The following is a 57,671-nucleotide window of genomic DNA, read 5'->3' as shown; positions in this document are numbered from 1 at the left end:
CTCATGCTGGTTGCAAAACAGGCTCGTCAGGAATCTGGTCCGGTGATTGTTACTGGGGATTTAAATGACGTGGCATGGTCAAAATCAACCCGTGCCTTTTTAGAAGAAAGTCAATTACTTGATCCGCGCATGGGGCGTGGTATTTACAACACCTTTCATGCACAAATACCCATTATGCGCTGGCCACTCGACCATATATTTCACAGTGAGCACTTTTTACTGGTTGAGCTCAAACGGCTTCCACCGTTTGGCTCAGACCATTTTGCATTGCTGACCGAGTTAGCGTTAAAAAGCAACGCTACCAATTAGCTCTTTTGGCGTTTCATCGCTTCAAAGAACTCATCATTGGTTTTGGTCATTTGCAGTTTATCAATGAGGAATTCCATTGCTTCGGTTTCGCCCATTGGGTGAACGATTTTCCGTAAAATCCACATTTTTTGTAGTTCTTCTTGCGAAGTAAGTAGCTCTTCGCGACGGGTGCCCGAACGGTTGAAGTCAATAGCTGGGAATACGCGTTTCTCAGCAATCTTACGGTTCAAGTGGAGTTCCATGTTACCGGTACCCTTAAACTCTTCGTAAATCACTTCATCCATTTTCGAGCCCGTATCAATCAAGGCAGTTGCGATAATAGTTAAACTACCGCCTTCTTCCACATTACGAGCAGCACCAAAGAAGCGCTTCGGTTTATGTAGCGCATTCGCGTCAACACCACCGGTTAATACCTTGCCTGAGCTTGGAATAACGGTGTTGTAGGCGCGTGCTAATCGAGTAATCGAGTCCAGCAATATAACCACATCTTTCTTGTGTTCAACCAAACGCTTGGCTTTTTCAATCACCATTTCGGCAACTTGCACGTGACGGCTTGCTGGCTCATCGAAGGTTGAAGCAACAACTTCACCTTTTACCAAGCGATGCATCTCAGTCACTTCTTCCGGACGTTCGTCAATCAGAAGAACCATCAACACACACTCAGGATGGTTTGCGGCAATCGATTGCGCAATATTCTGTAGTAACAATGTTTTACCAGCTTTTGGTGGTGCAACAATCAAGCCACGCTGACCTTTACCAATTGGTGAGGCCAAGTCGAGAACGCGCGCAGTAATGTCTTCGGTTGACCCATTACCACGCTCCATACGCATACGCTCGTCGGCATGCAATGGGGTTAAGTTTTCGAATAAAATTTTATTGCGGGAGTTTTCAGGCTTATCGAAGTTAACTTCGCGGATCTTCAGGAGGGCAAAATAACGTTCACCTTCCTTCGGCGGTCGAATCTTTCCTGATACGGTATCGCCGGTACGCAGGTTAAAGCGTCGAATCTGGCTTGGCGATACATAAATATCATCTGGGCCGGCCAAATAAGATGAGTCGGCTGAGCGCAAAAAGCCGAAGCCATCTTGCAATATTTCCAGCACACCATCACCGTAGATGTCTTCACCACTTTTCGCATGCGCTTTTAAAATGGCAAAGATAATGTCTTGCTTGCGCATACGCGCCATGGACTCGAGGCCCATTGTGTCTGCGAGCTGAACTAGCTCGTTCACAGGTTTGTTTTTTAATTCTGTTAGATTCATAGGGGGGTTATGACTTTTTTGGCCAATGGAAATAGTTGTACGTTTATAGTTAAACCAGTTTTGTTAAATCAGTTCGGGATTTGACTGCTCGGCTGCCGGAAGGCTGGCACCCTGAAGAATTGTTATGCATGGAAAAGTAACACTTAAATGGAAAAACGTCCAGTTTTTCAGCTCATTTTGTGCAAAAGCTCAGCAAAGGTTGCTGAAGATCATCTTCAACAACCCGCTGAATCTGTCTAGCAATTACAGGTTTTGTTCAATGAACTCAGCCAGTTGTGCTTTCGACAATGCACCTACTTTCGTACCTGCAACTTCACCGTTCTTGAACAACAATAAGGTAGGAATACCGCGAATGTTGTACTTCGGTGGGGTTTGGTTGTTGTGGTCAACGTTCAGTTTACCAACAGTGATGCGGTCGCCGTATTCGTTGGCAATGTCGTCCAAGATTGGCGCGATCATTTTGCATGGACCACACCACTCGGCCCAGAAGTCTACTAATACTGGCTTGTCAGAATTAAGAACATCGCTCTCAAAACTTTCATCACTTAGCTGAACAATTTTGTCACTCATGATAATCTCCGCTGCTGAATTCGCGTGAAATAATAAAACACTATTATTTCTGTTTTTGAATGTTAGCGCAAACTGATATGCTTACGCCATGAGTAAAACACACTTAACAGAGACACGCTTCGCCGATCTCGACCTGCATCCGCAGGTATTGTCCGCACTGGAAAGTGCTGGATTTGAATATTGTACACCGATACAAGCATTGAGCTTACCGATTGCATTAATCGGAAAAGACGTTGCTGGCCAGGCCCAAACCGGAACTGGTAAAACGATGGCGTTTTTAATTGCAACCTTTACAACGTTGCTTAACAACCCTCGTGACGGTGAGAAACGTTATCCGCGTGCCATTATTATGGCGCCAACGCGTGAGCTAGCTATTCAGATTGCCAATGATGCTGAACTACTTGCAAAGCATTGTGATATGCGTCTTGGCATTGTGTATGGGGGCGAAGGTTACGATTCTCAACGGCAACAGCTCGAAGACGGCGTTGATATCCTGATAGGTACCACTGGCCGCCTGATCGATTACTACAAGCAAGGTATTTATCAACTCGATAAAATTCAAACCGTGGTTCTTGATGAAGCCGATCGCATGTTCGATCTTGGTTTCATTAAAGATATTCGCTACATGTTCAACAAAATGCCACCACCGGGTCAGCGCCAAAGTTTGCTGTTTTCGGCAACCTTATCGCAACGCGTGCAAGAACTTGCCTATGAGCACATGGATTCGCCAACGAAAGTGGAAATCGAGCCCTTGCGTAAAACAGGTGAGCGTATTAGCGAAGAACTGTTTTATCCGTCGAAACAAGACAAAATTAAATTATTGCTGACGCTAATTGAAGAAGATTGGCCGGATAAAGCCATTATTTTCGCAAATACCAAGCACACCTGCGAGAAAGTCTACAATTGGTTAGAAGCTGATGGTCACCGTGTTGGCCTATTGACCGGTGATGTTCCGCAACGTAAACGACTCAAAATTCTTGAGCAATTCACTGATGGTGAACTCGACTTTTTAGTCGCCACCGACGTTGCGGCGCGCGGGCTTCATATTCCCGAAGTGAGTCACGTTTACAACTACGACTTACCCGATGATTTTGAAGATTACGTGCACCGGATAGGTCGTACCGGCCGCGCTGGCGCAAGTGGAAAAGCCATCAATTTAGCTTGCGAAGAGTATGTCTATAATCTTCCTGCCATTGAAGAATATATTGGTCATAGTATTCCAGTGACCAAATACGACCCAACGGCATTGCTAACTGACTTGAAAACGCCGCGCTCAAATCATCGTCGTCCGCGTGGGGGGCGCCGCAGTAGTGGTGGCAACCAACAACGACGAAGTGGCGGTCGCAAACCAGCTCGGTAACGCATGATGACGCAGGACGCACGCTTCGCCGCCATTGATTTAGGCTCCAATAGTTTTCATTTAATTATTGCCACGGTGAAGCGTGATGGTCACTATCGTATTTTAGGTCGATACCGTCAGAAGGTTCGACTTGCTGATGGCTTCGACAAACATCTCATCGTTGACGATGCCGCAATCTCTCGCGGCATCGACTGTTTACGCGGTTTTGCTAATCTACTCAAAGATATTTCCAGTGAGCGCATTCGTTGTGTCGCCACCGCGACACTGCGCAAAGCTAGCAATAGTGCTGTCATGCTTGAACAGTTTAAGCTCGCATTGGGACACGATATTGAGGTTATTTCTGGTGAAGCAGAGGCACGATTAATTTACCAAGGCGCAACCCAGCACTTGCTGCATTCAAACAAAGCTGTGTTAGTGCTAGATATTGGCGGTGCCAGTACCGAAATCATTGTTGGCCAAGGCGTTAATCCAGCGCATTTGGTCAGCCTCGATATGGGTTGTGTGACGTGGCAGAACCAGTTCTTTCCGGATCAAACAATTACCGAACATGCATGTCAGCGTGCCATAGCGGCCGCTAGCGAGCTTATTGCGCCATACGCAACCCGTTTCAAGCAAGCCGGTTGGCAACACGTTAGCGGCGCTTCTGGAACGTTTCGTGCGCTTTACGACATGAATGAGCGAGGCCAGCAACTGCCCATGTGCAAAGATTGGCTTCGTGACATCCTAAGCAAAACTTGTGCTATGGGTCACGTGAGTAAGTTAGGCAAGTTAGGCATTCGACGTGATCGTCAAGCAGTCTTTGTCGGTGGGTTATGTATTTTGATTGCTCTGGTTGAGCAGCTCGACATTCAGCGCATTGAAATTGCTGAGGGGGCACTGCGAGAGGGTCTGCTCATTGATATGCTGACCCACTCGATGCCGCAATAAGTTATTTTTGCTGAAGTTGCTGTGCCGCATACTTCGCAAAGTACGTCAAAATACCGTCGGCTCCAGCACGCTTAAAGCCTAACAATGATTCCATAATCACCGCTTCATTTAACCATCCATTGGCAATCGCCGCCTGCATCATGGCGTATTCACCGCTTACTTGATACGCAAACGTCGGTACCTTAAACGTATCTTTCACACGGCGCACAATATCAAGGTACGGCATGCCTGGCTTCACCATGACCATGTCAGCACCTTCGTCGATATCCAACGCAACTTCATGCAACGCCTCATCAGTGTTTGCCGGGTCCATTTGATAAGTTTTCTTGTCGCCACCTTTCAAATTACCAGCGGAACCAACTGCATCACGGAACGGCCCATAGAATGCCGAAGCATATTTGGCGGAATAGGCCATAATTTGCACGTTGATAAAGCCGTGCTCTTCGAGTGCTTCTCTAATCGCACCAATGCGACCGTCCATCATATCTGATGGTGCAACAACATCGGCGCCTGCTCGCGCATGCGACAATGCCTGGCGCACTAGTGCTTCAGTCGTAATATCATTTTGGACATAACCTTGATCGTCAATGATGCCGTCCTGTCCGTGCGTCGTGAACGGATCAAGTGCAACGTCAGTGATTACGCCAAGTTCAGGTACTTCAGCTTTAATCGCGCGTACCGCTCTCTGTGCGAGGCCATTATCATCCCAAGCGGCGTCGGCAGTTAAGGACTTATCTTCGGCTGGCGTTACGGGAAACAGTGCTACAGCGGGAATGCCTAACGCGGCGATCTCTTTGCACTCGGCAACTAACAAATCAATCGACAAACGTTCCACGCCTGGCATCGAAGCAACCTTTTCGCGTTGTTGCTCACCTGGCAGCACGAAAACGGGATAAATAAAATCGGCTGGGCTGAGCTGATTCTCAGCTACCATGCGCCGACTAAAATCATGACGACGCAAGCGACGCATACGACGGAACGGAAATTGACTGACATGCTGCATAAATTGTCCTTCGCTTATTCAGTTGAGGTAGACACAGAACGCTCTCGTTCCGCGATGACACGAATTTGATCGCGCCCGGCAGCTTTCGCGCGGTACAGAGCCTCGTCCGCCGCTGCTAACAATTGTGTCGGCTGATCATAGACGCCCGCCGCAGCAACCGCAACACCAATGCTGACCGTAATATGCATCGGCCCATGATCGGTATCAAATGGATGTTCACGAACTAGTTGTGCAAGCTTCACCGCTAAATCGCGAGCACCAACTTCATCCGTATCTGGCAACAGCAAGGTAAATTCTTCGCCACCATAACGATATAGCGTGTCGCTAGCGCGACGTAAATTGCGCTTAAGTAGATTCGCTAAATCAATCAAGATCTGGTCGCCGAGCAGGTGACCGTAACTATCGTTGAGCGCTTTAAAATGATCAATATCGAGCATCGCTAAAGTCAAGCTCGTCCCATTACGACGACATCGACGGAATTCTCGTTTGAATTCTTGGTTTAAGAAACGACGATTATAAAGCCCCGTTAAGCCATCTTCGTTACTGCGCTGCTCTAGCTCTTGATTCGCCTTTTGCAAACGTACCATAACGCGCTCGAGCTCTTCAGTGCGCTCTGACACCATATCTTCAAGTTGATGGTTCATTTGTTCTTTCAAGGCGAGTTGTTCTTTACGGCCATCATTAAATCGAATTGCTAACGCCCAAGACAACAACAGCACCTCAAAGGCTGAAGCGGCCATAATCGCGTAACGTTGCACAAATACTGATTCAAATAACCCCAAATAACCGAGCGCGTTCACGCAAATAGCGGCAAGCAACGCACTTAGCGCCAGCGTATAAATACGCGCATAAATAAGTCCACGCCGCCATAGAACAATACCGCTACCTAAAAGGAATCCGCACCCTACTACCGCCAATATAAGAACGAATGGGATCAGTAATGCGTACGGCAAAAAGATACTCAATACAAACGTCGTAGCGTACACCATCATGAATCGGCGTAGCCAGCGATGGATGGTTGCGCTGTGAACTTTAGTTTGCAAAACCCCCATGGTCACCAGCGTTGCAAACATAATCATAATGCTACCAATCATGGTTACGATGCGGTCTTGCAACCAAATCCAATTCGGCCATAAATATTGGTAACCGACACCGTCCAGACCAGCCATTAACAAGCCGATAGAAAGTGTATAAGCCGAGTAATTTAAGAAGCTAATATCGCGGGTGACTAAAAAATTAAATAGGTTATAAATTGCCATGCATAGCAGTAAACCAAAATATAGCCCTGTCGCCGCTACTTGGTATTGATTCGCTTCCATAAACTCTAGCGGCTCCCAAATTTCTAGTGGGAATCGCAACGAGCTCTCGGTTCTTACGCGAATGTAAATATCATGCGCATTGTGAGTGGGTACCGGCACAACAAAGTTTTTGTTGTGCACCGGGCGCTCGTTAAACGGCAACTGGTCGCCCATATGCAACTGCTTTAGAACTTCACCCGATTTTACAAAATAAACATCAATGCTATCGAGTAGTGGATACCCCAAGTAAAGCATTCGATCGGCTTCATTTTCATCAACTTGCACCCGAAACCAATAGGCTTCCGGCGTATATCCAAACGATACGGCTTCGTTCTCAGGTATGGTTTGCCAGTTTTGCAGGGGAGAATCTATCAGTTGCTGTAGCGAAGTATTCTCGCTCTCTTGCTGATAGTAAATAAGTGGTTTCGCCGGCTCTGCTCGAGCCTCAGACAGCGCGCCCCCAAAACACAACACCACCAGTAGAATCATCCACTGCTGGAAAGTTTTGTATGTCATAGCTTCCCTATTTTATAAAAAAACGAAGGCTGTTTTGCCAAGTTTGGGCAGCTATTTCTCTGACTTCCTGTTGTCTCAACTGCGCCAAAAACTTACCTATTTCAGGTAAAAAACAAGGCTCATTTTGCGCTGGCCGAGGGCGAATTGTGCGCGGCACTAGAAACGGCGCATCAGTCTCCAATAGCAGACGATCTGCCGGAATATCTAGTACCGCTTGCTGTAATTCAAGCCCTCGACGTTCATCGCACAGCCAACCTGTAATGCCTATATAACAACCAAGATCGAGGTAACGTGCAAGCTCTTTTTTACCGCCAGTAAAACAATGTGCCAACATTCGCGGAATATTTCTCTGGTATCGCGCTAACAAGTCGCATTGTTGTTGGTGCGCATCTCGTTCGTGCAAATACACCGGCAATTGCAGTTCCGCAGCGAGAGCTAATTGCGCTTCAAATACTTTAAGTTGCGTTGCTTGCGGTGAGTAATTGCGATTAAAGTCGAGTCCACACTCGCCTATTGCGACGACACTGGGGTGTTTGGCGAGGTCTTTAAGTTGGGCAACAAAATCAGGCGCAGCGTCTGCCGCGTCATGAGGGTGAATCCCCACGGTTGCGACTAATCGGTCAGGATAGCGGTTACACAAAGCGACTGCGTCAGCACTTTCCTGCAGATTGGTGCCGATAACGAGTAATTTCTCAACACCAGCGGCGGCAGCGCGTTCGAGCACTGCATCAACGTCACGGAAAAGTTTACCGTTCGTTAAATTTACGCCGCTATCAAACCAACGCATTATTTAATACGTTTAACACGCGTACGGCGGGGGCTATCGTCGCGACCGAGGAAGAAGTAACTACCAAATAAACCGCGCTCGAGATAATACGGTTCGTTCTCTTTGATGATGAACCGCTCAGCACTGATTTGCTCCCACACTTGGCCATCAGTAGTTTCGATGGTCAATACACCGACTTTGTTACGCGAATGACTGGCAATGCGAATCGTCATTCGGTCTGGCTCTGCAGCATCTTTTTCATCGGGTAAATGCTCAAAACCAAAGCGGTCGCGCTTACTTTGTTCAGTTTCGTTCTGTTGAGCGCGCCCCGTATTGTTGGCTCGCTCTTGAACGCGCTCTTGCGCCCGTGCATTCGCTGGCGTGCCTGCGACTGGACTCGCTGTATCAGCGGCTGCGGCGGCGTCAGAAGTGAGGTTCCCTGCCGCAACGTCATCAAAGCATACGAGCCGTTTTAGCGGATTTTTAATTGTTGTACATTGTGCTAACTGCTGCTCCAATGACTGCGCTTGAGCTGGGCTGGAAACCACCCATAATACGGACATGGCAGCAACTGAAAGAAACACAAACTGCTTGGTCATAATTTAATCCTGATGTTGTTCGGTTTTTGATTCGGTTGAATATAGACCCGCAATCACTAATCCAAGTTCAAACAATAACCACATTGGTATTGCTAACAAGGTTTGTGAAATAACGTCGGGTGGCGTGAGTAACATGCCCACTACGAAAGCACCGACAATAATATATGGGCGCTTTTTACGCAATGAAGTGACATTGGTAACTCCGGTCCAACACAACAAGATAATGGCTACCGGGGTCTCAAAAGCAATACCAAATGCCATGAAGATGGTCAGTACAAAATCGAGATAACTAGCGATATCGGTGGCAACCGTCACGCCGGCAGGGGCTGCTGAGGCAAAGAAATTAAGTGCCAACGGTAGCACCACAAAATAGGCGAAGGCCGCGCCAGCATAAAACAGTAGTGTACTGCTTGCGAGTAACGGCACAACGAGACGTTTTTCTTTGCGATATAGCCCTGGCGCGATAAATGCCCATAATTGCCACAACAAATAAGGCACGGCAATTGCAATTGACACCACAAAAGCCAGTTTAAATGGAGTAAAAAACGGGGTCGCCACATCGGTGGCTATCATGCTGGCACCTTGTGGCAGGCTCGCCAACATTGGCGCCGCCAATAGGTGATATAACTCGTCGGCAAAAACCGCCGCTACGGCAAAAACGAGACCAACGACAACAACACTACGCAACAGTCGATTGCGCAGTTCCAATAAATGATCAAGTAACGGCGATTGACTACTCATGCTTGTCGCTGTCATCTTTCTTGGTTACTGGCGCATCATCTTGCTTCGCTGCGTAAGGCCGTTGCACTTGCTGTGCCGCTGCTTTTAACTCAGCGACCGAGCGTTGCAGCTCCGGCGGCAACTTATCCATATCCAGCTGTTCGGCTTGCTGTAAATGTTCATGCAGTTCTTTGATGCGAAGCTCATGTTTAAGCTCATTCTGCACATTACTTGAGAACTCTCGAACGCGGCGCACGGTGCGTTGCAAAGCACGCAACGCGCCCGGCAAGCGTTCCGGGCCCAACACGATCAAGCCCAGAATGGCAATCACGATGAGTTCCCAAAAGCCGATATCAAACATGTGAATTACTTATCTTTGTCTTGGTCAGCGGCTTGCTGTTTTTGATCCAGCTGTTTCTTTTCTGCGTCGTTGTCCGCCGGTTCATCGCTGACAGATTTCTTGAACCCTTTCACTGCAGAGCCCAAATCCGAACCTATGTTGCGTAACCGTTTGGTACCGAACAACAGCACCACAATCACTAAAATAATCAGTAATTGCCAAAGACTTACTCCACCCATGTCATGCCTCGTTTTCTATGAATTTTTTCGACGCCACAGCACTGCACCGCAAAGCACAGCGACTGCTGCAGTAGATGCAACCAGCCATAGTGGTTGCTCAGTTACATATAAAATTGTGGTACTTATAATCAAACCACAGGTTACCGCGGCCCAGCCAATCTGCCTGCTCTGCCGCTGCTGCGCTTCGCGCATTTGTGCCAACAATTGCTGTTGCGCAAGTGCCTGCGGCCGTTGGCTTTTCAGATAATCATAAAGCAAGGTTGGCATTTCTGGCAGTTTTTCTGCCCAAAACGGTGCGTTTTCTTGTAATGAACGCACAACCGCACGCCAACCTAATTGTTCCTTCATCCATTTTTCTAAAAATGGCTTCGCGGTTTGCCATAAATCCAGTTGAGGGTAAAGCGTACGACCTAAGCCTTCAACGTATAACAGCGTTTTCTGCAATAGCACTAACTGCGGTTGCACTTCCATTTCAAAGCGGCGCGCTGTATTAAATAAATTCACCAGCACATGGCCAAAAGAAATTTCTGCCAATGGCTTATTAAATATCGGCTCACACACCGTTCGAATCGCTGACTCAAATTCTTCCACATTGATATGTGCCGGCACCCAACCTGAATCCACATGCAACTCGGCTACTTTGCGGTAATCACGATTAAAGAATGCCAAAAAGTTTTCGGCTAAATAGCGCTTGTCTTCACGGTTAAGCGTACCGACTATGCCAAAATCAATGCCTAAATAGCTTGGGTTATCTGGGTTATCGCGCGACACGAAAATATTGCCAGGATGCATATCAGCATGGAAGAAACTGTCGCGAAACACCTGCGTGAAAAACACTTCGACACCGCGTTCGGCAAGAATTTTCATATTCACGCCCATGGCCATCAAGGTATCGACATCGCTTACAGGAATACCATCAATGCGCTCCATCACCATCACGTTGTGTCGACTGTAATCGCTATAAACCGTTGGTATGTATAGCAGCGGCGAATTCTCAAAGTTGCGCTTGAGCTGAATAGCGTTGCCGGCTTCGCGAAGCAAATCCAACTCGTCTAGTAGTGTTTTACGGTATTCCTTAACAACTTCCTTTGGCTTAAGCCGACGGCCATCTGGTAAATGGCGAGCCAGAACGCCAGCCAAGGTCTCCATTAATCGCAAATCAGCATCAATATCTGCGCGTATGTCAGGACGAATCACCTTTATTACAACATCAGCGCCAGCATCATCACCATGCTTTAAGCGCGCCGTGTGAACTTGAGCAATCGACGCCGAGGCTAATGGTTGTACCGAAAAGTCATCGAAGGCGTCATTAATGTGCTGCAAACCCAGCGCTTTTTCGATGAGCTGCTGCGCTTGTTCACCGGGGAAAGCGCGTACTTTGTCTTGTAGCTTCGCCAGCTCGTTGGCTATATCCGGCGGCAATAAATCGCGACGCGTGGAGAGCATCTGACCAAACTTAACCCAGACCGGTCCGAGTGACTCAAGTGCAAGCCGTAACCGCGCTCCTGCCGATTTTTGTTTATGCTTATTGGGCATCCAAAACAGCCCATAGCGGCCAATGCGTAAACTCCAAGGTAACCAGCGCGCAGGAATAATCTCATCCAAACCATAGGTGAGGAAGGTTTTCGCAATTTTATAGGCTCGGCTAATGCGCTGGCTCACGATTAGTTTCCTTTATCACTTAACGGAAAGTTGGTTCTAAAATCACGTTCGAGACGATCGAGTTTTGCCCGTACTTGCTGCAGGTTTAGTTTGAACTCTTCAAATTCGTCGGCGCTTACCAGCACACGCTTCTCTTCAACTAGAACATCGCGCACCCAGGCTTGTTGGTCAGCCAAAGCTTGCTGTAGCCATTTTCTGCCGCGCAAAAAGGCTTGGCTAACAAAGTGTGCAGGAACATCGCCCAAACGCTGCGCTAATTGCTCCTGCCAATCAATATCAAGCTCGACAAACAATTTGCTGAATTGCTGTGCCAACATGGGGTCACCATCAATATCGAGGGCATCAGCTTTAATCAAACGGGTGATATTGGCGGTATCGCGTAATTCGGGCAGTACCGCTAGGCGGGTCATAATATGGCAATCAACCGCGTCGGAATCCACCCAACTTAATACAACGCCTTCGGCTAACGCGGTGATGGTGAATGGCTTACCCAACTCATGCAACGTTACACGAACACGTTTGTCGGTTAGTTTGCGCAGCCGCTCTGACGATTGCGTATCTAAACTTAATAAGTGATTCGCAAAAGCTTCCGCCGCACCGGTAGGAAAGACCGTCCACAACATCAGAATTTAAACCCGCGGTGCAGCGCCACAATACCACCGGTCAAATTGTCATAGGTGACCTGATCGTAACCGGCTTTTTCCATCATCCCTTTCAGCGTTTCCTGGTCGGGGTGCATGCGTATCGATTCGGCGAGATATTGATAACTGTCTGCGTCACCAGCGACGAGTTGGCCCATTTTCGGCAACACGTTAAACGAATAAAAATCGTAAGCTTGATTGAGCAAGGGTTGTATTGGCTTCGAAAATTCAAGCACCAATAATCGCCCGCCTGGCTTCAATACGCGGAACATAGATTCCAGGGCTTTCTGTTTGTCAGTCACGTTGCGCAAACCAAATGCGATGGTAATAATGTCGAAACTATCATCTGCAAACGGCAACTCTTCAGCGTTTGCCTGCACATAACGTACATTGCCAACAATACCGCGGTTGCGAAGTTTATCGCGCCCAACTTCTAACATCGCATCATTAATATCCGCTAAGACGACCTCGCCAGTTGGGCCCACGCGGCGTGAAAACTGTGCGGTGAGATCACCGGTGCCACCAGCAATATCGAGCACCTTCATGCCAGTTCGCACACCACTGCAATCAATGGTGTAACGCTTCCACAAACGATGAATGCCAAACGACATCAGATCGTTCATGACATCGTATTTTTGCGCCACGGAATTAAACACGTTAGCGACTAAGTTTTGCTTCTCGGTTTTCGCGACTTGTTTGTATCCAAAGTCGATCGTGTCTTGATTCGATTCTTTCATGTTTAAACCTTTTTCATCATCTGCCGCTAGTGTACTACGAAATCAAGCTTGGGCGTAGTGATCACGACGCGGTAACCAGCGTTGGATCAATGCATCAGCTGTTTGTGGGTAGCGTTCCCAAATCGTGTGGGCAAGGTGCTGAACTTGATCGATTAAATGACTATGTTTCACCAAGTCAGCCACTTTCATTTCGGTTAAGCCTGTTTGCTTTTGCCCGAGCAACTCACCTGGGCCACGAAGTTCTAAATCACGTTGCGCAATAACAAAACCATCGCTGCTATCGCGAAGTACAGCTAATCTTTTGGTCGCTGTTTTCGATAACGGCGCATGATAAAGCAATACACAGTGACTGGCTGCAGCACCGCGACCTACACGGCCTCGCAACTGGTGTAACTGAGCCAACCCAAGCCGTTCGGGGTTTTCAATAATCATTAAGCTCGCATTCGGTACATCAACGCCAACTTCGATGACAGTTGTCGCCACCAGCAAATCAAGTTCGTGCGCTTTGAACGCAGCCATTACAGCTTCTTTCTCTTGGCTTTTTAAACGACCATGAACCAAGCCAATGCGCAAGTTCGGTAACGCTTCTTGTAATTGCGCTGCGGTATCTTCGGCGGCTTGGCACTGCAGAGCCTCCGACTCTTCAATGAGCGTACACACCCAATACGCTTGGCGGCCCTGTTCGGTGCACACTTGATGCACGCGCTCAATCACTTGGTCGCGGCGTGTATCCGGAATCGCCACAGTTGTTACTGGTGTTCGACCCGGCGGCAACTCGTCGATAATTGACGTTGCTAAATCGGCATAGGCCGTCATCGCGAGCGTTCTTGGAATGGGCGTTGCTGTCATGATCAGTTGGTGCGGCTGATACCCCTGAACCACGCCCTTTTGACGCAATTCTAAACGTTGGTGCACGCCAAAACGGTGCTGTTCATCAATAATCACGAGCGCTAAGTTGTGATAATTCACGTCAGCTTGAAAAAGTGCATGCGTACCAACAATAAACTGCACATCACCGTTAGCTATGTGCGCTAAGTTTTCTTGTCGTTCTTTGGTCTTTTGTTTGCCCGCAAGCCAACCCACGCGCACACCTAACGGTTCGAGCCACTGCCGAAACGTCAGTGCATGTTGCTCCGCAAGTATCTCGGTTGGTGCCATCAATGCAACTTGATATCCTTGCCCGATAGCGGTTAATGCGGCCAATGCTGCCACCAAGGTTTTGCCCGAGCCAACATCCCCCTGAACGAGTCGCATCATCGGAAAATCGAGTGCTAAATCGTGCTGAATTTCTTGTACAACACGCTGCTGTGCTCCTGTTGGCTTAAATGGTAGCTGCGCCAGAAACGCTTGCTCAAGGGCGGTGTTCACTTGTAGCGAACGTGCCTGATGTGCTTGTTTTACCGCGCGCAATTTCAACAAACTAAGCTGGTGCGCCAATAATTCTTCAGCGGCTAAGCGTGTCTGAGCGGGGTGTGTACCTTCGGTTAATTGTTGCAAGCTGACATCAAGCGGCGGACGATGCAAGGTTCGAAGTGCTTGCGCTAAGCTAATTCCGCCTGGCCGCAATGGCTCCGGCAGTAATTCAGGCAAAGCTTGTTCATTTAAATAAGTGAGTGCTTGCTCGCTTATTTTACGCAATGTCGCTTGCTGCACCCCTTCAGTGGCAGGGTAAACCGGCGTTAAAACCTCTTCACCAAGCTGCGGCGCTACCCCCTCAACAATCTTATATTCAGGATGAATCATGTCTGGGCCATTGATGCCACGGCGCACTTCACCGAATAATTGTAATTGCGTTCCTTGTGCAAATTGCTTTAATTGCGCGGCTGAAAATTGAAAAAACACCAGGTTTAGCACACCGCTGGCGTCACGCACTCTCACTTTCAGCATTCGTCGCCTACCATAGGCCACTTCGGCTTTCACCACCTCAGCAATAACCGTTGCACTGGTACCGGACTGTAATGCCGCAATCGGATAGATACGCGAGCGATCTTCATAACGCAGCGGTAGATGCAATAAAACGTCCTGCACACTTACCAAACCAAGCTTCTCAAGCTTCGCTTGGAGCTTTGGCCCCACGCCTTTTAGCGTGCTTAATGGAATTCGATGCAGGCCATCTGAAGTCATCGCTTGGCACTCCGAATTTGTTGCCACCAAGTTTCATCAGCAGCAATTTGACCTTGTTCATCAAGTGCTGGATACGGAATATCATTGAGTCGGCAAAGTCGCGCAAATATCGGATGCCCGCCTTCAAAAAGTACGCGCTGGCGCTCAGTTTTAGCCAATGTCGGTTGTTGATAACACCCTGCAGCCTCACGTTGACGCTGCGCCTCATACATAATCACCGCCGCCGCAACCGAGACGTTCAGCGATTCGGCCATGCCCACCATCGGAATAATAATTTGATGGTCTGCCGCAGCAATCGCTTCAGATGTGACGCCACGGCGTTCTTGCCCTAATATAATCGCCGTGGGTTTGGTGTAATCAATGGTTCGAAAATCAACGGCTTGATCAGACAAATTGGTAACGAGAATTTGTTTGCCCTCGTCACGCAACTGATCAATGGCCGGCTGCAAGCCATCGTGATGGTTAACTTTCACCCATTTTTCGCTACCGACGGCTGCACCACGTGTCATTCGAAAATGGCGCTCGTACCAGATAGCATGCACTTCATGCACACCTACGGCATCGGCAGTGCGAACTAAAGCGGCTAAATTATGATTTTTATGGACACTCTCCAAACACAACGTAAGATCAGGTTGACGCTGGTCTAACAGTTGCGAAATACGTGCGAAGCGCTCCGGCGACATGATGATTTCCAACTATATTTTATATAGAACTGAGGCAAGTATAACGGCATGCGAGAGTTATCCATAGTATTTCGCCACCCTGATTTTTATGTGCTAGATAAGCCCGCCGGCGCGCCGATGCATGCCAACGATAACGAGTTCAGCGTGGTTCATCAACTTAGCGAGCAACTCGGTGAACCATTGTGGCCCGTACATCGCTTAGACACACCAACATCTGGCGCCTTGTTAGTAGCCCGTAACCATGATGCAGCCGCAACACTAAGCGGCCTTTTTGCTCACCGCGAAATGCAAAAATTTTACCTTGCCATCAGCGCTGGCAAACCAAAGAAAAAGCAGGGACTAATTAGTGGCGATATGCAAAAGGTTCGCCGCGGTAATTGGCGTTTACTTCACAGCCAAGAAAACCCAGCGCAGACACGTTTTCTCAGTTATTCACTCAAACCGGGGTATCGCTTTTATGTGCTGAAACCCATCACAGGGCGTACCCATCAGCTACGCGTCGCGTTAAAAAGCCTCGGTGTGCCCATTTGCGGCGATGAACGATACGGCGGAGAGGTTGCTGAGCATCTTCATCTACATGCATGGAAATTAAAATTTCACTATGCCGGAGAGATGTTTGACATTACAGCGCCTTGGCCAACTTACGAGCACTTCGCAGACTTACCCGCAACAATCGAGATATTCTGAACATTTCATAAGCTATACGACCATCGTTGAGCTTGGCAATGTAGTCCGAAAAGCGGCATACTCATTTCATGTTTGTTTTTTAACCTGAAGGTAGTTGCCATGAAACACAATCTATTAAGTTTAGCGCTCATCACAGCGCTTGGTTCATTTGCTGGTGCGGCAGCAGCTCAACAGCCCGTAAAAATTGGCGCCGATCTCGAACAAAAAGTCATTGAGTGGCGCCGCGACTTGCACCAACATCCTGAATTAAGTAACCGTGAATTCCGCACTGCCAAAGTCATCACAGAGCACCTCGAAGAGCTCGGCTTAGAGGTACAAACCGGCGTTGCGCACACTGGTGTGGTCGGTTTACTCAAGGGTGCCAAGCCGGGCCCAACAATTGCCTTACGCGCTGATATGGATGCACTACCAGTCACTGAATTAACCGACGTGCCGTTCGCATCAAAAGCAGTTTCTGAATACCGCGGTAAAGAAGTTGGTGTTATGCATGCCTGCGGCCATGACTTACATGTGGCCATGTTAATGGGTGCGGCTGAGCAGCTCACGGCGATGCGCGATCAGCTTGCTGGTAATGTGGTATTTATCTTCCAGCCGGCTGAAGAAGGCGCGCCAGTAGGTGAAGAAGGCGGCGCTGAGCTGATGCTAAAAGAAGGTCTGTTTGAGCAGTACCAGCCAGAAGCGGTGTTTGGCATCCACGTCTGGTCGGCCGGTAACACCGGACAAATTGGCTATCGTGAAGGCCCACTGATGGCGTCGTCAGACCGTTTCGAAATTAATGTAAAAGGCCGCCAAACTCATGGCTCACGCCCTTGGGGCGGTGTCGATCCGATTGTGGCCGCAGGACAAATAATCAGTAACACGCAAAGCATTGTGTCACGTCAAATCGATATCACCAAAGCGCCAGCGGTTGTGAGCTTCGGCATTGTCGAGGGCGGTGTACGTAACAACATCATCCCAGACGAAGTGTACTTAGAAGGCACCATTCGTAACTTTGATATGGATAACCGTGCGCAAATTTTTGAGAACTTGAAAGCTACCGCAGAGCACACCGCGAAAGCCAGTGGCGCTGAAGCACATGTCCACATTGATGAAGGTTACCCTGTTACCATTAATGACCCAGAGCTGACACGCAAAATGTTACCAACCATGGAACGCGTAGCAGGCACCGACAATGTGAAGGTAAATGCATTAGTAACTGGTGCGGAGGACTTCTCGTTTTATGCTTTGGAGGTTCCGGGGTTATTCGTATTTTTAGGAATTACGCCGGAAGGACAAGATCCGGCAGAGGCGCCAAGCAACCACTCGCCGTACTTCTATGCTGACGAGGATGCATTAAAAACGGGTACCGAACTTTACGTGAACTGGGTATTCGATTACGCCAAGCTTAAATAACTGAGTGAAATTTGAGCATAAAAAAGGCCCAATTATTTGGGCCTTTTTCGTTTTGGCGTCGAGACTACTTCGATTTCAGCATCTCGCGTATCACTTTCTTGTCGATTTTACCGACGCTAGTGCGTGGAATTTCTTCCACCACTTTCACCGTATCTGGCACGTACCATTTCTCAATCAGGCCTTCATCGATATATTGCTGCATATGCGCAACAACCACGTCGCGATCTACTTTGGCGCCAGCTCGCGCGGTGACAATAGCATGCGGGCGCTCGCCCCATTCGTCATCAGGCAAGCCAATCACTGCCGCAAGCTCGATATCGGGATGCTTGCTAATCAGGTTTTCAATATCTAAGGATGATACCCACTCACCACCTGTTTTAATCACATCTTTGATGCGATCACGAATCTGCAGTGTATACGTACTATCGATAGTACCGACGTCACCCGTGTGCATCCAACCATTTGCCCATAGCTCTTGGCTTTTCTCAGGTTCATTTAAATAACCCTGAGTGAGCCAAGGTGTACGCACCACCACTTCGCCCATCGCTTCACCATCGTGCGGCAAGAAGCGGCCATTGCTATCGATAATGCGCATGTTCACAAAAGGCACCGGACGACCCGTTTTAATTCGTTCAGCGACTTGTTGATCATGGCTAAATTCATCCGCATTCAAAGGCATCCATGTGGTGCTTAATAACGGACAGGTTTCCGACATACCGTAACCGGTATAAATTTCGATACCACGTTCTAACGCGGCACTCGCTAGTCCAGCTGTTAATGCGCTACCGCCGATGAGCACTTGCCAGCCGCTAAAATCAATCGCTTTGGCTTTTTCACTGCTCAGCACCATCTGTAATATTGTTGGTACGCAGTGTGAGAACGTTACTTTCTCAGTCACAAACAGTTTCAGCAAAGTTGCCGGCTCGTAGCGGCCTGGGTACACCTGCTTCAAGCCCATCATGGTGGCGACATACGGCACACCCCATGCATGCACGTGGAACATTGGGGTAATTGGCATGTACACGCTCGATGCTTGCATCAATTGCATGTTGTCGTTCATTGACGTGGTCGCTGCTAACGCCATGGTGTGTAACACGAGTTGGCGATGCGAAAAATACACGCCTTTCGGGTTGCCAGTGGTTCCCGTGGTATAGAACGTGGTGGCAATGGCATTTTCATCAAAATCGGGGAAATCGAAATCTGGCAATGCGCTGCGCATCAAATCTTCGTATTCACCTTCAGTACTTAAAGGCGACTCTGGTGGTGTGTCTGAGTCACTAAGTTGAATATATTTTTCAACCGTCATTAACTCGTGTTTCACTTTCGCCAAGAGCGGTAGAAAATCATCATGAGCCAACACCACTTTGTCTTCAGCATGATTCATGGTGTAGACAATTTGCTCTGGTGCTAAACGTACGTTGACAGTGTGTAACACCGCGCCAATCATCGGAATAGCAAAGAAGCATTCAAGGTAGCGTGGTGTATCCCAATCGAGTACCGCCACGACATCACCAGCTTTTACCCCCGCTTCAGTTAAAACGTTGGCAAGCCGACAAACCCGCTCATTAAACTCTTGATAGCTGTAGCGTTTGCCATTGTTACCCCCGACAATTTCATTCTCACCCGCGTAGCGTTGGCTTGAGAGCAGCAACTGCTTAATGAGTAGAGGGTATTGATATGCCTCTTCAGTTGGTTTCAATAATTTTACCGGCATAATGATTCCTTGTTGTTCTGTATTTTTTTGTTACCACTTACGGGTCACTTCATAAATATCGGTACGGCGATCTTTTAAATTCGTCACCGAACCTTCGTGATGTAAATATCGCAATTCATCTAAGTTCAGATCAGAAAATATTAACTGCTCGGTGTTTGGCGTGGTTTCGGCCATAATCGCATCATATGGGAACGCGAAATCAGATGGTGAGAATACCGCCGACTGCGCATATTGAACATCGAGGCTCTCTACTTGCGGTAAGTTCCCAACACTACCGCAGGTAACTACGTAACATTCGTTTTCAACAGCGCGCGCTTGTGCACAATGGCGTACACGCAAATAAGCGTTACGGGTGTCAGTCCAAAACGGTACAAACAAAATCTCGAGGCCTTCATTTGCCATCAAGCGACCTAGTTCAGGAAACTCGACGTCGTAACAAATCAAAATACCCACTTTACCGGCATCCGTATCGAACACGCTTACCTGATCACCACCCTCAATGACCCAATCACGTTTTTCGTGCGGCGTAACATGAATCTTTCGTTGCTCTTCAACCGTACCATCACGACGACACAGGTAAGAGACGTTATAAATCACATCGTCTTCATTAATCGGCATCGAGCCCGTAATGATATTGACGTTATAGCTCACCGCCATTTGTGACATTTCACGCTTGAAGCGCTCGGTGAATCCAGCCAAGAAACGAATTGCGTCTTTTTGCTGACTCTGGTCAGTGAGCCCCATCAACGGCGCATTAAAAAACTCGGGGAACACCGCAAAATCACTTTGATAACTTGATATGGCATCCACGAAATACTCAACCTGGCGTAACATCTCTTCTACCGAGTCAATTTCACGCATTTGCCATTGCACTGCACCCACTCGCACGTTACGAATACGCGAGCCAAGAATATTGTCGGACGGCTCGTATAAAAAGTTATTCCACTCTAATAAAGTCGCAAAACCAACCGAGCGCTTATCTTCTGGCAGGTATTTACCCAATAACCGTTTTACCGTGAAGTCGTTTGCCAGTTGGAAAGTCAAAATGGGGTCATAGATTTCGCGACGGTGCACGGCTTCAATATATTGGCCGGGCGTCATTTCATCGGCGTATTTATGGAAGTTCACAATACGACCACCAGCAAGAATTGCCTTCAGGTTGGACTGCCGACAAAGCTCTTTGCGCGCATCATACAAGCGTCGGCCAAGGCGGTAACCACGATAATCCGGATGAATTAAGACATCCAGGCCATAAATGGCATCGCCCTTGCGATCATTAAGAATATTTTCACGCGCATCCATTAAGTCATCATAAGTATGCGGGTTGCTAAAGCGGGCATATTTCACCTTCACCGTCAGTGCGACGCCAACCAGTTGGCCATTATCTTCTAGACAAATTTGGCCCTCTGGAAACTCTTGAACCAATTTCAAGATGGTATGCTCACCCCAAGCCCCACCGATATCGGGATAAACCTTATCCATCAAGGCTTTTAATTGTGGGTAATCCTCTTTGCGAAGATTACGTAACTGTAAGTAAGTTCATCCGGGCTCATAGACATCCTTTGTGGTTCTGTGTACAACTTGAATTAAAGGTAAGCGTTCTACGCGATGCTTGCAACGTCAAGATAAGACATATAAACTTCTGGACGTCTAAATAACAACATCACTGAAGCAAGGAATTTTATGACACAACCAGCCAGTGCCAAGGCGCTTTTGCCGCTTGGTTTATTTCTTACGCTGTTCCTTGGCACCGGGATCTACTTCCAACTATCAGGTGTCGATTATGCGTTTTATCAACTCGCCAGCCCCGTAGCAATATTGCCGGCCATTATTCTAGGCGTCATTTTAAGCAAGCAAGCGTTTGAAGAGCGTATTGATACCTTTGTAGCCGGCGTTGGCGAGCGCAACATTGTCACTATGTGCATGATTTACTTGCTAGCCGGCGCATTTTCAACAGTCGCTGCTGCAACGGGCGGCGTTGATGCGATGGTTGCACTCGGCTTAAACGTTATTCCGCCACAATTCTTGTTACCAGGTTTGTTCGTCATTGCTGCCGTGGTATCGACCGCCATGGGAACGTCAATGGGAACGCTCGCTGCGTTAGCGCCCGTTGCTTTAGGTTTAGGCCAAGCAGCGGAAATCGATTTAGCGTTACTCGCCGGTGTACTCGTAAGCGGTGCCATGTTCGGTGACAATTTGTCATTTATTTCCGATACCACCATTGCCGCCACGCGTACACAAGGCTGCGAAATGAGTGATAAGTTTAAAGCGAATCTAAAGATTGCGTTACCGGCAGCTGCACTCACACTGATCTGGTTGTTCACCTATGATACCGGTGCGGTCCCACCGAAAATTCCAGAGGCAAACCTTTGGCTGAGCCTGCCGTACTTTTTTATCATTGTGTTGGCGGTACTTGGTTTGAACGTATTCGCCGTACTCACGTTAGGGATTATTCTTGCTGCAGCCTTCGGCATGGCCACGGTTGGCTACGAATGGGTGGCGTTTAGCAAAGATATCTATGAAGGCTTCACCAGTATGCAAGAAATCTTCTTACTTTCGTTGCTTATTGGTGGGTTATCAGCGCTGATTCGTCAGCAGGGTGGTTTGAAGTTTCTAGCCAACACCGTCAGTAGCATGACTAGTCGCTTGTTCAAACATAAACAGCAACGCGCAGCATTTGGTGTTGCAGCCCTCACTGGCTTAACCAACTTTGCTGTGGCAAACAATACAGTCACTATTTTGCTTTCTGGTGAAGTTAGCAAGCGCTTAGCCGAAGAAGGTAATTTAGCCCCACGCCAAAGTGCGAGTTTGCTGGATATTTTTGCCTGTGTCGTACAAGGCGCGTTGCCCTATGGTGCGCAAGCATTATTGATGGGAGCGAGCTTTGGGTTGTCGCCACTTGATGTCAGTATTCACACCGGTTATTGCTTTATACTGGCAGGTGTCGCTATTGCCATGATCATCTGGCGCAAGCCGTTAGAGGCTCGCACCAGCGAAGCAGTGGCTTAATTGGTGCTTGGTAGCTCCATCACGCCATCAATTTCAATTTGCGCGCCCTTCGGCAACGCTTTGACGCCGATTGCGGCGCGCGCAGGATATGGCATCGCAAAAAACTCAGCCATGACTTCGTTCACAATTGGGAAGTTACCTAAATCAGTCAAATAAATTTGTACTTTGACCATGTCTTGCAGTTCACCACCAGCGGCTTCGCACACTGCACTTAAATTTTTAAAAACTTGCACCGCTTGCGCGCGAAATTCCTCACTGACAAACGCCATGGTTTCAGGAACCAACGGAATTTGACCGGATAGATACACGGTGGTGCCAATTTTCACTGCCTGCGAATAGGTGCCAATGGCAGCTGGTGCTTTTTCAGTACTAATAATTACTTTTGACATATTTACTTCCTTAACCGCCAAACCCGCTGTACATTCGGCATTTTTCGAATGTGGCGGATCACATCGGCGAGTTGTTTCCTATCTCGCACACTCAGTGCGATATCAATGTAATAAATATTGGCATCTAATTCTTCAGTTTTCAGGCCATGAATATTGCAGCCTGTCGCTGAAATGGATGCCGTAAGTTTAGCTAAAGCGCCTTGATGGTTGACAATTTCCACCCGCACTTCAGTGGTAAATTCAGCTTCTGTATTGGCTTCCCATTGCACAGGGAAGTAACGGCCTGGCTCTTCTTCGTAACCACGCACGTTCTTACACTCTTTGCGATGTACCACCAGCCCTTTACCGGGGCTTACGTGGGCAATAATGTCATCACCAGGAATCGGTCGACAGCACTTAGCAAAGCTTACTAATAAACCTTCGGCACCACGAATGGCTAGCGTTGTTTTCGGTTGAGCTATTGCGTCTTGCTCATCTTTCAATTGCGATAACTCGCCGAGTAACCGTTTGGCGATAGCAATCGACATCATATTGCCTAAGCCAATTTCACGCAGCAACGATGACACATCTTTCAGTTTCACTTCATTAAGAACACGCTCAAAATCAGCCTTCGGAATGTCGTCATAATTAATTGGCCCGAGCGCTGCGCGTAACAAACGTTCGCCAAGTTGCTCCGCTTCACGTGACTCTTGCCCCTTCAAATACTGCCGAATCTTCGCTCGGGCTTTTCCGGTAACTGCGAAGTTTAACCAAGCAATATTAGGCCGCGAACCTGGCGCCGTTTTAATTTCGACCGTCTGCCCGGTCTCAAGCGGCTTCGATAATGACGATACTTTGTGATTAACACGCGCACCGATACACGTATTACCGATATCCGTGTGCACGGCATAAGCAAAATCTACCGGGGTTGCGCCTTGCGGCAATTCGATAATGCGACCTTCTGGCGTAAACACGTAAATTTCTTCTGGAAACAGCTCAGATTTAACGTTTTCAATAAACTCAAATGCGTTACCCGTGCTTTGCTGTAATTCAAGCAAACTTTGCATCCAGCGGCGTGCACGTACTTGTGCGGTAGTACCCGTACTCTCGTCGGTTTTGTAAAGCCAGTGGGCTGCGACACCGCGATCGGCCATCAAATTCATTTCTTCGGTACGAATTTGCACTTCAACCGGAATACCATGAGGCCCTTTCAAACTGGTGTGCAACGACTGATAGCCATTGGATTTTGGAATAGCAATGTAATCTTTGAAACGCGTTTCGATTGGCTTGTACAAGTTATGTAAGGCACCCAGCACGCGATAGCAAGTATCCAGCTCATCAACAATCACGCGAAAAGCGTAGATATCCATCACTTGTTCGAACTTCAACTCTTTGTGCTTCATCTTTTGATAGATGCTGTACAAGTGCTTTTCTCGTCCCAAAACACGTGCTTTGATACCCACATCTTTTAGACGTTTTTCAATTTCGGTTTGCACGCGTTCGACAAGTTCACGACGATTTCCGCGTGCCTTTTTGACTTCTGATTCGAGTAATTTCGCGCGCCAGGGATGAAGTGCATGAAAGCCCAACAACTCCAGCTCATTTTTAATGTCGTGAATACCTAAGCGATGAGCCAACGGCGCATAAATTTCTAAAGTTTCGCGCGCAATCCGGCGTTTCTTCTCTGGGCGTAAATGCCCAATGGTGCGCATGTTGTGTGTGCGATCAGCAAGCTTAATCAAAATGACACGAATATCTTGCACCATCGCCATAATCATTTTGCGATAGTTTTCAGTTTGCAGTTCTTCTTTAGAATTGAATTGCAGTTTGTCGAGCTTGGAAACGCCTTCAACGAGCTCAGCGACGGTTGCGCCAAACTGTTCAGCAAGATCTTCTTGGGTATATTCGGTGTCTTCGATCACATCATGTAGCAAAGCGGCCATGATGGTTTCGTGATCGAGTCGCATGTCGGCCAATAGGCCTGCGACCGCAACGGGATGAGTGATATAGGGTTCGCCGCTATGGCGCTTCTGATGTTTGTGTCCATCAGCGGCTAATTTGAAGGCCGCAGCAGCCTGCTCCACCTGTTCGGGTGGCAAGTACTCAGCTAACTGTTGCCTGAGGCCCTCAAACAAATACACCCGATTTACTCAAGCCCACGAATTGCGTCTACGGCAGCCATTTCTTCGGCGTCTTTTTGCGCCATTTCAGTGCGTTCTTCTGCGTCTAAACGCTTCGCATCAATGTGGCCGCTTTCAATTTCGCGTAAAGCGACAACGGTTGCTTTTTCATTGTTTTTCCAAGGTACCAGGGCATCTTTGCCTTGGGTTGCCAATTGACGGGCACGACGTGCTGCTACGAGCACTAAATCAAATCGGTTGCCAATACGGTCAACAGCATCTTCTACGGTTACGCGAGCCATGTTTACTCCAACTATGTGCAAAACGGGTCAGGAATTATACGGATTTACCCGTCATTCGCCAAGAGATCTTTGAGTTTAGCGGCATGCCGCACTTGTTGTAATGCTACCTTAAGGCGCTGGGCAAACACAATATGCTCAAGCTGCGCCAAGGTTTGCTCAAATTTATCATTGACCAACAAGTAATCAAACTCATGATAATGCGACATTTCTGCTTGTGCTTTTTCCATGCGCGAACGAATCACTTCGTCACTGTCTTGGCCACGACTGCGAAGTCGCTGCTCAAGTACTTCAAGGCTTGGCGGCACAATAAAAATAGATTGCGCTTGCGGGTGAGCTTCACGAACTTGACGTGCACCTTGCCAATCGATATCCAAAAACACGTCGATACCTTGCGCTAAGGTATGCTCAATGTAACTACGCGAAGTACCGTAGTAATTACCGAATACGTGCGCCCACTCATAAAAATCATTGTTATCGATTTTTTCTTTGAACTGACTTTCGGTAAGAAAATGATAGTGCACACCATCAATTTCGCCGGGCCGTGGAGCCCGCGTTGTACATGACACCGACACCTGCATACTTTCTTCAGTGTGGCGCGCAAGCAAAGCACGGATTAAACTGGATTTACCTGCACCACTTGGTGCAGCCAAAATAAATAAATTGCCGGTGGCGATTGATGTTGTCATGAATACTTACATTGATCGGCTTGCTAATAACGGCAAAGCATAGCATGTTGCATAGTAAAATAACTAGAGCGGAGAGCTGGGATGACTACAGGATGGATTATTATCATTGTTGCAGTAGTGGTGTTGGTGTACTTAATTGGCATATACAACAAACTGGTGCGACTCAAAAATCAATTTGAAAATGCGTTTGCGCAAATTGAAGTCCAACTCAAACGTCGCTATGACTTAATTCCCAATTTAGTCGAAACGGCGAAAGCCTACTTAACACACGAGCGGGAAACGCTTGAAGCGGTTATTTCGGCACGTAACCAAGCCGCGGCGGCATTACCGCAAGCAGCAAAAGATCCAACCAACGCTGGGGCAATGCAGCAGTTAGGAGGAGCCGAGTCGGCGTTAGGAAGTGCTTTGGGTCGATTAAATGTTGTCATGGAAGCGTACCCCGATTTAAAAGCCAACCAAAATATGATGCAAGTGAGCGAAGAGTTGACCAGCACAGAAAATCGTGTTGCATTCTCGCGCCAAGCCTTTAACGATGCGGTGATGACTTACAACACCTATCGTCAATCATTTCCACCGGTCCTATTCGCCAGCTTTTTTGGTCATAGCAAAGATGCCAATCTGCTCGAATTTGCCGATAGCGCAGAAATACAAGCGGCGCCAAAAGTTAACTTTTAATTTAGGTTCGCAGCATGGTTAATTTCTTCGAACACCAACAGCAGGCCAAGCGTAATACCGGCCTGCTTGTGGTGCTATTTTTAGTCGCTTTCACCCTAATTATCGGTTTAGTAGCGGTTGTTACTGCGGCTATTTTTGGTGGTATTGCGGTACAGCAAAACGGCGAATACCAATTCAGTTGGCAACCCATTGCTTGGGTTGTCGTCATTGTCGGCGGCGGCATTTTAATCGCTATGTTGGTGAAATGGCTAAGCTTGAAGCCCGGCGGCCATGTGGTGGCAGAAAGCTTAGGTGGTGTGCGCATTGAACCGAACTCCACCGATCCGCTCGAACGTCGAATTCTCAATGTTGTAGAAGAAATGGCCATTGCAGCCAATATGCCAGTTCCAGCGGTATATTTGTTGCCTAACGAGGCCAATATCAATGCCTTTGCTGCTGGCTATGAAAGCAAAGATGCGGTGATTGGTTTAACTCGGGGGGCCGTTGAAACGTTTTCTCGCGAACAATTGCAAGCCGTTGTAGCACACGAATTTAGCCATATTTTAAATGGCGACATGCGCTTAAATATCCGCTTGATTGCAGCCCTTGCAGGCATTTTATTGATTGCACACGTCGGGCGTATTTTTCTGCAGTCTGCGCGATTTAGCTCGTCACGCCGACGCGGCAATGGCAACGCTCTCCCGTTAGTTGGTTTAGCTTTGTTTATTATTGGCTACATTGGCGTGTTTTTTGGCAACATCATCAAAGCCGCAGTTAGTCGTCAGCGCGAATACCTTGCTGATGCTGCGGCGGTTCAATTTACTCGTAATCCAGAAGCTCTTTCCGGAGCACTTCAACAAATCGGCGCGCGCGAGTACGGTAGTAAAATAGCTCATACGAATGCTGATGAGACTGCACACTTATTTTTCGGCCAAGCATTAAGCTCCTGGTTCACGCTCATGGCAACCCACCCACCGCTTGATCGGCGCATCAAGCGTATTCAGCCGAGTTGGAATGGCCGTTATCCAAAGCCCAGCAAAGCAATGGTTCAGTCAACTGCAGAACAACAGGCCAGTCAGCCGCAACCCTCGGCATTGAACCGCTTAGCGATGCTCGCGTTGCCAGCGCTTCTGTTAGAACGAGTGCGGTCACCGAAGCAAGCGCCACAATTTATTCGCGATATGATGGTTGGCCAATTACTGGGTGAGAATCATCCGCAGCTGAGTGAATTGAGTGCAGCGCAACAATTAGCGTTGGTTGAACTGGCTATTCCAGCACTGCGAGTTGCCGGTGATAGCGATCGATTAGCATTACTAAAGGATCTCGAACAACTCGAGCAAAGCGATGATTTATTTCATTGGTGTTTGTATCAATTGCTTGCTCGTCAGCTGACTGAATCAAAACGCTTCAAAGAAAAAATAGATAACGCTGAAGCCTTTGCTGCAACTGTGGTTGCGCTCAAACGTGCAGAGCAGCAACAGTCGTTAAACTTAAAGCAACTCGAGCTAGCGTTGAACACGTGTAAGAGCTGGTCACCAAAAGCAAAACAACCTTTAGTGCAAAAATGGGTTGAAACAGTGACTTCTGACCAACATATCTCAGAAACTGAACGCAAATTAGTCGCGACCTTGTGCGCTTGCATTGAAGAGCCACTTCCCGATGAAATGCTGACGAATTCTGCATCATAGTTTTACATAATTAATGCGATCGATTTCGTCGGCATGTGCGTATTTCCCCGTACCTGACTGATTCAAGGAGTTATCATGTCGACGGATTTATCCCCTTTATTACAACCATTTTCGTGTAAGTCGTTAACCCTTCGTAATCGCGTTGCGATGGCACCAATGACTCGCAGTTTCTCGCCCGGTAATGTGCCAAATGATGCCGTCGTGAAGTATTACCAACGCCGCGCGGAAGGTGAAGTCGGCCTCATAATCACGGAAGGTGTCGAGATAAACCATCCCGGCGCCAGTGGCTTCCCGAATGTACCTAAAATCTACGGCGAAGCGATGACCGGCTGGAAACGCGTTGTGGAAGCGGTACACGCAGCTGGTGGTCAGATTATTCCACAGTTGTGGCACGTTGGTGCGGTGCGCAAACCAGAAACTGACGATGCGGCGCCAGCCTATAGCCCATCAGGTTTGTTTGCACCAGGTAAGCCAAGCGGCGTAGCAATGACTAAAGACGATATCAACGAGGTGATTGCGGCTTTCGCGGATTCGGCTAAACAAGCAAAAGAAGCTGGGTTTGATGGCGTAGAAATTCATGGCGCGCACGGCTACTTGATCGATCAATTTTTGTGGGAAGGAACAAATATTCGTGATGACGAGTATGGCGGTTCATTAGAAAACCGAGCTCGCTTCGCTTGTGAAATTGTTAAAGCCGTGCGTGAAGCCGTTGGCGAAGATTTTGCGATTGTGTTTCGTTTTTCACAATGGAAGCAGCAAGAGTACGATGCCAAACTCGCTGAAACCCCTGAGCAGCTGAAACAACTACTTGATTTGTTAGTGGACGCCGGTGTTGATATTTTTCACGCGTCAACGCGGCGCTTCTGGGAACCTGAATTTGAGGGCTCTGAGTTAAACCTCGCTGGATGGACACAAAAGTTAACCGGCAAACCCACTATTTCAGTTGGCAGTGTTGGTTTAACTGAAGATTTTATCAGCGGTACCTTTGCTTCCGATAAACCCGCAGTAGAAAAATCGGGCATTGATGAACTCGTGAAGCGCATGGCTAACCATGAGTTTGAATTGATCGCTGTGGGTCGCGCTCTGCTGCAAGATCCACAGTGGTTACAAAAAATGCGCGACGGTAAAGAAGATGAGGTGAAAGCGTTTAGCAAAGCTTCATTAAAAGAGTTGGTCTAATCAAAATGAAACATCGGGTGGGACTCATTTGGTTTGAAAGCGACCTGCGGGTTGCTGACCACCCTTTGCTTCATTTAGCTCAGCAAGAATGCCAGCAGCTCATTTGCCTGTATTGCGTCAATCCGAAATGGTTTAAACCGAATCGCTACGGATTGCGCAGTATTGGTGAGAAACGCTGGCAGTTTCTGCAACAGACACTGGCTGATCTCGATCAGCAATTAGCAAACTTAGGTCAACATCTATTCGTTAGTTATGAAGCGCCACTTGCCGCAGTTGCCAAGCTCATTAGTCAATACGGTATCGATGTAATTTATCGTAGCCATCATAGCGGTACTTACGAGCGCCAGTATTATGACATTGTGCGCGAACGCTACCCTTTTTTAGACTACGTGCAGGCTGACGCAACGACCTTATTTGAACGTGCGCAACTGGCTGAGATGGTTACTGAACTACCAGAAAGTTTTTCAAAGTTTCGTAAACATATTGAAGGCTCTAATTTACGCGCCACAATACAAACGCCATTGGCACCACCGACGCAATTACCGCCGCCCCCAACAACACTTGGCCGAACAACTTGGGTGAATCAAGCATCACCAACCGAGTTTGTCGGCGGTAGCCGTGCTGGCTTAACGCATATTCATAACTATTTTGCTGGCAGTTTTGCCCAAACCTACAAGCAAACGAGAAATGCCCTGGATAATTGGAACGATTCCACCAAATTCTCAGCTTGGCTGGCTGTTGGCGCAGTTTCACCACGCCAAATACTTTTTCAGTTAACCACGCATGAAACTGAACAAGGCGCCAATGACAGCACCTACTGGATTTTTATCGAACTATTGTGGCGTGAATACTTTCATTGGTATGCCCACTACCACAATAAAAAACTTTTTGCGTTCGAAGGCATTCAGCAACGCCGCCCAACCACAAGTTTTTATCCGGCGCGTTTCCAAAAGTGGTGTCAAGGCAATACGCCTTACCCTATCGTCAATGCATGTATGAAACAGTTGAATGAAACGGGCTACATGTCGAATCGCGGTCGTCAGTTAGTTGCTAGCTGCTTTGTTCACGAGCTTGGACTTGATTGGCGATATGGCGCGGCCTATTTTGAGCAGCAACTGATTGATTACGATGTCGCCGCGAACTGGGGCAATTGGCAATACCTCGCAGGTGTCGGCGCAGATCCGCGTGGCCATCGTTGGTTTGATTTAGCCAAACAAACTTCGATGTATGATCCGCAAGGCGAGTTCATCCATCGCTGGCAAGGAAATACGTTCGATGCTCGGCTTGATCATATCGACGCCGCCGACTGGCCAATAAGCTAGCGGCGACGCTGCAGCCAAGGATACAAATGCTCGTGCATTTTCGGATCGATAATTGCCATTAAAAAGTGATGACGTTCAGGAATTTCCTTTACATTCACATAGCGTGATTCGAGCGTTTTGAAATACTCAAACGGTGCAACGTTATCGACATTACTCGCTAAGATCAGCGTTGGTACTTTCACCGGCGGCAGCACCTGATGTAGATCAAGCGTTGCGGGGTCAATATCGCGCTTCATGAGCGTCTTTTGAACCCCTTCACGAATGGATTTCTCCGAAACAATTTTGCTGGTTTGCTCATGAGTAATTTTACTCACTTCGTACACTGCATCTTCAAATTGACGCATCGGCGCCAGCAACACGAGCCCGCTTATATCGTTGCGTTGGCGAGCCACGTGTACCGCAGCTAATGCTCCCATTGAAAAACCAGTAATAAATAGCGGATGCGGCCGTTCGCGAGCTGGTAATGAGTTAATCAGCGTGGTGATCATTGCCACATCATCAACCGCAAATCCCGGTTGTTCATGTGACGAGCCACCATGCCCCTTCAAGTCGGGAATAACCACATGAAAACCCAAAAAACGATAATATTCAGCTAAGAAAAACATCGTTTCTTTCGAACCACCGTAACCGTGCAGCATCACCATGGTACCGCGTCGCGCTTCTGGAATTTGCTGACGGTTTAAACTGAGCTTGTATTCTTGTGTTGTGTTTTCACCCACCGCAGTAAATTCGAAGTTGCGTTTATTAACGTCGGTAATTGGTGGCGCATATAAGTATTGCGTGCAACCATCAAGATAAGGCATGCAAAACTGGCGCTGCTCGCCGCCCAGATCAGCAATCACTTCGGGCATATTTGCTGGAATCCCGAGTGGCTCGACACGACTCGAAAGCTTATGCTCTACGTAGGTAGCGCACCCTTGCAGAAGAGCGACAGCGAATAGTCCAAAACACAGCTTGCGATACATCGGGGATCCTCAACATGTTTATCTGACATTTGACATAATGTTCCCGATAATATCATTTCTTTACGCAACGCCAACAGTCTTTACGTTCGGTGAATTAGCCCAACGCCTGTTCAAGATCCGCGATAATGTCGTTAACGTGCTCAATTCCCACGCATAACCGAATGGCTTCGGGTTTCACACCCACTTTTTCTTGTTCGTCGACGGTAAGCTGTCGATGTGTTGTTGATGCAGGATGACACGCCAACGATTTTGCATCGCCAATATTGACGAGCCGCTTGAACAATTTGAGTTTGTCGTAAAAGCGCACACCGGCTTCATAACCACCTGTTACACCGAAGGTTAACAGTGATGCAGGTAACCCACCCTTAATAATTTTCTGCGCTAAACCATAGTTTGGATGCTGCGGTGATCCGGCGTAATTTACCCAAGCCACCCGCGGGTGTTGCTGCAGATAATCAACCACTTTCTTGGCATTTTCGCAGTGTCGTTCAATACGTAACTCAAGTGTTTCAAGCCCCTGTAAAATCAAGAAGGCATTGAACGGCGATAACGCAGCGCCGGTATTACGCAAAGCCACCGTGCGCGCTCTTGCGATAAACGCTGCCGCTTCAAATGCCTCGTTATACACCACGCCATGATAAGCCGGTTCAGGTTGTGAGAATTGTGCGAATTTCTCACTATGTTTTACCCAATCAAAATTGCCACCATCAATGATGATGCCGCCTATGGTGGTGCCATGACCGCCGATATACTTGGTTAATGAATGAACGACAATATGCGCGCCAAGGGCAATCGGCTGGCAAAGAATAGGTGTGGCAACAGTATTATCCACCACCAGTGGCACACCATGCTTATCGGCCACTGCCGCGAAACCCGGAATGTCAGCGATATTCCCTGCTGGGTTGCCAATACTCTCGCAATAAAGCGCTTTGGTGTTGGCATCAACCAACTGCTCTAACGCCTCTGGACTATCGCTTTCTGCGAATCGCACTTCAATGCCCAATGCCGGTAGTTGGTGTGCAAATAATGTGTACGTACCTCCATAAATTTGCGGCGTCGTGACAATGTTGTCGCCATGTTTAGCGAGAGTCAGTATGGTGTAATGAATTGCGGCCATTCCAGATGCTACAGCCAGCCCGGCAATACCCCCTTCGAGGGCAGCTACACGCTGCTCGAGCACATCATTGGTTGGATTCATAATGCGTGAATAAATATTGCCCGGTACCGCCAAATCAAATAAGTCAGCGCCATGTTGTGCGCTGTCAAATGCATACGCAGCGGTTTGATAAATCGGCACCGCTACCGATTTGGTCGTCGGGTCGGTTTCATAGCCATGATGAATAGCAAGCGTGGCGGGTTGGTAGTTCGCAGTCATATCGGCCTCAAATGAAATAGATGGTTATACGTTTAGACGTCCATAATAATTAAATGACGTTATGGTGCAAGTTATTTTTTTAAAGACGTTTGAGTAGTTCCAAAATATCGCTTTGAACACCGGCCGCAGTTACTTCGGGTCCAGCTCCTGGGCCTTGAATGATTAGCGGATTGTGCTGATATTGGCGACTTCGAATAATGAAATTCGCATTGCCTGGGGGCAGATGTGCATACGGTGAATCCATGTCGATAGGCTGTAATTGCGCAAATGCTCTTATGTTGCCAGAAGGTGCTTCCTCAACTTTGCCGATGTAGCAAAACTGCTTGGCGTCGGGATGGTATTTTAAGCGCCAGCAGTCAAACGCTTCATCAAACTGCTCAAGCTCCTGCCAAAACGTTTCTAGCGATACTTGCTGCAGGGCTGGCGGCACTAAATTATGTAATTCGACCTCCGACAACTGGAATGCCCAGCCTGCATCGCGCGCCAAAATCAATAACTTACGAGCGACATCCATACCACTGAAATCAATCCGCGGATCGGGTTCTGTGTAACCAAGCTCAGCCGCTTTACGAAGGCAGTCTGATAACTTATCTCCGGGTCGATATTGCTGAAAAATCCATGATAACGAACCGGAAAAATTTCCCTCCATGGCAGTGATTGCATCAAAGCAATCTAGTCGTTCCCGAATCGCTTTTTGAATAGGCAGGCCCGCACCAACGGTGGTGTTATACAACCAGTGGCGTTGACGGTTTTGAAGTCGTTCACGTAGCGTTTGATAATAATCAGGATTGCTTGAACCAGCATATTTGTTTGCGCTAATAATATGCGCGCCAGCATCAATCCAGGCCAAGTAATCACGGCTGACCTGTTTAGAAGCAGTAAGGTCAAGAACAACCGTAGCGACGCCTTGCTGAACGAGATTTTTGATTTCAGCAACGATAGCTCCCTCATCCACTTGTGGCTCGCGTTGGTTCTGCCAGCCCTCTGGTAACGGCCAGCGCCAAACGTGCTTTGAGTTTGCCGCAGCATGCACAAACACATTGGCAGGTAATCGCTCGGCGTAATCTTGTAACCATGTTTGGCCTATCGTTCCTAACCCAACAACCAGAATGCCTAACTGCATGGCAACTCCAAAAACTGTTTCAACACCGGAGCGTAATCCGCGGTGTTCTTGATAAAGCCATCATGGCCATAGGTCGACGAGAAAATATGACAGCCGCGGCCATCCGGTAATTGTTCGTGAAAGGCATGGAGCAAGCTTGGTGGCACCAGCTGATCGCTAGCAAAGCCGATAACTAACGTTGGCTGCTCAATGTGATAAGGCTCAATCCGATAGCTGTCGAGTGCGGGCCCAAATACTTCAAATAATTGTCGCGCCCGCGGGAGCGATCGTTGCACCGTTCGCAATCCGCGACTTTCAATATAATTCACGGCATCTTGGGGATCAGGGTAGTACTGGTCCATGCCATCGGCACTACGGTAACTCAACATCGCCAGCGCGCGTGCTAACTGAGTACCGCGTTCAGGTTGACCGGCGGCATCACCTAGGCGCACAAATTCGCGTTGTAGCGCTCGTAACATCACAGCTTGTGCGGTAGGTCGGTGGGCGGCACCGATAACGGCGACACGTTCGAAATTGAGTAGTTTATCTTGCGCAAGCTCCAATGCGACGAGGCCACCATACGAACCACCGACAACCGCATGAAACTCGACCCAGCCTAGCTCTTGTAGTGCAGTACTGATATAAGCCGCCTGCTCAGCGATGGTTTGCGGTACCGACACGACTTCAGACTCACCGTTGCCACCCGCATAATCCACCGTGACAATAGTGAATTGATTCGGATCAATCGCTTCCACTAAACCTTGCCACCAGCCATCATCAGCACCAGTAATTGCTTGCCTATCGCCAGAAATACCGCCGAGCACCAATACCAGCGGCCCTGAACCCAGTTCATTGAGATACAACACACCACCGGGTACTGGGCATTGATGGGTTTCACTAAGAAGCGACGGAACGCTTGTCATAACAATAACCTTTTGGAATAAACGGTGTCGTTTAGATGCGCCTAATGTAGCGGCTTTCTTGGTAAATATCAATATGGACGTTTAGATGTCTAAATGTTTTTTTGTATAAGCGCAAGGTTATTGCGATAATCAGTGTCAGAACTTCTGATAAGACATAAATGATAAGGTGATTCACCCATGCCAAGTTTTGATATTGTTTCAGAAATCGACAAAGTTGAATTAAAGAACGCTGTCGACAATGCCACCCGCGAACTAACCACTCGATTTGATTTTCGCGGTGTTGAAGCAACCATTGAGCTGAATGACTTAACCGTTACCCTCACCTCAGAATCTGACTTCCAGGTGCGTCAGTTACAGGATATTTTTAATAATCACTGTGCGAAACGAAATATTAGTCTTGCTGGAATTGAAATCCCTGACGAGCCAACCCACAGCGGCAAAACCTACAGTTTGGCATTAACGTTCAAACAAGGTATCGACCAGCCGCTCGCCAAAGAAATCACCAAAAAAATCAAAGAGAGTAAGCTGAAAGTTCAATCGTCCATTCAGGGCGATAAAGTTCGCGTAACCGGTAAAAAACGTGATGACTTACAGCAAACAATTGCCATGTTGCGTAGCTCAGATATCGAATTACCATTGCAGTTCGAGAACTTCCGCGACTAATTGACATGCCCGAATGCCCTTTGTGCGCCGATTCTGCAACCGCGTTGCTATATACCCAGCAACGCGGCCCGCTTGCACAACGCGAGTATTATTTATGCCCGACATGTGCATTAATTCATGTGCCTGCAACCTTTCAACTCGATTCAGAGAACGAAAAACGCATTTACGATTTACACCGCAATAACCCAAACGACGTGCACTATCGGCAGTTTCTGAAACGTTTGTTTGACCCCATGTGCGACCGTTTGCCAATTGGCACTTGTGGGCTCGATTTCGGCAGCGGTCCCGGCCCCACATTAAGCTTGATGTTTGATGAAGTAGGCCGACCTTGTACCACTTATGATATTTATTATGAGCACAAGCCTGAACGACTGAAAAGAACCTACGATTTCGTAACCTGTACTGAAGTTATTGAACATGTCGCAGCACCGCTTCACGTGTTTCATCAGCTATTAGATTGCTTACAACCTGGTGGCTATCTCGGCATCATGACCCAACGCTGGACCAGTGTCGATAGATTCGCCGGTTGGGGTTATCGAAATGATCCCACTCATATTGCTTTCTTCCATGAGAGCACTTTTCAGTATTTGGCAACAAAGTTTGCCCTTGAACTGACTATTTACCCCCGTGATGTGGTAATTTTTAGAAAATCACAGGTAGCAATTGGTAAGGAACGCATCGCATGACCTCGCATTGGCAGCAACGTCGCTCTGGCGGCCCATCAAATCGCCCGGGCGATTTACGTACACCATGGCAGCGCGACCGCGCGCGAGTGTTACACTCCGCAGCATTTCGACGGTTACAATCAAAAACCCAAATTATGAACGTGGGAGAGAACGATTTTTATCGAACGCGTCTCACGCATAGTCTTGAAGCGGCTCAAATTGGCGCCTCCTTAATTAATCAATTGCAGCAGGTTTGCAGTGCCGATGAAGCGCAGCACTTGCCTGATTTGAATTTAATGGAAACGCTGTGTTTGGCTCACGATATTGGCCATCCGCCATTTGGTCACGGGGGCGAAACAGCGCTGCATTTTAAAATGCTCGGTTCCGGCGGTTTTGAAGGCAACGGACAAACCTTCCGAATTGTCGGTAAACTCGAGGCCTATCACCCTGAACATGGGATGGATTTGACTCGCCGCTCGTTGCTTGGGCTACTAAAATATCCGGTATTGATGCCGCCACTTAGCGCCCCTGAAAATCTTTCTCATCCAGGTAGCCTAGCGCAGTGGAAACCAGCAAAGGCACTATTTGCCTGTGATGCTGATTTACTCGATTGGGTATTGGAGCCTTTATCTAAGCGCGACAGAGAACTGTTTCAAGCTGTGGATAAACTTCCTGCCGCACCGTGGCAAAAATCCAAACATAAGGCTCTCGACGCCTCGCTGATGGAACTTGCCGATGATATTGCCTACGGAGTACACGATCTTGAAGACGCTGTAGTGACTGGCACTTTAAGCGAGAGTCAATGGCATACACACGTCGATACCGTGATTGATCAGTTGCCGGGTGACTTAGCGACGCTCATGCAAGAGTTGGGCGAACAGCTGTTTGCGCGTGAACATCATCAACGTAAGAATGCCATTGGTGCTTTGGTGAATATTTTTGTTACGACGGTTCGCTTAGAAGAAGTGTTAACCGATGCTCAAGAGCCATTGATTCGTTATAACGCGACGCTGCCGCAACCTGAAGCTTACTTACTCAAGAGTTTAAAAGATGTTGTGTTTGAGCATGTCATCAACGAACCGTCGATTCAGCAACTGCGCTATCGTAGCCAAAATATGCTGCTCGATTTGTTTACGGCGCTACACACTGAGCCTTTGCGATTGTTGCCGCGCAACACGCGCGAACGTTGGCAAAAAGCGCAACAGGATCAAGGCCAGCAAGCCGCTGATCGTGTCCTGTGTGATTATGTTGCAGGCATGACTGACGACTATGCTGAGCGTATGTACCGTAACCTATTCGTCGTTTAACCACGCTAACAGTTCGGCTAATGGCAATGGCTTACAGAACAAGTAGCCTTGCATGAAATCGCAGGCATATCGCGTGAGATAATCACGCTCTGCCTCGGTTTCCACACCTTCACCAACCACTTCAATGCCCAACTCAGCGGCCATAGTGAGCACCCCGCGAGTAATAGCGGCGTTACGCGGGTTGCTGTCTATATCTTGCACAAAACAACGGTCAATTTTGAGCTTCTGTGCTGGAATCACATTCAAATAACTCAAACTTGCGAAGCCCGTACCAAAATCATCCAACGCAATTTCTAGCCCAAGTTCACGCAATTCTTCCATCATTTTTAACGCGCCGCTTGAGTCGCGTAACAATACATTCTCAGTGATCTCGGCGACCAATTGGTTTGGCTTGATTTGAAATTTTTTCAATAAATGAGCGACCGATTCAATAAAGTCATCGCGATAAAATTGCATCGGTGAGAAATTCACACTCACCTGGCCAACACCGGCCTCTCGCAATACCTCTAAATCTTCGCATGCTTGTTCTAATACCCAAGTACCAATCGCCACTATTTGTCCCGTGCGCTCAGCTAATGGAATGAAATCCGCTGGAGAGATATACCCTCGCTCAGGATGATTCCAACGCACTAGCGCTTCGGCACCAACAATACTGCCTGTGCGCGACACAATGGGTTGATAAAATACTTCAAATTGATTTTTTTGAATGGCATCTTGCAACTGCGCGCGAAGCGTAATTTGTTGCTGGGTATCGAGATCTAAATCTGGCGAAAACCACTGGTAGGTACCACTGCCGCGGCGTTTTGCTTCATACATAGCCACGTCAGCTTGTTGAATCAGCTCATTTGGGTTTTTTACGGCAATTTCGCTGCTGGCGATACCAATGGCGGCAGATAAACTGACTTCCGCATCGTCGTATACAAACGGCGCATCAAATTGGCTCAGAATTTGACGCGCCAATGGGATCACATCTTCATCACGAGTGACACTTTGAATAACCGCGACAAACTCATCACCACCAAATCGAGCGAGTAAATCTTGCTTAGGCATAACGCTACTTAGGCGTTGAGCTGTCTGCACTAAGATATGATCACCACACTCATGCCCAAGGCTATCATTCACCGGCTTGAAGCCATCTAAATCGATAAATAGGACATAAACACGGGCTTCATTATTACTTACCGAACGTTGAAGAAATCGTTCTAACGCAGTTCGATTCGGTAATCCTGTCAGCACATCGTGTTCCGCGTTGTAAGCCAACTCCGCTTCGCGCTCAACTCGCTCAGAGATATCATTTTGTAAGCCAACAAAGTGGCTCACTTCGCCATTCACATCGCGCACAGGTGAAATAATCAACTCATTCCAAAATGGCTTCCCGTTTTTACGGTAGTTGCGAATAGTACAACGAATTTCGCGTTGCTCGCGCAACGCACTAGCTATTTCTCTGACAGTATTCGGGTCTGTATCGAGTCCTTGCAGAAATCGACAATTGCGGCCAATGACCTCATCAGCTTCATAGCCACTAATAGCGGTAAACGCTGGGTTAATATAGATAATCGGAAAGCCTGGTCGGCGTGCATCGCTTATCACCACACCATTGGTACTTGCTTCGACACTGCGGTTCAGAATCTGCAGGCGTTCCTCATACTCACTCTGTTGAGTAATGTCTTTACCAATGCCATGCACGCCTGCAATTTTACCGTCAACAATCATCGGCATATTGGTAATTTCGAGTTTCTTCAACGCGCCTTTGCTATTAAATATTCTTAACTGATAATGCTGCGGCTCACCGCGTTTGGCGGCTTCAAAATGCTCTCGTGTTAACGCTTTGTCTTCTTCAACTATACCGATATCGTATGGCTGACCAATAAGCTCCTGAGCACTTAACTCGACTAGCTTTTCACAGGCCTTGTTGACACTGGTGAAGTGACCGTTCAAATCAAGGGTAAACACCGCTTCAGGATTATGCTCGAATAGCGATGCGGTTTGCTGTTCACTGCGCAAACGTTCAATACGGTCTTGGTGTTGTGCAATAACTAATGAAATGAGATCGCGACTACGCTCAATCAATCGCTCTTCACTAAGTTTGGGGGTACACGCTTGCGTTGAGTACAGCGCAAAAGTACCAAGTAAACGTCGATCGGTTGGAGAAAAAACTGGATATGACCAAGCGGCGCGGAGATTGAATTGCTCAACAAGGGCTAGAAATGCCTCAAATCGAGAATCATTGAGCATATCTTCCACAATCACCGGTTGTTTAATTGCGGCCGCGGTACCACAAGCGCCCACGCCATCGGCAATGGGTAAATCTTGCAACGCCTTTGTAAATTCAGGTGGTAGCGACTTAACGGCAACAGCATCGAGTGCCAGACCTTTTGCATTGACCATCATCACCGATGCAAAACAGTCGGGAATTTGTAATTCCACGAGCTCACAAATATCAGATAGTTTTTTGCTTAAGGGGTGCTCTTGCGCCAACGAACTCAGGGTATCGTATTCAGCGTCAATAAACGCTTGTAGATGTTTTGTTTGCTTCCGCGCGCGTAACCAAAACATCAATGCCAACAGCAATGCGATGAGGAGCACCGATGCCAACCCAATAATAATTCCGCCTGAATAATGCTCCACTCACTTTATTCCTTAACGTTGTGATGCTAATCCATGCGTTGACTTGCGCGATAGGCGTGCCAAAGAAGACCAACCCCGATCAATATGAGCCCAACAAACATAATTTGCAACTCAATAAACGCCGCTAATGAAAGGCAACTTATTAATCCCAAAAGAGAAATCCAACGCGGTACGAATCTATCTTCCGCTTTTATCCGTAGCGCTGCTAAGTTCGTAATACTGTAGTAAACCAATACCGTAAATGCACTGAACGACCACGCAATTTTCAAGTCGCCAACCAAGACAATAAGCAACATCACCGCAAAGGTAACCCAGATTGCTGCTGGTGCTGACGTTCTTTGCTCATTTAACTGCGCCCATTTCGGCGGCAAATCGCTGCGCCGAGCCATGGCTAGAACTACTCGTGACACACCTAAAATCAGGTTCAAAATGACCCCGCACATAGCCACCACGGCACCAATTGCGACGAGCTGTCGCCAAACTCCTTCAGGCATCAAATTCGATAAAACAAAATCACTGCTCGTGGTTAATGGCACATAGTGCAAAATTCCCCAGCCAATGGCTGCATACAACAGCGTCACCACAACCACCGTCGCAAGAATCGCGCGCGGAATAACGTGACGCGGGTTTTGCACTTCTTCGCCCATCGTCGCGATGCGCCCGTAGCCGGTATAAGCCACAAACAGCAAGCCTGCTGCTGCCAATAAATTCTGCCAACTCGGTTCATGGCTTATGTCAGCTAAGGGCATCGGCGTTTGTGAGCTCACCGCAACAAACACAATTAGCGCGCCCACCGCAAGTGCAACAAGTATTGCGTTAGCGCGGTTGGAACGTCGTAAGCCACCAAGTACGAGCAAGGTAAATAGCAACAGCGTCAACCCCGCAAATACTTGTACTAGCCAAGTTGGTCCTGCAAGCCATGTTTGTAACGCCACGCCAACAGCTAAAGCTGCCGTGGCGGCACTTGCGCTTTTGGCGAGTACAAATAGCCAACCTGCAGTAAACCCCAGTTGCCGGTTCAAAAACTGATAACCGTATTCATACGTGCCGCCGCTAACCGGATGAATAGCCGCCAGTTGAGCACTCGACAGACCATTAAAAGTAGCTACAGCAGCGGCAATCAACAGAGCCCAAATGATCCAAGAGCCCGCTAGCTCAACGCCAAAGCCAACACTAACAAAGGCTCCGGTACCGATAATTGAGCCCAGTCCAAGCAAAATAGCGCCGCCGAGCGACGCACTACGAACAAGTTGTGGGTGAGGCTGGCTCATTACTTATCCTTTATTGGGCTCATCGAAGCGACAATCTTTAGCAATCTCAAAACTTTGCAACCGCGCTTTATGATCATACGCATGACAGGTAAGAATTAGTTCATTAACGCCAGTCGCTTTTTTGAAATCACGCATATAGTGATGCACTTGTTCTGCTGATCCGGTTGCAGAATATTTCAAGGCATGATTTGCTGCCGCCAATGCCATAGGGTCTACTTTGTCTTCGATATTATCGAGTGGCGCCGGTAACGGGCCAGGATTCCCTTGACGCAACGCCATAAATTGCAGTTGCATCGAACTTTTAAGGCGTTTTGCCGCTTGCTCGGTATCGGCCGCGAACACGTTTAATGCCGCAGCAATGTAGGGTTTATCAAGGTACTGTGACGGTTTAAAGTTATTGGTATAGGCTTCGATTGCCAGATGGAGATAATCCGGTGCAAAGTGCGAAGCAAATGCATAAGGTAAACCCAGTTGCGCCGCAAGCTGGGCTCCAAATAAGCTGGACCCCAATAACCAAACAGGCACATTAGAGCCAGAACCTGGGACGGCTTTAATTTTTTGATCGGGTTTTGGGTCGGCCAAATACCCCAGTAACTCCTGCACATCAGCCGGAAAAGAGTCCGCGCTGTCATAGGTGCGACGCAAAGCACGCAACGTTGCACCATCGGTACCAGGCGCTCGCCCTAGGCCTAAATCAACACGATTTGGAAACAGTGCCGCCAAGGTTCCAAATTGCTCCGCAGCAATCAATGGCGCATGGTTTGGTAACATGATACCGCCCGCTCCAATTCGAATCGTTTTCGTTTGCGAACCGATATACGCCAAGGCCACAGCCGTAGCGGCGCTGGCAATACCGGTCATGTTATGGTGCTCGGCCATCCAATAGCGATGATATCCCCAAGCTTCAACATGACGAGCAAGATCGGCGGAATTGAGTAACGACTCGCGGGCGTTACTACCTTCGGTAATCGGTGCTAAATCTAAGACAGAAAGTACAGCCACAACAGCTCCTGTAACTACTTCTTTGTGAGACATTTTAGTATGCTAACAAACAATTATGTAATTTCTTATAAAGGCAGATAAATATGCAGTATTGGTTGATGAAGACCGAGCCAGACGAATGCAGTATCGACGATTTTGCCAACAAGCCGAGTGATGTGATTCGTTGGGATGGTGTGCGCAATTACCAAGCACGAAACTTTATGCGGAACATGCAAATAGGTGACGAAGTGTTTATCTATCACTCAAGCTGCGCAAAAATTGGCGTTGTTGGTATTGTGCGTGTTTCACGAACAGCGTACCCCGATCCGGCACAGTTCGATACCGAATCACCTTATTTTGATAGTAAAAGCACGAAAGAAAAGCCACGCTGGGATGCCGTTGATTTACAGTTCGTGCGTAAATTTCCGCAAGTGATTTCGCTGGATAAACTGAAATCACTGCCTGAGTTGACTGAAAATCCACTCGTGAAAAAGGGTAGCCGATTAAGTGTGGTGCCGTTTACCAAAGCAGAGCGAGACGCAGTTTTAGCGCTTATTTAATCACTTACAAAATTCATGGTTGCAAATGCGAATTATTATTATTTATAATTCGCACCCTCTTACATTTGTATTTATCGGGGGAATATCAATGCAACCATCTCGCGTATCACTCGCACTTATCTCGATTCTAGGATTGTCAGTAACTGGCGCCCATGCCGCCGAAGTAGAAAGCACAGCAACTGAGAACCAAGAAAACATCTACGAAGTTCTGCAAATCATCGGTAGCAAAGAAGATGCACGTCAACTTGCCGGATCAAGCGCAGTGATTGACAATGAACAGCTCACCATTGAAGCAAACACAGATATCAACCAACTCTTAAAAACTGTTCCGGGTGTTTATATTCGCGAAGAAGATGGTCAAGGTCTACGTCCAAATATTGGTATTCGTGCCGCAGCTGGCGGTCGTAGTAGTAAAGTAACCTTGATGGAAGACGGTGTAATGATCGCACCAGCACCCTACATTGACCCTGCTGCGTACTATTTCCCTGAAGCGTATCGTATGCACACCATTGAGGTTCTCAAAGGCGCGCCATTATTACGTTACGGTCCACAAACAACTGGCGGCGTCATCAACATGATCACCACGCCAATTCCACTAGAAAATAGCGGCAAGATTGTGGCAAAAATGGGCGAATTTAATACGCAAGATATACACGCTTATTATGGCGGCCGCTCTGGCGACTTTGGTTTCTTAATTGACACCGTACAGCGCAGCAGCGCCGGCTTTAAAGATATTGATCGCAGTTCTCGCGATGCTGGTTTCGATATTGAAGATTACTTATTGAAGTTTAGCTGGACGGGCGAGCGTCAGAGCTTGTTGGCCAAAGTGCAGTATTCAGAGCAAGTATCAAACGAAACCTATGCGGGATTAACCGATGCTGATTTCGCTGAGAATCCGAACCGTCGTTATGGTTTGTCTGAAATTGATCAAATGACCAACCAGCATAACGGCTACTCGTTAACTTACACATTGGACGTTACCGATAACTCGCGTTTGAGTGCCATTGCCTATCGCAATGAATACAAACGTGATTGGTTCAAAACCAGCACAAACTCGTTCATTAATGCTGCCAATGCTGGCGACGCCGAGGCGCAAGCCATTCTAGATGGCACCATGGATGCGCAAGATTTACGTTACACCCACGGTAACCGTGCTTACGAATCATATGGCGTTGAATTGAATATGACGACCATGCTGGCTAATCACACCCTTAACGTTGGTGTACGTGACCATAACGATACGTTAGACCGTTATCAGCCAATTGAAGTGTATGATCAAATCAACGGCAGCTTAGTGTTTGATAGCGTGATTGCCCCAACCGGCGGTGACAATCGTTTAGAAGGTGGTGATGCGCGTACGTTCTGGATCAATGACGCATGGCAAGCCTCTGCTGACTTACTCGTTAACCTCGCGTTACGCTACGAGAACGTCGAAACGTTCCGCGAACAGTTCAGCGTGCCTGACCGTTCAGTACCTGGTAGCTATCGCTCAAATACTACCAAAGAATGGTTACCGGGCGTGTCGTTTACCTATGATCTTGATGACGCATGGCAGGTATTGGCCGGTGTTCACCGCGGCTTCTCGCCAATTGGTGGTGGCGCTTCTGAAACCGACGAGCCAGAAACCAGCACGAACTATGAAGCTGGCGTACGATACACCAATGGTTGGTTTGTTGAAGCACTTGCGTTCCGTAGCGACTTTAATAACCAAGCAGAAGTTTGTTCGTTAGCTAGCCCATGTAGCAACGGCGCAACTTCAGGTACCTATGTAACCGGTGAAGCGGTGGTGCAGGGTCTTGAGTTTCAATTGGGCCATGAATTGCGTGCAGGTGAATTCAACCTACCAGTGCACTTCAATTACACCTTTAGTGATGCCGAAATATCCGTTGATAACCCAATTACAGGCGTGGCGAAAGGCGACCGCTTAGCAGACATTCCAGAGCACACCATGAGTATGCGTCTTGGTTTAGAGCATGATTCTGGTTGGAATAACTATGTGGTTGCCAAGTACATGGACGAAACCTGCGTACGTGTTGGATGTAATCAAAATGAATCACCATTTAGTTACACTGAGTCAGTATTTGTGGTTGATTTAATTAGCCGTTACCCACTGAGTCAGCAGGCAACAGTGTTCTTGAAAGTTGATAATCTGTTTGACCAACAACGCATTGTTTCACGCACACCGCACGGTGCGCGCCCGAACAAGCCACAAACAGTATCTGTTGGTTTAGAATACAGCTTCTAATAAGTGTGCAAGTTGATTGCCGGCTAGCAAGTCACTGTTAGCTGGCAATTAAACTGCAATTACGACCGTTTGACTTACTTTGATACAACGCATTATCTGCAAGCTTTAATAGCGTATCTGCATTGAAACTCGATTCTTTAATAACCGCTACACCTGCACTAATCGTGACAACTTTTGCCTCGGTTTCTTGGTTTGGAATTCTAAGACCAGCAACTTCGGTGCGCACTCGCTCAGCAACTTGTAAAGCTTGCTGACAGTTTAAGTTCGGCAACAACATCACGAATTCTTCTCCGCCATAACGCGCCACAACATCGGCTGCACGCTGGGCGTGGTGAGATAACACTTGAGCGACACGTTTCAGGCATTTATCGCCAGCGGTATGCCCATAGGTGTCATTAAATGTTTTGAAGTAATCAATATCAAAATAGATTAACGCCAAAGGTTGGTTATTACGTTTCGCCCGAGCTATTTCTTTCTGCAGCGCATCATCAAAATAACGCCGGTTTGCGAGCTGGGTGAGCTCGTCGGTAATCGTCAATTTCTCAAGCCGCTTCATGGCTTGATTCAATTGTTCGGTGCGCTCCTGCACTTTGGCATCCAGATACTGGTTAATCATCAGTAATTCACGCTGCGGGTCGATAAAATCGGTGAGATTATGTGACGTTCCCCAAATGTGGGTTACTTCATCATTATCGTTCACAATTGGTACCAAGAATGTACGAAATAGGTACTCTTTGCCATTTACCACAGGCGTTTGCTCAAATTCCAATGGTAACTTGTCGGCCAAGCATTTATGGTAACCATCAAGAATGCCATCAGGATATTTTCCAGTGGCAATCAGTTCTGAAAATTTTGTACCTGGTTTTTGTAAAGGGTCGAGTTTAAGTGCTGCAGGATTGGCGAGAACCATTTCAAAATCGCCAGCAATTGGCTTACAGATCCAGAACGGATTTAACGACTTTTTCCATAACTGCTTGAAGAATAAATTCAATTCTTCGGGATTAAATGGGACCTGCTTCACTGCGGCGCTCTCTTATTGAATAAACATAATTGATACATATTTTTATTGAATTTAATACATTGAGATTAATGTAGTACAGATTAAGGAGAATGCCATGCGAAAAATAATGACCGTTTTGTTGCTAGCCCTTAGTTTTACTGGGTTTGCGCAGGAAAGCAGTGAACAAGACATTACCAAAACTTTACATTGGTTCATGGAAGGTGCCAGTATCAATAGTGCCGCAGTTCATGATGCATTTTGGGCCGACGAGTTGGTTTACACCAGCTCAAGCGGCAAGCGCTTTGGTAAAAGCGAATTGATGGATGGTGTTCGTTCTGGCGGCGAAATTACCGAGGAGCCTTTGACGAACTATTACACCGCTGAGGACATTCAAATAGAATTTTACGGCGAAACCGCGGTGGTCAACTTCACCTTAGTGAGTCACACCGATAACAACGCCGGTTACTCACGCGAAACCTTCTTGAATAGCGGGGTATTCATTCAACGTGATGGTCGCTGGCAAGCGGTAAACTGGAATGCGACCCGCGCCAGCAATTAATTCTCAAGAAACTCGGTGACACGCTGTGCCGCTTGTTGCGGCACTTCTACCATTGGCATGTGACCAATGCCTTTAAAAATATGCAACTCACTCTGGCGAATGCCACGCTGCCATATCGGCGCTGCAGACGGGCTGAGTATACGATCTTGGTCACCCCAAATGACGAGCGTCGGTGCACGAATCAACTCTAATCGATTATCCAGTAAATCGTGAAAGCGAAAATCTGTCGCGATATGGGCGTACTCGGTTTTTCGCTCGCTATAGCGCAATGCCATACCGCGTAACACAAACTCCGGTATAAACGGTGGTTGTGCCATGGTTAATTCGTAAAATTCCGCAAACTCATCTGCATTATCTATTTCAAATGGCGAGTCACCCTGCGCAAACAGCCGTTCAGTCTCACTTGGTTCTGGCGCAGTAACACCGGCTGGATTGAACACGATTATTTTATTGGTCTTAAGCGGGTACATGATGGCAAAGTTAGCAGCAATCATGCCACCCATCGAGTTGCCAATAATTGTCGCCCGCTCCAAACCGAGGGTTTCCATCAATTGCGCAATACGTTCGGCTTGCGCTGATGCACGATACGACCAGCCGCTAAAGTAGCCGGTTTCACCGTGGCCTGCTAAATCAGGAATAATCACGTGATAATGCTCATCTAATTGATTCGCGAAACGCAACCACAGCTCTTTTGAGCCCGTATAACCATGTAGCAATATCACCGCTTCACTGGTATTCAGCGTGTTACGTTCGTACACCGCCATTTCCATCTCATTAATACGAACGAACGACTTTTCAAACCCATAAAGCTTTGCCTCAATAACACCAACAGCATCGTAAACAGCAAGACCAACGCGCGGATGCAACGAGACCAGCCAAGCGGCAAAAACCAAGACAATTAACGTAACCAGAAATTTTTTCATGACGATTCCTGCCTAATAGCGTTGGTAGTCGTACGATGATGTTGTGGTTTAAATCGGCGAGCCTTCATTCGGTACACAAAACTGAAACCGGGATACATTGCGATAACATGGCCACTTTTGCTTTTATACCAGCTGTTACAACCGCCGCTATGCCAAACCGTTTTACGCATTTCACGATGAATCATTGTCGTGTAATCTGCCTCGGCTTGCTCAGTTACTTCCAGTAAGCCGCCATGTTTATCGCCGAAGCGCAGTGCTCGCATAATATATTGCATCTGCGATTCAATCACGAATATCGCTGAAGTGTGTCCAATACCCGTGTTCGGCCCCGTCACCAAGAATAAGTTGGGGAATTTAGGCAACGTCGTACCGAGGTAGGCGCGAGGAAACTCATGCCAAAAGTTTTTCAAGGTACTTCCGGTGCGACCGATAATCTCGTACCCAACCGCACCATCGGTGGCGTCAAACCCAGTTGAATACACAATAAGGTCAAGCTCGATGTTGCTGCCTTGCGTTGTTTTGATGCCGTTCTCGGTTATTTCCGCAATGCCGTCATGTTTATCATGCAAGGTGACATTCTCACGGCTAAGCGCCGGATAGAGTGTATTCGAGACAATGATGCGTTTGCAGCCGATGGTGTAATCCGGTGTTAGCTTTCGCCTTAAAACCTCATTAGGTACTTGCTTGCGTAAATGCTTTAACGCCGGTCGTTGGGCAAAAATCCGCATTAGCCCATGCGCATATTTGAAGGCAAAAACCCGCCATTCCAGAGCCCAATAAATGGTTTTCCGCAATGCGTGATACACAAATTTATTGCCCAGGAGTTTTCGTATCGTCGGTGAAAAGGTTCGGTCTGGACGAGGTAAAACCCAGTGTGGGGTGCGTTGAAATACATGTAAGTGTTGAACGTCTGGTGCAATTGCCGGAATCACCTGCGCCGCGCTCGCGCCACTGCCGATTACCGCAACGCGTTTGTTGCGATAATCATAACTGTGATCCCACTGATTAGTATGAAAGCTTTTCCCTTGGAAACGCTCTCGGCCATTAAAATCAGGAATAACCGGATTGCTCAACGGACCCTGCGCACTGATCACATAGCGCGCATACAAACTATCACCCGATTCCGATTCAATTTTCCAGCAACGAGATTCGTCTAACCACGTTAAGCGAATGACGTTAAAGTTCAATACGGTTTTTTCGCGTAACTGATACTTATCAATGACGCGGTTGGTATAGGCCTCCAGCTCCGCTTGCTCAGCAAACATTTGTGACCACGCTTGCGGCTCTGATGCCAGCGAATAAAGTGGCGACTGTACATCGACTTGTGCACCGGGATAGCTATTCTGACACCAAGTTCCGCCCATAAACGAACGCCGTTCAAGCATGACAAAGTCGAGCTGCTCTTGTTTGAGTAGGTGAATCGCCGCACTTTGTCCACCGAATCCCGTACCAATGATAGCGACATGGATAGGTTGCTGCGGCGACGTTGTTGGAGCTTCTTGCAACAAATTACACCTTTGCCGACGCACGCTTATTAATGCGATCAAACCACGCTTGCAAATGGGTTTGTTCATCTTTAATGCGCAATTTTACAACGCGCGCAAATGCTACGGTTGCAAACGCATTGATATCCGCAGCGGTGAAATCATCACCAAGCAGGTATGTATTATTCTTCAAATGATCATTTAAGAAATCGAGAAACTTTTCAGCGGCACCGTAGCAATCTTGTCCGTAATCCGGAAAACAGTTCATACGGTCTTTGAAGTAACCTGAAGTATGCTGAAAACACATTCCTACTGGCGTCATCAGGTAAAAATCGACCCACCGTAGCCATTGCTCAATCAATGCTTTCTGCTTGGGTGTATCACCAAGTAACTTGGGAGTCTCAGGATGGGCTTCTTCTACATATCGACAAATCGCCATGGTTTCAGCCAAGTTGGTACCATCATCGAGCACCGCAACCGGCACTTTTTTCATTGGGTTCATGGCAACAAACTCAGGCGTTAAGTTTTCACCTTTGGCAATATCAACCTGAATGAATTCAACCTGATCTAATAAGCCCTTTTCGGCCAAAAACATACGTACGCGGCGCGGGTTCGGTGCTGTTGCGGTTTCGTAAATTTTCATCATGTGTTCCTGTGTGTTCTATTCATTGAATAGGACACACAATGAAACAACTTCAGCGACAACGCAAGCGCTTGTTTTCTTAGTTTTTAAGCCTTTCGACGCACACGCTTTTTACGTCGTTGCCACCACACGTAGGTGCCGGTTATTGCTAACAGTAACGGCGTAAACCCGACGATACTCCAGATAATTTTTACCGGTAAGCCGCCAAAAGTTCCAAAATGCAATCGGCGAAAGCTATCGAGGGTTTTCGCGCCAACACCTTGTTCATTGAGGTTGTAAGTACTCATGTAATCGCCGGTATGCGGATCATAATTGCTCACGCTGCCATAGTTACTCAATAGCGGATTCGCTGTTGGGGCACGCCCAAATATCGTGAATGGCAATTCTGGCTCATACGGGAATAGTAAATACGTCGGTTTAAAGCCGTCGATGCGCTGCTGACTGTCAGCAACCAATGAGTCAATATCGAGGTTCGTATGATAAAGTCGCTTTGTCATAATATGGTGCTCGGCACCATCGGCATGCTCTGTCCACTCTTCATAAAAAATCAGAATATTGTAGTAGCCGCCAGTAATCGCCAGCACCAACAGTACTGGTGAAGCAAACGTACCAACCATTTTGTGCAAATCGCTGAACACGGCAAGCAGGCGCTGATTCCAACGCAAAGTGAACAAACGCGCCCAAAAACGTCGGTACATAATGAGCCCAGACACACCCATAAACAGCAAGAAAATCGACAGTATGAGCCCGATAATCAAGCCAAGGTGTTCGGGCAAGTGTTTAAGATCGTTAAGCATCAGCGTGTAGTGAAACTCAACCAGCCAGTCGGTTAAGTAGTGACCAGTTTCTGTTGGCTGACTCAATAGCTCACCCGTGTATGGATTCAAATGAGCTTTGTGCCATTCATCAGTCCCACGCTTAATCATAAAGATGCGGTCGGCTTCATCATGACCAGCCGGAAAAATTTCCCAACTTCCGAACTCGTAGTCCGGTAACTGCGAGTTGACTTTGGCAGTCAACTCGGTCAACGGTAACCGCGGTTGCTCGGTAGCGGGCAACGTTGCAATAGACGGCAGCAATAGCGCATCAATTTCTTTTTTGAAAACTAAAATACTGCCGGTAAGACAAATAAGAAGAAAGGGGATCATACAAATGATCCCCGCCCAACCATGCCATTTATGGAGAGTCTTTCGCATCCTTGGTTAAACCTTTAAAACGAATAGCTTAGCGTTGCAGAATAATTACGAGGTGCGCCATAGTAACCCTGCGTCGGCCACAACAAGCTGTTGATATATTTCTCATCAGTGACGTTATTCGCGTTCAACGACAACAGCAAACTATCGGTAAATTGATAGCTCGCCATTAAATTTAAGCGGCCATAAGCATTCTGTTTTGTAACAATCGTCTCGCCAGCATTGGCGTAACTTTCGCCCACAATGCCCTGCACGCGAGAGATGGTATCCTGCCACTGATAGCTCATGCCAAACTTCCATTCTTCCGCAGACGTTGGACGATAAGTTAAGGCCGCACGGAATAAATTCTCAGGCGTGTAGTCTTCAACGGTTGCATCACCATCAAGCTCAAATGCCGTGGCTGCAATACTGCCTTGCAGGCCGGTAGCAATCTCGCCTGACAATTCAACTTCAAAACCACTGCTAGTTATCCCATCTGCCGCACGATAAACCGTTTCCGGCGCATTGGTGTTTGGATTAGTCACAGTACCATCACCAACCGCCAGATTTTTCTGTGTCACGTCGAAGTAAGCTGCCGACAACAATGCGCCACCATTAAATAATTCCGTTTTAACTCCAATTTCAGCCGTTTCACCCGTTAATGGTGGTAACCGATTGAAGTCACGATCACGTAGGTTTTGCGCTTCGAACGTTTCGGTATATGACGCGTAAACCGTTGTTGCATCGTTGAGATTATGGGTTACACCGAAGTACGGAATAAATTCAGCATCATCTCGCGATTGATCCACGCCATAACCAATGCCGTCGGTTTTAAATTCATTGTAACGACCACCTAACAACAATTTGGTGTCGATACCTAAACTGAAGCGCGCTTGGGCATATAGCGCTTTTTGTGTGTTGTCGATTTCACTGCCAGCTAAACCGTCGGTAAATTCAGGAAATGGCGTGTTGCCGTCCCAATCTTGCAACGCGGGCATCGCTGGAAAACCATTACCGGTGTGGAAGTCATACAACGACGTATCGATGTAATCTAAGCGCGCATAATTTGCACCAAAAACGACCTGATGGTCTAAACCACCCAGTTCAAAATTGCCAGTCACATAAGCATCAAGGGTATCTTGCTGGTCATTGAGATCGTACTCGCTACCATAGCCTAACAGACCTAAACCGGTCTCCGGGTCCAACCCCGTTGAAGGGTCTGGCAGATATGTATAAAACAAGAAACTGTCTTCATCAGTACGAACTCGGTTATAGGCAACACGCAATGTCCATGCGTCGTTCAGCGCCGATTCGATGTCGATAAAACTACGGCTTTCTTCCACAGTCCAGTTCGACCAATCGGCCGCAATATTTACCGAGCGGTCAAAATCTGTCGGCGTACCATCGCCGTAATGTAAGGTAATCGCTCCCCACATATTGCCATCGGTATCGCTACGATGTTCACTATGACCAACGGTAATCAGCGTGTTACTGGTTGGCGCATAATCAATCACTCCATAAACAACCTGCGAAGTATGCTCATAACGATCAAGATACGACTCGCTATCATCATTCACGAGAACCAATCGGCCTCGTAATGAATCAGTTAACGCACCAGAAAAATCACCTTCAACGCGCTTGCCCGACCAGGAACTTAAGGTTGCTGAAATATTATTTTGGGTTTCTGAAGTTGGCCGTTTGCGCACCAAGTTAACGGTTGCCGAAGGGCTACCGACACCGGTCATGATGCCATTTGCGCCATGCACGACCTCGACACGCTCATACACAGCTGAGTCGATACGTCCATGGGTATTGCTATTAATTAACGGGAGACCTAAACCATCAACCTGAAAGTTATTAACTTCAAAGCCACGCGACGTGTAATAAATTCGGTCGGTTTCAACTTGTTCAACGTTAATCGTGGCTGAAGTTTCGAGAATTTTGTTGATGTCATTCAGGGCAAAATCACGGATTCTCTCTTGGGTAACCACAGTTACCGTTTGTGGCGTCTCCTTCACGCTGATATCAAGTTTCGAAGCTGATTGTTGATCTCCGGCAAGATAACCGCTTTGTTGCTGACCTCGAATTTCTAATCGTTCGATCGCTTCGGTGGTTTGCGGCTCAAGTGAGCTAGCAAAAGCAGACGGCATACCCGCCAAAATGAGAGCTGAAGTTACTGCAGACAACTTGATCACGTCCATACCCCTGTAAATAAATGAATAACAGATAATGGCAGCGATCCTAATGCAAATAGGAATGATTCGCAATAACGTTTTGTTATTTTATTAACTGGTCAGGAAACGAACATGTCCAATGAAGCTGCGTGCTACTGGACCAAGCGTTTCGGCGTCACGAAAATTCAGGTAAAAGTTGGTGGTTCGAGTACCGCCCCGGGTGAGTTGAATCGGCACTAATAAGCCATATTGTAGCGCATTGGCAATGGCTCGACGCGGTAACCACGCGAAGCCTAAATTCTTTTGAATCAATTCGATAGAAGTAGCTAAATGACTGACTGTCCAGCGTTGCTCAGAGCCGAGCCAACCAATGTCAGTTTTCTTCTCAACACCGGAATCACGCAGAACAATTTGGCGATAATGTTTCAGATCTTCAGGCGAGACATTTTTCTTCTGCGACAGCGGATGTTCGGCACCGCAAACCGCAATAAACTCCAACTGACATAAATCTTCGCTTAGCTCGTTGGCCAAGGTAAATGGCGATAAGGCAATTTCAGCCATACCTTTATTTAGTAGCTCATTGGCACCGGTCAAAATAGTTTCAATGACCTCTAAATGGACAATTGGATATTCATTCGAAACTTCTGCAAGTGCTTGGTACAGCACATCTTTTGGAAAGGCTTCATCGACCGCAATTGCCAGCTTTGATTCGACACCTTGTTTGAGATTTTGCGCCACATTCTCGAGCCGCTCAGTTTCTGCTAATAAGTAATTAATACGGCGAAGCAGCTGATGGCCAGCATGGGTCACCGATGTTTTGCGCCCATGCACTTCAATCAATTGAACTCCCAACTGCTCCTCTAATTTGTTCACTGCATGGTGCACCGTTGACTGGCTTTTATGCACATGATCAGCGGCTTGCTGGAAGCCGCCAAAATCTGCTACTGCTTTAAACATTCGCCACTGTTCAATGGTTGAACGCGCCATGCTTGAATCTCCAAAGAAAAAGGGAGCCGAAGCTCCCTTTATACTTACTTTTCTTGATTACTCAAGGTCAAAGCGATCGAGGCGCATTACTTTTACCCACGCATCAACAAAGTCATTCACAAATTTCTCATCTGTGTCGCTCTGTGCATAGAATTCAGCAATTGCGCGAAGCTCTGAGTTTGAACCGAAGATTAAATCAACCGGCGTAGCGGTGTACTTCAATTCGCCTGAGCTACGGTCACGACCTTCGTAAACACCTTCTTGGTCTTTCGCAGGTGCCCATTCGGTGCTCATATCCAACAAATTCACGAAGAAATCGTTGGTTAATTGTCCTGGACGGTTCGTGAATACACCGTGCTTCGCACCACCATAGTTAGCATTAAGTGCACGCATACCACCAACTAATGCTGTCATTTCAGGCACGGTCAGTGTCAGCAAGTCCGCACGCTCAACCAAAGCTTCGGCAGGCGACATCAATGCATCTTTGGTGTAGTAGTTACGGAAGCCATCAGCTTTCGGTTCTAGCACATCAAATGAATCGTCAGTCCACTCTTGTGTTGTGTCATTACGACCTGGTGCAAATGGCACACTGATATCGTAACCAGCGTCTTTCGCTGCTTTTTCAACAGCCGCTGAACCACCTAACACAATCACATCAGCTAGTGATACGCGCTTACCTTTTGGCAACGAACGGTTGAAGTCTTTCTGAACTTTTTCCAAAGTTGCCAAAGTTTTCTTCAGCTCTTTCGGGTTGTTAACCGCCCAATCTTTCTGAGGAGCCAAGGCAATACGTGCACCGTTCGCACCACCGCGCATGTCGGTACCACGGAAACTCGCTGCAGATGCCCAAGCCGTACGCACTAACTCAGCCACTGACAAACCTGAGTCTAAAATTTTCTTCTTCAGATTCGCCACGTCGCGGTCGTTAATTAACTCATAGTCAACTTCCGGAATCGGATCTTGCCAAATCAACGGCTCTTTTGGCGATGAATCAACCACATAACGTGCGCGTGGTCCCATGTCACGGTGAGTCAACTTGAACCACGCTTTTGCGAATGCCAATTCGAACTCTTCAGGGTTCTCTTGGAAGCGTTTCGCAATCTTGCGATATTCAGGGTCAAACTTCAGCGACAAGTCCGTGGTGAACATAATTGGCGCATGACGTTTGTCAGGAATGTGCGCATCCGGAACCAAGTTTGACGCTTGACCGTCTTTTGGAATCCACTGAATAGCACCGGCTGGGCTGCGCGTTTGTTCCCATTCAAAACCGAACAAGTTATCAAGATATTGAGTGGTCCAAGCAATTGGGTTCACCGTCCATGCACCCTCTAAACCTGAGGTGATGGTGTCTTCAGAGTGACCTTTACCACATTTGTTTTTCCAGCCTAAACCCTGTTCTTCAATTGGGGCGCCAGCTGGAGCTTCGCCAAGACATTCGTCAGGCTTGTGAGCACCGTGCGCTTTACCGAAGGTATGACCGCCGGCAATCAATGCGACAGTTTCTTCGTCGTTCATGGCCATGCGACCGAACGTATCACGAATGTCCTTCGCGGCCAGCAATGGATCAGGGTTACCGTTCGGACCTTCTGGGTTCACGTAAATCAAACCCATTTGAACCGCTGCTAACGGACGTTCAAGTTCACGGTCGCCACTGTAACGCTCGTCGGCTAACCATTTTTTCTCAGGACCCCAATACACTTCATCTGGTTCCCAATCATCTTCACGACCAGCAGCGAAGCCATAGGTTTTAAAACCCATCGACTCAAGGGCAACGTTACCGGTGAGCACCATTAAGTCGGCCCAAGATAAATTGTTGCCGTACTTTTGCTTAATTGGCCATAACAAACGGCGCGCTTTATCCAAGCTCACGTTATCCGGCCAACTGTTGAGTGGTTCAAAGCGTTGTTGACCACCGCCTGCACCACCACGACCATCGTGAATACGGTAGGTACCAGCACCGTGCCACGCCATACGAATAAAGAATGGACCATAGTGACCGTAGTCAGCTGGCCACCAATCTTGCGAATCGGTCATTAAGGCTTCGATGTCTTTTTTCACCGCATCGAAATCGACTTTTTGAACCGCTTCGGCGTAATCAAAATCAGCCATTGGATTTGAGCTGACGTCGTGATCACGAAGCGGGCTTAAATCGAGTTTATCTGGCCACCAGAACATTTGAGATTTGTTATCAGGAGCAGCCATTGCACCTGATGAAAATGCCATAGTTACAGCAACCGCTGCAGCCGATAGCATCGGGATGGATTTCTTGAACATGAGATGATTCCTCCAAAAAGGACTGTTTCTGAGTCAGTTTGACTATAGTAGAAATAGTCGATTCTGCGAGGGAACTCCAAACAGGAAAATTCGATTAGATCAATCGAAAGTGCTGTTTTGCCAGTAAAAACGTGGTTCAACCACCATATTTGAGGTAAGCCATGAGCGCGTCACGGTCTTCTTGTTTTGGTAAGCCAGTGAACGGCAGGCACATGTCTTTGACCATTTTTTGTGGATTTTCTAACCACTCGTAAAGCGTCGACTCTGTCCAAACAATATCATGTTGCTTCGTGGTTTCAGGAAACGTGTAACCTTCAATTGTCGCAATTTCACGATTGAATATATTGGCTAAATGAGGGCCGAAGAATTGGCTCTTGTTCGGATCCATGCTGTGGCATGCAGAACATTTGTATTTGAAAACTTTGGCACCTTTTGCAATGACGGCAGGGTCGTTTGGAATGGTTGAAGTTTGTGTTGACGATTGAGCTTGCGGCCCAATTGATTCGCAACCCAACAACAGAATCAACGGCAATATCCCAATCAACCTTTTCACAAAATACCTCTACTTCGTACGAATATAACGACTCAGATGATACGCGCTCATATGAACTTCGTCATCTCGGAGTTGCTGCCGACCATTGGCCAAATAATTCGGGATGACTTGGGGGTTCAATACCGCTATTTCGGCGGAGCGACCTAAATCCGTTGTTTTCACATACCACCCAGGAAAAACCACGATACCTTTTACCGGCAACCGCTTACCGGTGCTTTCAAAAAGTAATTTATGTAGCCATGCGCTTGCAGCTTTAACTTGGGTAATAGCGTCTGATTGCAATGGCTTACCGCCACGCAATATTTGTTTGCCATTGTAAAATAATACCGACTTGGAATTG

At 47.6% G+C, this 57,671-nt stretch carries 53 protein-coding genes (2 of these 53 running past the window's edge); 16 read left to right on the top strand and 37 right to left on the bottom strand.

What is annotated here, in order from left to right; genetic code table 11:
• On the top strand, positions 1-309 hold the end of the coding sequence (locus CWI76_RS09630; protein WP_126760133.1) for an endonuclease/exonuclease/phosphatase family protein. The gene continues 687 nt to the left of window position 1, outside the view; 309 of the gene's 996 nt are visible here — the last part of the coding sequence; its start codon lies beyond the left edge, outside the window; the stop codon is at positions 307-309.
• Here the strand turns inward: CWI76_RS09630 and rho are convergent.
• The gene (gene rho, locus CWI76_RS09625) at positions 306-1,571 is read right to left on the bottom strand and encodes a transcription termination factor Rho (RefSeq protein WP_126760132.1); all 1,266 of its coding nucleotides are present in this window, start codon (positions 1,569-1,571) and stop codon (positions 306-308) included. The two genes, CWI76_RS09630 and rho, sit on opposite strands and share 4 nt — an antisense overlap.
• 243 nt (positions 1,572-1,814) lie before the next feature.
• Positions 1,815-2,141, bottom strand: coding sequence for a thioredoxin TrxA (gene trxA, locus CWI76_RS09620; protein ID WP_092857136.1), 327 nt, complete (start codon positions 2,139-2,141; stop codon positions 1,815-1,817).
• A gap of 88 nt (positions 2,142-2,229) precedes the next feature.
• Between trxA and rhlB the strand changes: the two genes are divergently transcribed.
• Both rhlB and CWI76_RS09610 read left to right on the top strand, forming a co-directional pair.
• Positions 2,230-3,501, top strand: coding sequence for an ATP-dependent RNA helicase RhlB (rhlB, locus tag CWI76_RS09615; RefSeq protein WP_126760131.1), 1,272 nt, complete (start codon positions 2,230-2,232; stop codon positions 3,499-3,501).
• Between the two features lie 3 nt (positions 3,502-3,504).
• Positions 3,505-4,428: a Ppx/GppA family phosphatase gene (locus CWI76_RS09610; RefSeq protein WP_126760130.1), complete on the top strand. Its 924-nt coding sequence runs from the start codon at positions 3,505-3,507 to the stop codon at positions 4,426-4,428.
• Position 4,429: 1 nt separating this feature from the next.
• Here CWI76_RS09610 and hemB read toward each other — a convergent pair whose 3' ends face one another.
• Genes hemB through trmH form a run of 12 tightly spaced genes read right to left on the bottom strand, consistent with a single transcriptional unit; the run spans position 4,430 to position 15,756 of the window.
• On the bottom strand, positions 4,430-5,431 hold the full coding sequence (hemB, locus tag CWI76_RS09605) for a porphobilinogen synthase (RefSeq protein WP_126760129.1): 1,002 nt from the start codon (positions 5,429-5,431) through the stop codon (positions 4,430-4,432).
• Between the two features lie 14 nt (positions 5,432-5,445).
• Entirely contained in the window at positions 5,446-7,245 is a 1,800-nt protein-coding gene (locus CWI76_RS09600) for a sensor domain-containing diguanylate cyclase (protein ID WP_126760128.1), read from the bottom strand.
• 7 nt (positions 7,246-7,252) lie between these two features.
• Positions 7,253-8,032 (bottom strand): TatD family hydrolase, encoded by a 780-nt coding sequence (locus CWI76_RS09595; protein WP_126760127.1) that lies wholly within the window; start codon positions 8,030-8,032, stop codon positions 7,253-7,255.
• Positions 8,032-8,610, bottom strand: a complete 579-nt coding sequence (locus CWI76_RS09590) for a hypothetical protein (RefSeq protein ID WP_126760126.1) — start codon at positions 8,608-8,610, stop codon at positions 8,032-8,034. Before CWI76_RS09590 ends, CWI76_RS09595 begins: the two co-directional genes overlap by 1 nt.
• A 3-nt stretch (positions 8,611-8,613) precedes the next feature.
• On the bottom strand, positions 8,614-9,351 hold the full coding sequence (gene tatC, locus CWI76_RS09585) for a twin-arginine translocase subunit TatC (protein ID WP_126760125.1): 738 nt from the start codon (positions 9,349-9,351) through the stop codon (positions 8,614-8,616).
• Positions 9,344-9,691: a Sec-independent protein translocase protein TatB gene (gene tatB / locus CWI76_RS09580; protein ID WP_126760124.1), complete on the bottom strand. Its 348-nt coding sequence runs from the start codon at positions 9,689-9,691 to the stop codon at positions 9,344-9,346. Before tatB ends, tatC begins: the two co-directional genes overlap by 8 nt.
• A 5-nt stretch (positions 9,692-9,696) precedes the next feature.
• Entirely contained in the window at positions 9,697-9,909 is a 213-nt protein-coding gene (tatA, locus tag CWI76_RS09575; RefSeq protein ID WP_126760123.1) for a Sec-independent protein translocase subunit TatA, read from the bottom strand.
• 15 nt (positions 9,910-9,924) lie between these two features.
• On the bottom strand, positions 9,925-11,571 hold the full coding sequence (ubiB, locus tag CWI76_RS09570; RefSeq protein ID WP_126760122.1) for a ubiquinone biosynthesis regulatory protein kinase UbiB: 1,647 nt from the start codon (positions 11,569-11,571) through the stop codon (positions 9,925-9,927).
• A 2-nt stretch (positions 11,572-11,573) separates the two neighbouring features.
• Complete coding sequence (locus CWI76_RS09565; RefSeq protein ID WP_126760121.1) at positions 11,574-12,194, bottom strand: ubiquinone biosynthesis accessory factor UbiJ; 621 nt, start codon at positions 12,192-12,194, stop codon at positions 11,574-11,576.
• Positions 12,194-12,949, bottom strand: a complete 756-nt coding sequence (ubiE, locus tag CWI76_RS09560) for a bifunctional demethylmenaquinone methyltransferase/2-methoxy-6-polyprenyl-1,4-benzoquinol methylase UbiE (RefSeq protein WP_126760120.1) — start codon at positions 12,947-12,949, stop codon at positions 12,194-12,196. Before ubiE ends, CWI76_RS09565 begins: the two co-directional genes overlap by 1 nt.
• 42 nt (positions 12,950-12,991) lie before the next feature.
• On the bottom strand, positions 12,992-15,073 hold the full coding sequence (recG, locus tag CWI76_RS09555) for an ATP-dependent DNA helicase RecG (RefSeq protein WP_126760119.1): 2,082 nt from the start codon (positions 15,071-15,073) through the stop codon (positions 12,992-12,994).
• Entirely contained in the window at positions 15,070-15,756 is a 687-nt protein-coding gene (gene trmH, locus CWI76_RS09550) for a tRNA (guanosine(18)-2'-O)-methyltransferase TrmH (RefSeq protein WP_126760118.1), read from the bottom strand. Before trmH ends, recG begins: the two co-directional genes overlap by 4 nt.
• A 48-nt stretch (positions 15,757-15,804) precedes the next feature.
• Between trmH and CWI76_RS09545 the strand changes: the two genes are divergently transcribed.
• Together CWI76_RS09545 and CWI76_RS09540 are read left to right on the top strand one after the other, a co-directional pair.
• A complete protein-coding gene (locus tag CWI76_RS09545) occupies positions 15,805-16,443 on the top strand; it encodes a TIGR01621 family pseudouridine synthase (RefSeq protein ID WP_126760117.1) in 639 nt (212 codons plus the stop codon).
• A gap of 99 nt (positions 16,444-16,542) precedes the next feature.
• Positions 16,543-17,835: a M20 family metallopeptidase gene (locus CWI76_RS09540; RefSeq protein WP_126760116.1), complete on the top strand. Its 1,293-nt coding sequence runs from the start codon at positions 16,543-16,545 to the stop codon at positions 17,833-17,835.
• A gap of 64 nt (positions 17,836-17,899) precedes the next feature.
• Here the strand turns inward: CWI76_RS09540 and CWI76_RS09535 are convergent, their stop codons facing one another.
• Both CWI76_RS09535 and CWI76_RS09530 read right to left on the bottom strand, forming a co-directional pair.
• Complete coding sequence (locus CWI76_RS09535) at positions 17,900-19,549, bottom strand: fatty acid--CoA ligase (RefSeq protein ID WP_241968006.1); 1,650 nt, start codon at positions 19,547-19,549, stop codon at positions 17,900-17,902.
• Between the two features lie 30 nt (positions 19,550-19,579).
• Positions 19,580-21,031, bottom strand: a complete 1,452-nt coding sequence (locus CWI76_RS09530) for a carbon-nitrogen hydrolase family protein (RefSeq protein WP_126760114.1) — start codon at positions 21,029-21,031, stop codon at positions 19,580-19,582.
• A 201-nt stretch (positions 21,032-21,232) separates the two neighbouring features.
• Between CWI76_RS09530 and CWI76_RS09525 the strand changes: the two genes are divergently transcribed.
• Positions 21,233-22,558 (top strand): Na+/H+ antiporter NhaC family protein, encoded by a 1,326-nt coding sequence (locus tag CWI76_RS09525; RefSeq protein ID WP_126760113.1) that lies wholly within the window; start codon positions 21,233-21,235, stop codon positions 22,556-22,558.
• Here the strand turns inward: CWI76_RS09525 and CWI76_RS09520 are convergent.
• From CWI76_RS09520 to gmk, 4 genes are read right to left on the bottom strand one after another with little or no spacing between them, the layout of a single operon-like run.
• Entirely contained in the window at positions 22,555-22,947 is a 393-nt protein-coding gene (locus tag CWI76_RS09520; protein WP_126760112.1) for a Rid family detoxifying hydrolase, read from the bottom strand. The genes CWI76_RS09525 and CWI76_RS09520 overlap by 4 nt on opposite strands.
• 2 nt (positions 22,948-22,949) lie before the next feature.
• Positions 22,950-25,067 (bottom strand): bifunctional GTP diphosphokinase/guanosine-3',5'-bis pyrophosphate 3'-pyrophosphohydrolase, encoded by a 2,118-nt coding sequence (spoT, locus tag CWI76_RS09515; RefSeq protein ID WP_126760111.1) that lies wholly within the window; start codon positions 25,065-25,067, stop codon positions 22,950-22,952.
• 5 nt (positions 25,068-25,072) lie between these two features.
• Complete coding sequence (gene rpoZ, locus CWI76_RS09510; protein ID WP_126760110.1) at positions 25,073-25,348, bottom strand: DNA-directed RNA polymerase subunit omega; 276 nt, start codon at positions 25,346-25,348, stop codon at positions 25,073-25,075.
• Between the two features lie 44 nt (positions 25,349-25,392).
• The gene (gmk, locus tag CWI76_RS09505; RefSeq protein WP_126760109.1) at positions 25,393-26,034 is read right to left on the bottom strand and encodes a guanylate kinase; all 642 of its coding nucleotides are present in this window, start codon (positions 26,032-26,034) and stop codon (positions 25,393-25,395) included.
• A gap of 81 nt (positions 26,035-26,115) precedes the next feature.
• On the opposite strand from gmk, the gene CWI76_RS09500 reads away from it, so the two are divergent.
• The 4 genes from CWI76_RS09500 (at position 26,116) to CWI76_RS09485 (ending at position 30,877) form a co-directional block, all read left to right on the top strand.
• On the top strand, positions 26,116-26,709 hold the full coding sequence (locus CWI76_RS09500) for a LemA family protein (RefSeq protein WP_126760108.1): 594 nt from the start codon (positions 26,116-26,118) through the stop codon (positions 26,707-26,709).
• A 14-nt stretch (positions 26,710-26,723) separates the two neighbouring features.
• Positions 26,724-28,376, top strand: a complete 1,653-nt coding sequence (locus tag CWI76_RS09495; protein WP_126760107.1) for a M48 family metallopeptidase — start codon at positions 26,724-26,726, stop codon at positions 28,374-28,376.
• A 75-nt stretch (positions 28,377-28,451) separates the two neighbouring features.
• Positions 28,452-29,555 (top strand): NADH:flavin oxidoreductase, encoded by a 1,104-nt coding sequence (locus CWI76_RS09490; RefSeq protein ID WP_126760106.1) that lies wholly within the window; start codon positions 28,452-28,454, stop codon positions 29,553-29,555.
• 5 nt (positions 29,556-29,560) lie between these two features.
• Positions 29,561-30,877 (top strand): DASH family cryptochrome, encoded by a 1,317-nt coding sequence (locus CWI76_RS09485; RefSeq protein WP_126760105.1) that lies wholly within the window; start codon positions 29,561-29,563, stop codon positions 30,875-30,877.
• On the opposite strand, the gene CWI76_RS09480 is transcribed toward CWI76_RS09485, so the two are convergent.
• The 4 genes from CWI76_RS09480 to CWI76_RS09465 all read right to left on the bottom strand — a co-directional run bounded on the left by CWI76_RS09480 (position 30,874) and on the right by CWI76_RS09465 (position 35,242).
• Positions 30,874-31,842: an alpha/beta hydrolase gene (locus CWI76_RS09480; RefSeq protein ID WP_126760104.1), complete on the bottom strand. Its 969-nt coding sequence runs from the start codon at positions 31,840-31,842 to the stop codon at positions 30,874-30,876. The genes CWI76_RS09485 and CWI76_RS09480 overlap by 4 nt on opposite strands.
• A gap of 94 nt (positions 31,843-31,936) precedes the next feature.
• Positions 31,937-33,217 carry an O-acetylhomoserine aminocarboxypropyltransferase/cysteine synthase family protein gene (locus tag CWI76_RS09475; protein WP_126760103.1) on the bottom strand — a complete coding sequence of 427 codons (1,281 nt, stop codon included), beginning with the start codon at positions 33,215-33,217 and terminating at the stop codon, positions 31,937-31,939.
• 79 nt (positions 33,218-33,296) lie between these two features.
• On the bottom strand, positions 33,297-34,340 hold the full coding sequence (locus CWI76_RS09470) for a hypothetical protein (RefSeq protein WP_126760102.1): 1,044 nt from the start codon (positions 34,338-34,340) through the stop codon (positions 33,297-33,299).
• Positions 34,331-35,242, bottom strand: coding sequence for an alpha/beta fold hydrolase (locus tag CWI76_RS09465; RefSeq protein WP_126760101.1), 912 nt, complete (start codon positions 35,240-35,242; stop codon positions 34,331-34,333). The genes CWI76_RS09470 and CWI76_RS09465 overlap by 10 nt, the downstream gene beginning before the upstream one ends.
• A gap of 177 nt (positions 35,243-35,419) precedes the next feature.
• Here CWI76_RS09465 and CWI76_RS09460 point away from each other — a divergent pair, with 177 nt between their 5' ends.
• From CWI76_RS09460 to CWI76_RS09450, 3 genes are read left to right on the top strand one after another with little or no spacing between them, the layout of a single operon-like run.
• The gene (locus CWI76_RS09460) at positions 35,420-35,905 is read left to right on the top strand and encodes a YajQ family cyclic di-GMP-binding protein (protein ID WP_126760100.1); all 486 of its coding nucleotides are present in this window, start codon (positions 35,420-35,422) and stop codon (positions 35,903-35,905) included.
• A 5-nt stretch (positions 35,906-35,910) separates the two neighbouring features.
• Positions 35,911-36,591 (top strand): class I SAM-dependent methyltransferase, encoded by a 681-nt coding sequence (locus tag CWI76_RS09455; protein WP_126760099.1) that lies wholly within the window; start codon positions 35,911-35,913, stop codon positions 36,589-36,591.
• The gene (locus CWI76_RS09450) at positions 36,588-37,877 is read left to right on the top strand and encodes an anti-phage deoxyguanosine triphosphatase (protein WP_126760098.1); all 1,290 of its coding nucleotides are present in this window, start codon (positions 36,588-36,590) and stop codon (positions 37,875-37,877) included. Before CWI76_RS09455 ends, CWI76_RS09450 begins: the two co-directional genes overlap by 4 nt.
• Here CWI76_RS09450 and CWI76_RS09445 read toward each other — a convergent pair.
• From CWI76_RS09445 to CWI76_RS09435, 3 genes are read right to left on the bottom strand one after another with little or no spacing between them, the layout of a single operon-like run.
• Positions 37,863-40,505, bottom strand: coding sequence for a bifunctional diguanylate cyclase/phosphodiesterase (locus CWI76_RS09445; protein ID WP_198678604.1), 2,643 nt, complete (start codon positions 40,503-40,505; stop codon positions 37,863-37,865). The genes CWI76_RS09450 and CWI76_RS09445 overlap by 15 nt on opposite strands.
• Before the next feature lie 26 nt (positions 40,506-40,531).
• Positions 40,532-41,776: an APC family permease gene (locus tag CWI76_RS09440; RefSeq protein WP_126760097.1), complete on the bottom strand. Its 1,245-nt coding sequence runs from the start codon at positions 41,774-41,776 to the stop codon at positions 40,532-40,534.
• 3 nt (positions 41,777-41,779) lie between these two features.
• Positions 41,780-42,778, bottom strand: coding sequence for an LLM class flavin-dependent oxidoreductase (locus CWI76_RS09435; protein WP_404409684.1), 999 nt, complete (start codon positions 42,776-42,778; stop codon positions 41,780-41,782).
• An 83-nt stretch (positions 42,779-42,861) separates the two neighbouring features.
• Between CWI76_RS09435 and CWI76_RS09430 the strand changes: the two genes are divergently transcribed.
• On the top strand, positions 42,862-43,317 hold the full coding sequence (locus tag CWI76_RS09430) for an EVE domain-containing protein (RefSeq protein WP_126760095.1): 456 nt from the start codon (positions 42,862-42,864) through the stop codon (positions 43,315-43,317).
• An 88-nt stretch (positions 43,318-43,405) separates the two neighbouring features.
• Positions 43,406-45,562, top strand: a complete 2,157-nt coding sequence (locus CWI76_RS09425; protein WP_126760094.1) for a TonB-dependent receptor family protein — start codon at positions 43,406-43,408, stop codon at positions 45,560-45,562.
• Positions 45,563-45,599: 37 nt separating this feature from the next.
• Here the strand turns inward: CWI76_RS09425 and CWI76_RS09420 are convergent, their stop codons facing one another.
• Positions 45,600-46,583 (bottom strand): sensor domain-containing diguanylate cyclase, encoded by a 984-nt coding sequence (locus CWI76_RS09420; RefSeq protein WP_126760093.1) that lies wholly within the window; start codon positions 46,581-46,583, stop codon positions 45,600-45,602.
• A 94-nt stretch (positions 46,584-46,677) separates the two neighbouring features.
• Between CWI76_RS09420 and CWI76_RS09415 the strand changes: the two genes are divergently transcribed.
• Complete coding sequence (locus tag CWI76_RS09415; RefSeq protein ID WP_126760092.1) at positions 46,678-47,121, top strand: nuclear transport factor 2 family protein; 444 nt, start codon at positions 46,678-46,680, stop codon at positions 47,119-47,121.
• Here CWI76_RS09415 and CWI76_RS09410 read toward each other — a convergent pair.
• From CWI76_RS09410 to CWI76_RS09370, 9 genes are all read right to left on the bottom strand, one after another.
• The gene (locus tag CWI76_RS09410; protein WP_126760091.1) at positions 47,118-48,044 is read right to left on the bottom strand and encodes an alpha/beta fold hydrolase; all 927 of its coding nucleotides are present in this window, start codon (positions 48,042-48,044) and stop codon (positions 47,118-47,120) included. The genes CWI76_RS09415 and CWI76_RS09410 overlap by 4 nt on opposite strands.
• The gene (locus CWI76_RS09405; RefSeq protein WP_241968005.1) at positions 48,041-49,552 is read right to left on the bottom strand and encodes a flavin-containing monooxygenase; all 1,512 of its coding nucleotides are present in this window, start codon (positions 49,550-49,552) and stop codon (positions 48,041-48,043) included. The genes CWI76_RS09410 and CWI76_RS09405 overlap by 4 nt, the downstream gene beginning before the upstream one ends.
• Position 49,553: 1 nt before the next feature.
• Entirely contained in the window at positions 49,554-50,171 is a 618-nt protein-coding gene (locus tag CWI76_RS09400) for a glutathione S-transferase family protein (RefSeq protein WP_126760223.1), read from the bottom strand.
• A gap of 86 nt (positions 50,172-50,257) precedes the next feature.
• Positions 50,258-51,367 (bottom strand): PepSY-associated TM helix domain-containing protein, encoded by a 1,110-nt coding sequence (locus CWI76_RS09395; protein ID WP_126760089.1) that lies wholly within the window; start codon positions 51,365-51,367, stop codon positions 50,258-50,260.
• Positions 51,368-51,381: 14 nt separating this feature from the next.
• Positions 51,382-53,538, bottom strand: a complete 2,157-nt coding sequence (locus CWI76_RS09390) for a TonB-dependent siderophore receptor (RefSeq protein WP_241968003.1) — start codon at positions 53,536-53,538, stop codon at positions 51,382-51,384.
• A 90-nt stretch (positions 53,539-53,628) separates the two neighbouring features.
• Positions 53,629-54,504, bottom strand: a complete 876-nt coding sequence (locus CWI76_RS09385) for a LysR family transcriptional regulator (RefSeq protein WP_126760088.1) — start codon at positions 54,502-54,504, stop codon at positions 53,629-53,631.
• A gap of 57 nt (positions 54,505-54,561) precedes the next feature.
• The gene (katG, locus tag CWI76_RS09380; protein ID WP_126760087.1) at positions 54,562-56,778 is read right to left on the bottom strand and encodes a catalase/peroxidase HPI; all 2,217 of its coding nucleotides are present in this window, start codon (positions 56,776-56,778) and stop codon (positions 54,562-54,564) included.
• 136 nt (positions 56,779-56,914) lie between these two features.
• Positions 56,915-57,331: a c-type cytochrome gene (locus tag CWI76_RS09375; protein WP_126760086.1), complete on the bottom strand. Its 417-nt coding sequence runs from the start codon at positions 57,329-57,331 to the stop codon at positions 56,915-56,917.
• A 9-nt stretch (positions 57,332-57,340) separates the two neighbouring features.
• Positions 57,341-57,671, bottom strand: partial view of a nuclease-related domain-containing protein gene (locus CWI76_RS09370; RefSeq protein WP_126760085.1) — the final stretch only. It continues 440 nt past the right edge of the window; only the last 331 of its 771 coding nucleotides appear in the window; its start codon lies off the right edge, out of view; the stop codon is at positions 57,341-57,343.

Source organism: Pseudidiomarina marina, assembly GCF_003987045.1.
Taxonomy (GTDB): domain Bacteria; phylum Pseudomonadota; class Gammaproteobacteria; order Enterobacterales; family Alteromonadaceae; genus Pseudidiomarina; species Pseudidiomarina marina.
Note: the sequence above shows the minus strand (reverse complement) of the source record. Positions and strands in the feature narration are given on the sequence as shown.

Bases quoted from the DNA above. Each gene is read 5' to 3' on its own strand.
- rho (WP_126760132.1), bottom strand. From the start codon at position 1,571: ATGAATCTAACAGAATTAAAAAACAAACCTGTGAACGAGCTAGTTCAG.
- trxA (WP_092857136.1), bottom strand. From the start codon at position 2,141: ATGAGTGACAAAATTGTTCAGCTAAGTGATGAAAGTTTTGAGAGCGAT.
- rhlB (WP_126760131.1), top strand. From the start codon at position 2,230: ATGAGTAAAACACACTTAACAGAGACACGCTTCGCCGATCTCGACCTG.
- CWI76_RS09610 (WP_126760130.1), top strand. From the start codon at position 3,505: ATGATGACGCAGGACGCACGCTTCGCCGCCATTGATTTAGGCTCCAAT.
- hemB (WP_126760129.1), bottom strand. From the start codon at position 5,431: ATGCAGCATGTCAGTCAATTTCCGTTCCGTCGTATGCGTCGCTTGCGT.
- CWI76_RS09600 (WP_126760128.1), bottom strand. From the start codon at position 7,245: ATGACATACAAAACTTTCCAGCAGTGGATGATTCTACTGGTGGTGTTG.
- CWI76_RS09595 (WP_126760127.1), bottom strand. From the start codon at position 8,032: ATGCGTTGGTTTGATAGCGGCGTAAATTTAACGAACGGTAAACTTTTC.
- CWI76_RS09590 (WP_126760126.1), bottom strand. From the start codon at position 8,610: ATGACCAAGCAGTTTGTGTTTCTTTCAGTTGCTGCCATGTCCGTATTA.
- tatC (WP_126760125.1), bottom strand. From the start codon at position 9,351: ATGAGTAGTCAATCGCCGTTACTTGATCATTTATTGGAACTGCGCAAT.
- tatB (WP_126760124.1), bottom strand. From the start codon at position 9,691: ATGTTTGATATCGGCTTTTGGGAACTCATCGTGATTGCCATTCTGGGC.
- tatA (WP_126760123.1), bottom strand. From the start codon at position 9,909: ATGGGTGGAGTAAGTCTTTGGCAATTACTGATTATTTTAGTGATTGTG.
- CWI76_RS09565 (WP_126760121.1), bottom strand. From the start codon at position 12,194: ATGTTGTGGACGGTCTTTCCTACCGGTGCGGCGGAAGCTTTTGCGAAT.
- ubiE (WP_126760120.1), bottom strand. From the start codon at position 12,949: ATGAAAGAATCGAATCAAGACACGATCGACTTTGGATACAAACAAGTC.
- recG (WP_126760119.1), bottom strand. From the start codon at position 15,073: ATGACTTCAGATGGCCTGCATCGAATTCCATTAAGCACGCTAAAAGGC.
- trmH (WP_126760118.1), bottom strand. From the start codon at position 15,756: ATGTCGCCGGAGCGCTTCGCACGTATTTCGCAACTGTTAGACCAGCGT.
- CWI76_RS09545 (WP_126760117.1), top strand. From the start codon at position 15,805: ATGCGAGAGTTATCCATAGTATTTCGCCACCCTGATTTTTATGTGCTA.
- CWI76_RS09540 (WP_126760116.1), top strand. From the start codon at position 16,543: ATGAAACACAATCTATTAAGTTTAGCGCTCATCACAGCGCTTGGTTCA.
- CWI76_RS09535 (WP_241968006.1), bottom strand. From the start codon at position 19,549: ATGCCGGTAAAATTATTGAAACCAACTGAAGAGGCATATCAATACCCT.
- CWI76_RS09530 (WP_126760114.1), bottom strand. From the start codon at position 21,031: ATGGATAAGGTTTATCCCGATATCGGTGGGGCTTGGGGTGAGCATACC.
- CWI76_RS09525 (WP_126760113.1), top strand. From the start codon at position 21,233: ATGACACAACCAGCCAGTGCCAAGGCGCTTTTGCCGCTTGGTTTATTT.
- CWI76_RS09520 (WP_126760112.1), bottom strand. From the start codon at position 22,947: ATGTCAAAAGTAATTATTAGTACTGAAAAAGCACCAGCTGCCATTGGC.
- rpoZ (WP_126760110.1), bottom strand. From the start codon at position 25,348: ATGGCTCGCGTAACCGTAGAAGATGCTGTTGACCGTATTGGCAACCGA.
- gmk (WP_126760109.1), bottom strand. From the start codon at position 26,034: ATGACAACATCAATCGCCACCGGCAATTTATTTATTTTGGCTGCACCA.
- CWI76_RS09500 (WP_126760108.1), top strand. From the start codon at position 26,116: ATGACTACAGGATGGATTATTATCATTGTTGCAGTAGTGGTGTTGGTG.
- CWI76_RS09495 (WP_126760107.1), top strand. From the start codon at position 26,724: ATGGTTAATTTCTTCGAACACCAACAGCAGGCCAAGCGTAATACCGGC.
- CWI76_RS09490 (WP_126760106.1), top strand. From the start codon at position 28,452: ATGTCGACGGATTTATCCCCTTTATTACAACCATTTTCGTGTAAGTCG.
- CWI76_RS09485 (WP_126760105.1), top strand. From the start codon at position 29,561: ATGAAACATCGGGTGGGACTCATTTGGTTTGAAAGCGACCTGCGGGTT.
- CWI76_RS09480 (WP_126760104.1), bottom strand. From the start codon at position 31,842: ATGTATCGCAAGCTGTGTTTTGGACTATTCGCTGTCGCTCTTCTGCAA.
- CWI76_RS09475 (WP_126760103.1), bottom strand. From the start codon at position 33,217: ATGACTGCGAACTACCAACCCGCCACGCTTGCTATTCATCATGGCTAT.
- CWI76_RS09470 (WP_126760102.1), bottom strand. From the start codon at position 34,340: ATGCAGTTAGGCATTCTGGTTGTTGGGTTAGGAACGATAGGCCAAACA.
- CWI76_RS09465 (WP_126760101.1), bottom strand. From the start codon at position 35,242: ATGACAAGCGTTCCGTCGCTTCTTAGTGAAACCCATCAATGCCCAGTA.
- CWI76_RS09460 (WP_126760100.1), top strand. From the start codon at position 35,420: ATGCCAAGTTTTGATATTGTTTCAGAAATCGACAAAGTTGAATTAAAG.
- CWI76_RS09455 (WP_126760099.1), top strand. From the start codon at position 35,911: ATGCCCGAATGCCCTTTGTGCGCCGATTCTGCAACCGCGTTGCTATAT.
- CWI76_RS09450 (WP_126760098.1), top strand. From the start codon at position 36,588: ATGACCTCGCATTGGCAGCAACGTCGCTCTGGCGGCCCATCAAATCGC.
- CWI76_RS09440 (WP_126760097.1), bottom strand. From the start codon at position 41,776: ATGAGCCAGCCTCACCCACAACTTGTTCGTAGTGCGTCGCTCGGCGGC.
- CWI76_RS09430 (WP_126760095.1), top strand. From the start codon at position 42,862: ATGCAGTATTGGTTGATGAAGACCGAGCCAGACGAATGCAGTATCGAC.
- CWI76_RS09425 (WP_126760094.1), top strand. From the start codon at position 43,406: ATGCAACCATCTCGCGTATCACTCGCACTTATCTCGATTCTAGGATTG.
- CWI76_RS09415 (WP_126760092.1), top strand. From the start codon at position 46,678: ATGCGAAAAATAATGACCGTTTTGTTGCTAGCCCTTAGTTTTACTGGG.
- CWI76_RS09410 (WP_126760091.1), bottom strand. From the start codon at position 48,044: ATGAAAAAATTTCTGGTTACGTTAATTGTCTTGGTTTTTGCCGCTTGG.
- CWI76_RS09400 (WP_126760223.1), bottom strand. From the start codon at position 50,171: ATGAAAATTTACGAAACCGCAACAGCACCGAACCCGCGCCGCGTACGT.
- CWI76_RS09395 (WP_126760089.1), bottom strand. From the start codon at position 51,367: ATGCGAAAGACTCTCCATAAATGGCATGGTTGGGCGGGGATCATTTGT.
- CWI76_RS09385 (WP_126760088.1), bottom strand. From the start codon at position 54,504: ATGGCGCGTTCAACCATTGAACAGTGGCGAATGTTTAAAGCAGTAGCA.
- katG (WP_126760087.1), bottom strand. From the start codon at position 56,778: ATGTTCAAGAAATCCATCCCGATGCTATCGGCTGCAGCGGTTGCTGTA.